This is a genomic window from Bradyrhizobium sp. WCU1 (genome assembly GCF_053474805.1).
The window spans coordinates 3,347,964-3,403,131 of record NZ_CM130280.1; the positions used below are offsets into that span (position 1 = coordinate 3,347,964).

Genomic DNA, 55,168 nt, shown 5'->3' on the forward strand with positions numbered 1-55,168 from the left:
GCCACCGGCTATGTCGGCGGCATCCTCAGTCTCGTGTTGGTGCTCGGCTTCCTTGCCGCCAATGCGGAGACCGGCAAGACGCTGTTCGGCTTCACGCCGCTGTTCGGGCTCGATCCGGTCATGCACGAGGGCGACCGCATCACCGGGCCGCTGACCGGGCTGTGGTTCATCATCTTCGTGACGCCGATGTTCCTGTTCACGCCGGACTACCCGGCGAAGCGACCGATACGCGAGGCGCTCGGCGAAGGCCTGCGCGACCTCAGGGAATCATTGCGAAGCCTGCCGAAGCAGACATCGCTGGCGTGGTTCCTGCTGGCGAACATGATCTACACCGACGGGCTGGTCTCGCTGTTCGCGTTCGGCGGCATCTATGCCGCCGGCACGTTCGGCTGGGATACGATCCGGATCGGCACTTTCGGTATCATCCTCGCGATTGCCGGGACGTTCGGCGGCTGGATCGGCGGCAAGCTCGACGATGCGTTCGGGCCGAAGCGCGTGATCACCGGCAGCCTCATCATCCTGCTGTTTGCGATCGTCGTGATCCTCACCGTGAACAAGGATTCCATCCTGTTCATCCCGGTCGCGCCGCCGGTGCCCGGCGGTCCGTTGTTCGCGGGCGTGGCCGAGCGCGCCTATATCGTGCTGGGCTGCCTGATCGGGGCCACCGGCGCGCCGCTGCAGGCAGCCTCGCGCTCGCTCTTGATCCGCCTCGCGCCGAAGGATCGCATCGCGCAATATTTCGGCTTGTTTGCGCTGACGGGAAAGGTGACGTCGTTCATCGGCCCGCTGCTGATCGGTACGATCACCGCGGCCACCGCGAGCCAAAAAGCCGGCATGGCGGTGCTGGTGGGGTTTTTCGTGGTGGGACTGGCGCTGCTGGCGAGGGTGCGCCAGTAACTTACGATCGTCGTCCCGGCCAAGCGAAGCGCGAGCCGGGACCCATGACCACGGATGTTCAAAGTAGGCGTGCTGGAGCCCAACGCGTTCTAACAACGCACGCCTGTGATTATGGGTCCCTGCTCCCGTGCGCAATTGCGCACTAAAGCGCGATGATATTTGGTTGAATCGTCATCGCGCTTCAGCTCTTTGTTTGAGCATGATCTTTTCGAGAAACCGCTTCGCACGTTTCCGGATCATGCTTTTATCAGTGCAACCCGACCTGGCCGGCTTCCCAGCCGAGCATCGCCTGCTTTCGGGTGATACCCCAGTGGTAGCCGGTCAGTGCGCCGCTCTTGCCGAGGGCGCGGTGGCAGGGCACCACGAACGACACCGGGTTGCGGCCGACCGCGGCGCCGACGGCGCGCGAGGCCTTCGGGCTGTTGATGTTGCAGGCGATGTCGGAATAGCTCACCGCGCGGCCCATCGGGATCTTGAGCAGCGTTTCCCACACCCGCACCTCGAAGTCGGTGCCGATCAGAACGACGCGCAGCGGCTGGTCCGCCCGCCATAACCGCGTGTCGAACACGCGCTGCGCCAAAGCGGTGGTGCCGTCGGTGTCCTCGACATAGGTCGCGTTTGGCCAGCGCCGCTTCATGTCGGCGAAGGCGGTCTGCTCGTCGCCGGGGTCGGCGAAGGCAAGACCTGCGAGCCCGCGGTCCGTCGCGATCACGATCGCGGTGCCGAACGGCGAGGGGTGGAAGCCGTAGCGCAGCGTCATGCCGCCGCCGCCGGTCTTCCATTCGCCCGGCGACATCGCCTCATGGGTGACGAACAGATCGTGCAGCCGTCCCGGTCCGGATAGGCCGGAGTCGAGCGCCGCGTCGAGCACGCTGGCGGAATCGCGCAACAGGTTCTTGGCGTGGTCCAGCGTCAGCGCCTGCATGAAGGCTTTCGGCGTCAGCCCGGCCCAGCGGCGGAACAGATGGTGCAGTTCATCCGGCGTGACGGCGGCGGCATCGGCCATCGCTTCGATGGTCGGCTGCGTCCGCCAATGCTCCGAGATGAACGCGATGGCGCGCCGCACCGAGTCATAGTCGCGCAGCGCGGCGTTCTGGAGGCCCGGCTTGGCCAGGCGCTGGTCGTGTATGGCGAGTGTCATCATGGTGTCTGATTTAGGAGCCATGGCGCATCCAAACCACCCGATTTCCGACAAGCGCGATTAGACGACGGGGTTGTAAGTGGGGCCGCGCTTCGCGGTGTTCAACGCCGTGGTCAAGGCCTTGGAAAAACTGGCCTTTTCGTCCGGGCTCAGGAAGCTGCCGACGCTGACCCGGCGGCCCCGGGAGACCAGATAAAGCCGCTCGATGCCGAACTCCTCGTGCGAGATCTGCTCGAACCGCACCCACAGCGGATTGAGCACCCATTCGGCGACTTGGCCGCGGTGGCTGATCCTGCGCACCCGCAGCTCCGAGGGCGTGACGGTGATCTCCTCGCTCGCTTTGGCGGTGCGGAAATTGACCTTGAAGGCCCAATAGATCACCAGCACGTCGAGGCCGAAGAAGCCGAAGATCGGCCAGGCGCCGAGCCACCAGAACACCGCGCCGGCGACGAAGCTGATCACCGTGACGAGCGACATCAGCACGATGAAGCCGGTGCGATTCAGCGAGCGATGCGGTGTCAGCAGCGCCGAGAACAGCTTTGGCTCGGCCTCGGTGCCGGCCGCCTCGGCGTCGTTCGCGGGATCAAAATCGTTGCCTGCAGTCATGACGTATCAGTATATCCCGTTCATGGCCAAAATCATCCGCTCTCAGCGCGCCGGCACCTCAAGCGTTCGGTCGGCGCCGAAGAAGAAAGTCGCGAAAGCGGCAAAGCCGCTGTCCAAAGGCACGGCAAAGAAGGCGCCCGCAAAAAAGGCCGCCAGGAAGGCTGCAAAGCCGAAGCCGTGGACGGCGGAGGAGGTCTACGAGGCCTTCGATCGGTTCCGCAAGGCCAATCCCGAGCCGAAGGGCGAGCTCGAGCACCTCAACCCCTACACGCTGCTGGTTGCAGTGGTGCTGTCGGCGCAGGCGACCGACGCCGGCGTCAACAAGGCGACGCGGCCGCTGTTCGAGGTCGCCGACACGCCGGAGAAGATGCTCGAGCTCGGCGAAGAAAAGGTCCGCGACTACATCAAGACCATCGGGCTCTATCGCAACAAGGCCAAGAACGTCATCGCGCTATCGGAGAAGCTGATCGCCGAATTCGGCGGCGAGGTGCCGCGCACCCGCGCTGAAATCGAATCATTGCCCGGCGCCGGCCGCAAGACTGCGAATGTCGTGCTCAACATGGCGTTCGGCGAACGCACGATGGCGGTCGACACCCACGTGTTTCGCGTCGGCAACCGCACCGGGCTCGCGCCCGGCAAGACGCCGCTCGAGGTCGAGCTCGGATTGGAGAAGGTGATCCCGACCGAGTTCATGCTGCACGCCCATCACTGGCTGATCCTGCATGGCCGCTACACCTGCCTCGCGCGCGGGCCGCGTTGCGAGGTATGTCTGATCAACGATCTCTGCCGGTGGCCGGAGAAGACCGTCTGAGCCATGATCGGCGTGGTGTGGTAAGAGGCTCGTCCGGCGTTCCGGTGCGTGACCGAGGAGTGTGGCGTGACAGAGCAGGTTCAAGAGGGTTCACCACGAGTCACCCAACCGGCTCTTGCTCCGGCGACAGCGCCAGACGCACCGAAATCTGCGACCAGGGGTTTCTGGCGCCGGTTCGCGATTCCGCTGTTTGCAGTGCTCGTCGCGCTCGCCTTCGTCGTCGTGGCGACCTCGCGCTGGAACGCGTGGGTCGGCAGCGCGACGATCCAGACCACCGATGATGCCTATGTCCGGGCCGAGCTCACCCAGCTCTCGAGCCGCGTTTCGGGCGAGGTGTTGACCGTCGCCGTCTCCGATTTCCAGCGCGTCAAGGCCGGCGATCTCCTGGTGCAGATCGATCCTGCCGATTACCAGGCGCAGGTCGCGCAGGCGGAGGCTGGCGTGGTCGGCGCGCAGGCCGCCCTCGACAACCTCAACAACCAGGTCGAGCTGCAATATGCGACGATCGCACAGGCCGAGGCCTCGCGACTGTCCGCTGAGGCACAGCAGACCCTGGCGCGCCAGGAGCAGGAGCGTCAGCAGTCGCTCTCGCAAACCGATGCCGGCACGCGGCAGCGCCTCGAGCAGGCGACCGCATCCTACGCCAAGTCGGAGGCCGACGTGCAGGCCAGCCGCGCGGTGATCGCGGCGCAGCGTCATCAGCTCGAGGTCCTGCAAGGCACCAAGAAGCAGCGCGCCGCCGATCTCGACGCCGCCAAGGCCCTGCTTGCGTCCGCCAAGCTCAAGCTCGGCTACACCAGGATCGCCGCGCCGTTCGACGGCGTCACCGGCGAGCGCCAGGTGCAGCCCGGCGATTACGTCAACATCGGCACCAACCTGGTCAATGTCGTGCCGCTGCCGAACGTCTATGTGATCGCCAATTACAAGGAGACCCAGCTGACCAACGTCAAGCCGGGTCAGCCGGTCGCGGTCACCGTGGATACATTCTCCGGCCAGACGCTGCGCGGCATCGTCGAGCGCATCGCGCCGGCGAGCGGATCGCAATTCGCGCTGCTGCCGCCCGACAACGCAACCGGCAACTTCACCAAGGTGGTGCAGCGGATTCCGGTGCGGATCCAGTTCGACAAGGGCCAGCCATTGCTCGATCGCCTGCTGCCCGGCATGTCGGTCGTGACGAGGATCAACACCGGCGAGGCGGTCGCCAATGCCGGAAAGTGATGACCCTGATCGCGGCCCGGTCTCGCGCGGCGACGTCGCGCGCTATCCGCTGTTCGCGGTCGTCGCCGTGCTGCTCGGCGCGTTCCTGGCGAATTTCGACAGCCGCCTGACCACGGTCGGGCTGCCCGATCTGCGCGGCGCGTTCTCGCTCACTTTCGACGAGGGCGCCTGGCTCTCGACCGCTGCGATCGGCTCGCAGATCTTCGTGGCGCCCGCGGTGGCCTGGCTCGCCACCGTGTTCGGCCTGCGCCGCGTGCTCGGCATTCCGAGCCTCATCTATGCCGTGGTCTCGCTGACCATCCCGTTCGTGCGCGACTACACGGCGCTGATCGCGCTCAGCATCGCGCACGGTATGCTGCTCGGCACCTTCGTGCCGGCGACGCTGATGATCATCCTGCGCAACCTGCCGATCCGCTGGTGGGTGCCGGGGATCGCGTTGTATTCGATCCGCGTCGGCTTCGCGCTGGACTCGTCGAGCTCGCTGGTCGGCTTCTATGTCGAGCATCTGGGCTGGCAGTGGCTGTACTGGCAGGGCGTGGTGATCGCGCCGCTGATGGGCCTGATGGTCTATCTCGGCACGCCGAAGGAGCCGGTCAATCGCGACCTGCTGCACCATGCCGATTGGGGCGGTATGCTGCTGCTCGGCGCCGGCGTCGCGATGGTCTATGCCGGGCTCGACCAGGGCAACCGGCTGGACTGGCTGTCGTCGGGCACCGTGATGGCGCTATTGATCGGGGGCGGGCTGTTGATCATCGCCTTCGTGATCAACGAGATGGTCGCGCCCCGGCCCTGGGCGCATTTCAACGTGCTGTGCTCGCGCAACATCGGGCTCTCGCTGATCGTCATCCTGCTGTACACGCTGACCAGCCTGTCGAACTCGTCGCTGGTGCCGAATTTCCTCGGCAGCGTCGGCGCGCTGCGGCCGGAGCAGTCGGGCGTGCTGCTGTTCACCTATGGCGCGCTGCCGATGTTCGTGCTGGTGCCGATCTCAATCGTCCTGCTCCGCCATCTCGATCCGCGCGTCGTCGTGGTGTTCGGATTCTCGGCCTTCGCGGCCGCCAATCTCTGGGGCACGCAGCTGAGCCACGTCTGGGCGCGGGAGGATTTCACGGGCATCGTCCTGCTCACGTCGGTGGGGCAGGCGCTGACGCTGCTGCCGATCATCATCATGGCGCTGTCGAACTCCGACCCGTCGCGGGCGACCGCGTTCGCGGCCTATATCCAGATCATGCGGCTCGGCGGCGCCGAGATCGGCATCGCATTGATGGGAACCTGGCTGCGCGTCCGTGAGCAGATTCATTCGAATTATCTCGGACAGCATGTCCAGGGCGGCGACGTCGACGTCGTGAATCTGCTGAAGCGGCTGGCGGGTGAATTTTCCAGTCACGGCATGGGGACGGCGATGGGGCGGGCCGTCGGCACGCTGGCGGCGCTAGTGCAGCGCGAAGCCAACACGCTCGCCTATATTGACGGCTTCTGGCTGTGCTTCTGGCTCGCGATCGCGGCGCTGGTCCTCGTCGCCTTCATCACCCGCGCGCCGCAGGGCCCGCTGTCGCCGGTGTCGCTTGGTTTCATGAAGAATCTGCTGCGCAGGCCCGGCGCCGCCGCTTCCTGATCTGGCGAAAGGCGCAGCCCGGATGTCGCCGGCGGCGTGCTGCCGGAGTCAATTTATAGTGACTGCCGCGCTCTCTCTATCGCGCCGGTGCCTGAAATATTTTGCGTACCGCGTGGTTCCATAACCGGGGGAACTGGAGCCACGATGATCGAGACCAAGCAGACGGCCGCGCTTGTTTCCATGGCGACGGCGGTTCCACCGCATCTATTCCATCAGGGACAGATCCTGCAGGCCGCGCGCAGCCTTCTTGCCGACCGCTATCCCGAATTCGAGACGCTCTCCAGCCTGTTCGCCAACACCGGCATCCAGCATCGCCATGGCGTGAAGCCGATCGAATGGTATCTCGAGCGGCGCGGTTGGCCGGAGCGAACGCAGGCGTTCCTGGAGGGCGCCGAGGCGCTGTTCGTCGATGCCGCCGGCAAGGCGATCGCGGCCGCCGGCCTGACCGGCAGCGAGATCGATACCGTGGTCACGGTGTGCTCGACCGGCATCGCGACGCCGACGCTGGAGGCGCGCGTCGCCGGCAAGCTCGGCCTGCGGCCGGATGTGTCGCGTGTGCCGGTGTTCGGTCTCGGCTGCGCGGGCGGCGTGTCGGGCCTCTCGATCGCGGCGCGGCTGGCGCAGGCGCGGCCGGGCACGAACGTGCTGCTGGTTGCGCTCGAACTCTGCACGCTCGCGGTCCGCCACGATGAGCTGACCAAGGCGAATATCGTCGCAGCCAGCCTGTTCGGCGATGGCGCCGCCGCGCTCGTGCTGCGTGCCGGTGACGGCGGTGCGACGCGGATCGAGGCGTCCGGCGAAAAGCTGTGGCCGGATACGCTCGACATCATGGGCTGGACGGTCGATCCGGAGGGATTCGGCGTCGTCTTTCAGCGCACCATTCCGGATTTCGTCCGCGACCATGTTGGACCGGCCGTTGCCGAAATTCTCGCGCGGATGCAGCTAACGACCGATGACATCGACCGCTTCCTCTGCCATCCCGGCGGCGCCAAGGTGATCGCCGCGCTGGAGCGCGCGCTCGCGCTCGATCAGGGCACGCTCGATCACGAACGCGATGTCATCGCGGCATGCGGCAACATGTCGGCCCCGACGGTTCTGTTTGTTCTCGAACGCGCCCGCGCCAGGGGATTGCCGCCGCGCGCGCTGCTCACCGCGCTCGGGCCGGGCTTCACGCTCAGTTGCGTCGCGCTGAGGCACGCGGCGTGAACCTCGCTTCGGTCATCCTTGCGCTGGTCACGCTGCAGCGCTTCGGCGAGCTCGTGCTGTCCCGTCGCAACACGGAGCGGCTGCTGACGCGAGGCGCCATCGAAGTCGGCGCCGCTCACTACCCGCTCATCGTGCTGCTTCACGCGGGCTGGCTGACCGCGCTGTGGATCTGGGGCCGTAACCAGGATGTCAACCTCGCCGCATTGGCGGCTTTCGTGGCGCTGCAAGGTTTGCGGCTGTGGATCCTCGCCGCGCTCGGGCCGCGATGGACCACGCGGATCATCGTATTGCCGGGAACGCCGCTGGTCGCATCCGGGCCCTACCGGTACTTTCCGCATCCGAACTATGCCGTCGTGGTCGCTGAGATCGCGCTGCTCCCGCTGGCTCTGCACCTGTCGGTGCTGGCGTTGATCTTCACCGTGCTCAATCTCACGGTGCTTGCGATTCGAATTCGCGCCGAGAGCCGCGCGCTCTCGGTTTCCGACTGGCCACGCATCAGCACGCCATGAGCGCGCGGGCAGATCAGCAAGCCGACAGCCCATCGGCTGCGACCTGGGCAGGCTTCCTCTTGATGTGCCTCGGCATGTTCATGGCGATCCTCGACATCCAGGTCGTCGCGACCTCGCTGCCGACGATCCAGCGCGCGCTGACGATCTCGCCTTCCGCGATGAGCTGGATCCAGACCGCCTATCTGATCGCGGAGGTGATCGCGATCCCGCTGACCGGACTGCTCACCCATGCACTGTCGCTGCGATGGTTGTTCGTCATCGCCGTCAGCCTGTTCACCATCGCGTCGGTCGGCTGCGCCTTCAGCGGCGGCTTTGCCGTGCTGCTGACGTTCCGCGTGCTGCAGGGATTTTCCGGCGGCGTCCTGATCCCCGCGGTGTTCTCCGCCGTGTTCACGCTGTTTCCGGCGCGCCTTCATCCGGTCGCCACCACGATCGGCGGCGCCATCGCGGTGCTTGCGCCGACCGTTGGACCTGTCGTCGGTGGCTGGATCACGCAGACCTGGTCGTGGCCCTGGCTGTTCCTGATCAACCTGGTTCCGGGCACGATCGCGGCGCTGGTCACGCCGTTGCTGCTGCCGAAAGAGCGGATGCATCTTCGCGCGTTCTCCAGGCTGGACAAATCGTCGCTGATCCTGCTCGCAGCGGCCCTCGCAAGCCTGATGATCGGGCTGAAGGAAGCGCCGCAGCGCGGCTGGGCCTCGATGCTCTGCCTCAGCCTGCTGATCGGAAGCGTTGCCGGGATCGCGCTGCTGATCCGGCGCACGCTCCGCGCGGCGGATCCGATCGCGCAATTGACCTTGTTCCGGCGGCGTTCGTTCGCGATCGGCTGCGGCCTGAGCTTTTGCCTCGGCGTCGGTCTCTACGGATCGACTTATCTGATGCCGGTCTTCCTCGGCTTCGTCCGCCGCCATGACGCCTTCGAGATCGGCACCACCATGCTGGTCACGGGAGCTGCGCAGCTCGTCGCCGCGCCGCTGGCGGCCTTCCTCGAAAGTCGCGTCGGCGCGCTGGCGTTGACCGCGACGGGCTTTGCCTTGTTCGCGTTCGGTCTGGGTCTCAGCGCCTTCCAGCCTCGTACGGCCGATTTCGGCGAGATGGTCTGGCCGCAGGTCGTGCGCGGCATCGCCATCATGTTTTGCCTGCTGCCGCCGACACGGTTTGCACTGGGTTCGCTGCCAGAGGACGAAATTGCCGACGCCAGCGGATTGTTCAACCTGATGCGAAATCTCGGCGGCGCGATCGGGATCGCCCTGATCGACACCATCCTCTACGGGCGCAGCCCGATCTATGGCGAGGATTTTCGTGCACGCCTGCTGGCAGGCGATATCAACGCGGCGCAGGCGATCGGGCTCGATCCGATGTTGCTGATCAACCGACCGCTGGGTCCGCCCGACGAGGCGACGGTGGCGTTCATCCGGCCGCTGATCGAACGGGCCTCGCTCGCACTCACCGTCAACGAGGCATGGGCAATGCTCGCCTGCGTGGCGATCGCAGGATTGCTGCTGGTGCCGTTCGCGCGGGCACCGGCGTCTCTCCAGGTGCCGCGAGAAGCGGACTAGCTAGATTGAAGAGACGTTGCTTCGCCGCGCCGGCTCGATCAGCTCGCGGCGCGGGCCCGACAGCCGCTTGTACATGTGGACCATGAACGCCATGCCGAACAGCGGCGTCGCCAGGTTGACGATTGGGATCGAGACGAAGGCGGCGATGAACAGGCCCGCGGTGAATACGGTCGCCGCATTCTCCTTGCGCATCGCCTTGGCATCATCAGGCGAGCGGAAGCGCATCGCCGCGAGCTCGAAATATTCGCGGCCGAGCAGCCAGGCGGTCGCGATGAAGAAGATGATGAAGCCCGCGCCCGCGAACAGCACGAACGGCAGCGCGACCACGTAGACCAGGATGGTCAGCAGCGCCGTCTTGACGCCCTCGATCGTCGCCAGCGTGACCGGCAGCGCCACGCCGGGATGGTCGGCCGGATAGTGCTCGCGCTCGACATGGTCGGCGACGTCGTCGACGAACAGGCTCGCCATCAGCGAGGTGATCGCCGGCATCAGGAAGATGCCGCCGAGCACGACGCCGAGGCCGGCCGAGATCGAGATGATCCAGGACAGCACGTGCAGCGTGGAATGGAAGCCGGGGCCGAGCATGCCTTCGGCCCAGACCTCGCCGGTGTCGGCAAACCAGCTCAGCAGCCGCTGCAATCCGATCGCCAGCACGGTGATCAGCACCAGCGCAAGCCCGATCGAGCGCCACAGGATCGAGCGCATCGGCGGCGAAAGGATTTGCGAAAGCGCCTTGACGGCGGCATCAAACATGACTGGGCTACCTCTGCAAATTAACGAGCGAGAGGTAGCCACCCAATATGGCTTCGGCAAGTGCCGTGTGTGCCGCGGTTCGACTCGAATTGCCTCAGGCGACGAGCGGCTTGCCCCGGACGTTGGGTCCCCAGACACCGATAGTCACAATCACGATCACCATCGCCGCGGTGATCAGGCCGAACACGCCGCCGACGCCCGCCTCCTTCAACATGAACGCCACGATGAAGCCAGAGAAAGTCGCGCTGAGCCGGCTCATCGAATAGACGAGCCCCGCCGCACGCGCCCTGATAGCGGTCGGGAACACCTCGGTCTGGTAGGCGTGATAGGCGTAGGACAGCGTCATGTTGGCGCCGGTCACCAGCACACCGCTCGCGATCAGCAGCACAGGCGCGGTGAGTTGCGCGAAGGCGAGGCCGAACACCGAGATCGCGGCGGCCGCGCCGCAAATGATCCATTTGCGCTCGAAGCGGTCGGCGAAGGTTGCGGCCAGGAGCGGCGCCAGCGGATAGGCGAACGCGATGATGAACGAGTATTGCAGGCTCTTGGTGACGTTGATGCCCTTCTCGACCAGAAGCGCCGGAACCCAGTTGGAGAAGCCGTAGACGCCGAACGCCTGGCAGAGATTGAAGATCATGAACAGTACGACGAGCGAGGCGTAGGGCGGCCTGAACAGGTCGGCATAGCCGGTCTCGGCCGGCGCACGTGCCGGCGCCATTGCGGCGGCCGGGGCGGGGCGCAGCGCGGCCGTGCCCGATGAAGCCTCCAGCGTCCGCATGATCCGCTCGGCTTCAGCCGAGCGGCCATTTCGTGCGAGCCAGAGCGGGCTTTCCGGCACGTAGAGCCGCAGCACCCAGATGATCATGCTGGCGGCCGCGCCGATCAGCACCACCCAGCGCCAGCCGTCGATGCCGTAAGGCGTTGCCGGCACCAGCCACCACGACAGTGCGGCGACGATCGGCACCGCCGACAGCATCACAGCCTGGTTGATCGCAAAGGCCCGGCCGCGCATCCAGCTCGGCACCAGCTCGGTGATGTAGGCGTCGATGGTGATGACCTCGATGCCGATTCCGATCCCGGCGATGAAGCGCCACAGCAAGAGGCCGCCAGGCGTGGTCTGGCACGCCATGATGACGGACGCTGCGCTGTAGAACAGCAGCGAGTAAGTGAAGACGGCCTTGCGCCCGTAACGATCGGCGAGGAAGCCGAGGCAGAAGGTGCCGATGAACAGGCCGGCGAAAGTCGCCGCGACGAAGGCGCCGATGCCGGAGAAGCCGAAGAAGGCCTGCGTCGTCGTGGTCATCAGCCCGCTGCGCGCGAGGCCCGGCGCGATATAGCCGGTGAAGAACAGATCGTAGATTTCGAAGCAACCGCCGAGCGAGAGCAAAATCACCAGCCGCCAGACATAGCCGGACGCCGGCAGCGCCTCGAGCCGTCGTGAAATCTGGTCCGGTCCGCTTGTCGTGTTGACGCGATCGGCAACCGAGCCGAGTTCGACGGCGCTCATGTTGGTCCTCCCCGTGTGGTCCAGCGGCCGCCTTTCTTGCGAAGGCGTGTCATCCGCGCATGTTTGGCAGCCGGGAGCCAGAAATCCAGACGAACATATCGAAGAGATCGTTCGATATTTTCGATCGTACTATCCAGGACGCGCTTTCTTGACGCGAACCGGCGTCCATCCCGCATCGCGTGCGGGACAGGCTTCGCTTGAAAGCGCTTCAGATCAGGAGCGTCGCCTCCCAGGCGCCGCGGCCCACCTGGTCTGCGATCAGGGCGCGGATCAGGCGGCACATTTCCTCCATGACGTAAGTCATGGGGCGGTTGCGCAGGCGGCAGAGATAGAGCGTGCGGGTCAGTTTCGGTTCGATGACTTCGCGCGCGACCAGCAATCGTGCCTTCAGCGGCTCGCTGACGAAGTGAGTCGTTGCGATCGTGCAGCCGAGGCCCGCGATCAGCGCCCCGATCATGCCGCTGGTCGAGTTGAGATGCATGATCGCATTGGCCTCCAGCCGCTTGAGCGGCACGGGATCATCGACCAGGGCGCGCGCGGAGAGCCCGTGCCGCAACAGGATCAACGGCAGCCGTGCCACTTCCTCGAAGCTGATCGGGGCCTTTCTGCCGATCAGTTTCTCGGTGCCGACGCAGAACATCTGCTCCTCCAGCACCGGCTCGGCCACCAGGTCTTTTTCCGACGGCGGATTGTAGACCAGTGCGAGGTCGACGTCGGAGCTCAGCAGGTGCAGCAGCGTCGCGCCGGAGAGACTCTCGGTCAGCGACAGCTTCAGGTTCGGATATTTGGTCAGCACGGTCCGCATCAGCGGCACGCCGATCGCCTTCATCCCGGAATTGGCCATGCCGATCGAGATGTCGCCGGCGATCTCGCTGCCGCCTTCCCTGATCTCGCGCTCGGCCGCCGCCATGGCACGCAGGATGATGCGGGCATGCTCGTAGAGCCGCTCGCCCGCCGCGGTCGGTTCCATGCCGCGCGGCTTGCGCTCGAACAGCGGCGTGGCGAATTCGGCTTCCAGATTGGCGATGTGGTGGCTCAGCGCTGACTGCGCGACATTGGCCTGATCCGCCGCCCGCGACAGGTTGCGCTGCTCGTAAACCGCGATGAAATAGCGAAGCTGGCGCGAATCCATGGGTTCAGCGTTCTAGAACGACGAATGCACTATTCGACAGATTATATTTTTCAGATAGCGTGCGGAAGCCTAACCTGCGCCAACTACTCAAAACGAGCGCAACGAGCACGGAGAAACCGATGACCGGGAGCGGACTGCCGCTGGAGGGTGTGAGGGTCGTCGAGATGACCCACATGGTGATGGGGCCGACCTGCGGGATGATCCTGGCGCAACTCGGCGCCGAAGTGATCAAGGTCGAACCTCCGGCCGGCGACAAGACCCGCTCGCTCGGCGGCATGGGCGTCTCGTTCTTCCCGCTGTTCAACCGTGGCAAGCGCAGCGTGGTGCTCAATCTCGCCAAACCTGAGGACCGCGACACCATGCACCGGCTGCTCGCCGGCGCCGACGTGTTCCTGGAGAATTTCCGCGACGGTCAACTCGACAAGCAGGGTCTCGGGCCCGAGCAGCTGCGCGCGAAATACCCGCACCTGATCATCGCCGGCCACAAGGGCTTTCTCTCCGGTCCCTATGATCATCGCCCGGCGCTCGATGAGGTCGTGCAGATGATGTCGGGGCTCGCCGCGATGACCGGTACCCGCGACAAGCCGCAACGTGTCGGCTCCTCCGCCAATGACATCATGGGCGGCATGTTCGGGGTGATCTCGATCCTCGCCGCTCTCTATCAGAGGCGCTGCGGCAAGGCTGACGGTGCCGACATCCGCATCGGCCTGTTCGAGAACTGCCTGTTCCTGGTTGCCCAGCACATGGTCGAATACGAGATGACCGGGCGCAAGCCGCGTTCGATGCCGGAGCGCGAGCACGCTTGGCCGATCTACGACATCTTCGATGCCGCCGGCGGGGATCGCATCTTCATCGGCGTCGTGACCGAAGGCCATTGGCAGAGTTTCTGCCGCGAATTTGGCCTGACGGAATTCGCCGACGATCCGACATTGCGCAGCACCACGGACCGCATCATGGCGCGCGACCGGATCATTCCGCGCGTCGCCGAGGTGATCAAGGGCTGGAACGTGGCCGACCTCTCGGCGCGGCTCGACGCGCTCAACATCTGCTTCTCGCCGATCAACCGGCCGGAGGATCTGTTGCAGGACCCGCATGTGTTGCGTCCGGGTGGCCTCGTTCACAATGTCAATGTCGATGGCAAGCCGTTCCGCGTCCCCGCGCTGCCGGTCGAATGGAACGGACGCCATATCGGCGAAGGCCTGACAGTGCCGGTGCTTGGCGCCGATACCGAGGCGGTCCGTGCCGAGCTCGATCAACAAACAATTTCGTCAACTGGAAACGCTGCGTGAGGCTGACATGACCCGGGTCCACGATATCTATCCCAACGACAGAGTGAGCCTGCGCGAGGTCGGCCTGCGCGACGGCCTGCAGCTCGTGAAGACGTTCCCCTCGACCGCGGCGAAGCAGCGCTGGGTGCGCGACGAATATGCCGCCGGCGTCCGGCATTTCGAGGTCGGCTCGTTCCTGCCGGCCAAGACCTTCCCGCAATTCGTCGATGTCCGTGACGTTATCGCCACTGTCGCCGCGCTGCCTGGCGCGCATGGCGTCGCGCTGGCGCTGAACGAGCGCGGCGTCAATGAGGCGCTGGCCTCCGGCGTCGCCGAGATCGCATCGGTGGTGTCGGCGACCGAGGAGCACAGCCAGGCCAATGCCAACCGCTCGCGCGAATCCGCGATCGAGAACATCAGGCGCCTCTGCGAGCTGCGCGACGCCAGCGCGCACAGGCCGCTGGTCAATGCCGCGATCTCGATGGGGCTTGGCTGCTCGATCGTCGGTGCGGTCGATCCGAACGAGGTGTTGCGCCTCACCGAGAAGCTCTACGAGGTCGGCGTCGACATGGTCGCGATCGCCGATACCGTCGGCTATGCCGGACCGAAGCAGGTCGGCGAGCTGACCCGTGGCGCGGTGAAGATCGCGGGCTCCAAGCCGGTCTGCGTCCATCTGCACGACACGCGAGGAATGGGCATTGCCAATGCCTCGGCCGCGCTTGATGAAGGCGCCCGCGTGCTCGACGGTTCGCTCGGCGGCCTCGGCGGCTGCCCGTTCGCGCCGGGCGCCACCGGCAATGTCGTGTTCGAGGACCTCGTCTTCCTCTGCGAGAGCAAGGGATTTCCGACCGGCATCGATCTCGATCGCCTTATCGAAGTGCGCTCCATCCTGAAAGCTGAGATGCCGGGCGAAACGCTCTATGGCGGCCTCGCCCGTGCCGGCCTGCCGCGTGGCACGAGAGCGAAGGCGGCGTAGCGACGTTCGTAGATGGGGCAACGGGCCGGCCCGTTACCCATCTAAGCTGCCGTGCATCCTTAATCGTGCCCATGCCCGCGCTTGCGCGGCTTCTTGTCCGCCGCGGTCGGGATCATCACGACGCGGCCGTAGCGCACGCCGCGCTCGGCGATGACGTGGTCGGCGAGATGGCGGACTTCGCTGCTGGCGCCCTTCAGCGCCGTCACCTCCATGCAGCTGTCGTCGTCGAGATGCACGTGCAGCGTCGCCAGCGACAGGTCGTGATGGCCGTGGAAATTCTGCACCAGCCGCTTCGACAGGTCGCGCGCGGCGTGATCATAGACATAGACCAGCGCGGCCACGCACTGCCCTGACGGCGCCTCCTCAGCGCTTTGCTGCAAACCGGCGCGCGCGAGGTCGCGGATGATCTCGGAGCGGTTCTGGTAGCCGCGCGCCTCGGCGGCGGCGTCGATCTCCGCGAGCAGATCATCCTCGATGGTGATGGTGATGCGTTGCATGGACTATCCGTGTTGCTGAGCGCCAGTATGACATTTCTCTTGTAACGTCATACTACGCTTGCTAGCGTTCGCTGGCCGGGTTTGGTTTGTGCTGGTGCGGTTGTCGCGTGACTGTAACAGGTATCATGCGGGGGCATGGGTGTTGCGTCGTACTGTTTGGCGGATATTTCCCGCCGCATCCATTGCAGCGTGCGCGGCGGTCGCCGAAGCGCAGACCGTGGCTGTCACACCGAGCCAGCTGCCGCCGGTCACGGTGACGTCGCCTGCTCAAGCGCCGCCCAAGCGCGCCAGGCCGTCCCAACGCCCGCGCCATGCTGCCGCCGGCGGCCACAGGCCCGCAGCGCTGCCACCGAGTCCGCCGAATTCCCCGAACGACGGAATCACCGCCGGCGCTGCGACGATCCCTGCCGCCAATCTGCAACCCGCCGCAGCCAGCGAGCGGCAGATCAGCGGCGAGCAGTTGAACGCGCGGCCGGTCTCGCGCGTCGGCGAAGTCCTGGAGGCGGTGCCGGGCCTGATCGTCACCCAGCACTCCGGCGAAGGCAAAGCCAACCAGTATTTTCTGCGCGGCTTCAATCTCGATCACGGCACCGATCTCGCCATCAGCGTCGACGGCATGCCGGTCAACATGCTGACCCATGGCCACGGCCAGGGCTATGCCGACATCAACTTCCTGATTCCGGAGCTGATCCAGTCGGTCGACGTCCGAAAGGGGCCGTATTATGCCGACAAGGGTGACTTCGCGTCCGCCGGCGCTGTCGACATCAACTACCTCGATCGGCTCTCGAAGAACATCGTGGAGCTGACCGCCGGCAGTTTCGGCTATCAGCGCGCGATGGCCGCAGGCTCGACGAAGGTGGGCGACGGCACGCTGCTCGCAGCTTTCGAGGCCAACAAGTACAACGGCCCGTGGGACGTGCCCGACGACGTCCGCAAGCTCAACGGCGTGCTGCGCTACAGCCAGGGCACCGCGACCGACGGCTTCTCGCTGACCGCAATGGCCTACTCCAACGGCTGGAATTCGACCGACCAGGTGGCGCAGCGCGCCATCGACCAGGGCCTGATCGGCCGCTACGGCTCGCTCGATCCGACCGACGGCGGCACGTCGAGCCGCTTCAGCCTGTCAGGCAATTGGGCGCAGTCGAGCGATTACGGACAGACCAAGCTCAACGCCTATGTGATCCGCTCGTCGCTGCAGCTCTACAACGACTTCACCTACTTCCTCGACGATCCCGTCAATGGCGACCAGTTCAGCCAGACCGACAGGCGCACCGTCTACGGCTTCGATGCCAGCCATGCCGCCGATATTCGCATCGCGGGCATCGATACCCAGGCCCGGGTCGGCGTGCAGACCCGCTACGACGACATCAATGTCGGCCTGTTCAAGACCGCGCAGCGCGAGATCCTGTCCACGGTGCGCAACGACCAGGTGCAGGAGGGCAGCGTCGCGCTGTGGGCCGATACCACCGCGCGCTGGACCGACTGGCTGCGTACCACGGTCGGCATTCGCGAGGATTATTTTGCCGGCCATGTGCTGAGCGACACGCCGCAGAACTCCGGCAACGCGCAGGCGGCGATGACGAGCCCGAAGGCCGGCATCGTGCTCGGTCCGTGGTCCAAGACCGAGTTCTACGGCAATGCGGGGTTCGGCCTGCATTCCAACGATATCAGGGGCGCGACCATCACGGTCGATCCCAACGACAAGGTGACGCCGCTCGAACGCGTGCCGCTGCTGGTGCGCTCGAAGGGCGCCGAGTTCGGCATCCGTACCAGGGCGGTCGACGGGCTGACCTCGTCGCTTGCGGTATTCGTGCTCGACTTCGATTCCGAACTGCTGTTCGTCGGTGACGCCGGTACCACCGAGCCGAGCCGGCCGAGCCGGCGCGTGGGCGTCGAGTGGACCAATCAATACAAATTGCTGCCTTGGATGAGCCTCGACCTTGATCTGGCCTATACCCGCGCTCGCTTCACCGATTTTGATCCGGTCGGCAATTTCATTCCGGGGGCGCCTAGCTGGGTCGCCAGCGGCGGCGTTACCTTCGGCCGCGATACCGGCTGGTTCGGCAGCCTGCGTGCCCGCTATTTCGGCCCGCGCCCGCTGATCGAGGACGACAGCGTCCGCTCGCTGTCGTCGTTCATCGTCAACGCCCGCGCCGGCTATAAGTTCGACAATGGGATGCGGCTGCAGCTCGACGTCCTCAATCTCTTCAACGCACAGACCAATCAGATCGAGTATTACTATCTCTCCCGTCTGCCGGGGGAGCCGATCGACGGCGTCGCGGACCGTCATGTGCATCCTGCTGAGCCGCTTGCCGTCCGGCTGACGCTGGCGGCAACGTTCTGATCAGTCGCGCGTGCGGCGGCTCGAGCTGAAATCCTCGACGCCGGGCTGCACCGGGGCGGTTTCGCGGGAGGGCGGTACGATCAGCAACACGACTCGGCGCGTCCGGCCGGGCCTGCCCAGCAACGTTGCCTGCGCATCGAACTCGGAACGAAAGAGGTTGGTGGCGCGCGACGCCGTGCGTGCCATCCAGCTCAGGCAGTCCGCCTGGTCTGCGAAGCACAATGCGGCCCAGCCGCGATCGAGCGTGGTCTTGCGCGGCAAACCCCAAGTGTACTGATAGGCGAACGGCCGGGCATAGAACGGATGATCCGGGCTGTAGAAGGCGGCAGCGAAGGCGAGTGCGTCGTCGCCGCTGACCGAGACGAGCGGCGTCCCGACCGCATGGTGCCACCGTGCGGTGAGCTCGGTCGCGATCGCATGATAGAAGCTGCGGCCCTCTTCATAACCGTAAGCGTGGCGATAGAGCGCGTGGATCGGCGCGCCGGCGGCAACCGCGAGAATGGCAATGCCCGCCACCATGACGGTCAGGTTGACCGCGTAGAAGCGCTCGATCGGGTAGCTCGTTCCGCACACGATCAGCACGATGAACAGGAAGAGGCCCTGCACCGCCCAGAGCGAGGGCAGGTCGGTGCCGATCGCAAGCGACACGATCGCCGGAAACAAGATGGTGCCGATTGCGACCAGCAGCAGCAGGCGGAGCCCCGGGTTCATTGCGCGGAAATCGGCCGGCAGCTGCGCCAGCCTTTGGCCGGCAATGAACACCCAGGTCACCGCCGCGACCGAGAGCGCCGCGATCAGCCCCGTGATGAAATAGGCCACCTCCCACAGCGCGGCGACATGGTCGACGCCGGCATGCGCGAGCGCATAGTCGAATGTCGTTGCTCCAGTCGTGGCGAGCCAGTGCAGATGCGGGCCGAGCACCAGCATTCCGGCCAGCGTGGAGATCCAGGGTGAGGCCGACAGCAAATAGCGGCGGCGATCCGGATGCAGCACGGCCGCGAAGACGAAGCTCGCGACCAGGAAGATCGAATAATATTTGCCGAGCATCGCGAGCGCGCAGGCCGCGCCGGCCGCGATCGCCCAGCCGAGTTGCCGTGGCGCCTCGAACGCGCGAAGGAAGCAGTAGGTCGCCAGCGGCCAGGATGCCAGCAGCACCGTGTTGGCGTTGAACCGCTGGGCGTGGAATTGATACACCGGCAGCAGCATCGCCAGCAGCAGGACGATCACCCGCTTCTCGCCACGGACAAAGCGGCGCGAGATCAGGTCGACCGCCCACAGCGCCACGGCTGCATTGACCATCGCCATCAGCTGCAGCGACCAATCGGTCAGCGGGAAAACCGCGGTCCATCCCCGGGTGATCCAGCCCATCATCGGCGGATGCTTGTGGTATCCCCACGCGAGGTGCCGGCCGAGCGTCCAGGTCTCGAGCACGTCGGGGTGCAGGCCGGCGCCGAGATAGGCGACGACCAGATACGCCGTCCAGACTGCGACAAAGAGTGCGAGCAGCAGCGGGATCGACCAGCCGGTCTCGATTCCCTCCAGCCAGATGTTGAATGGACGGCGCCAGCGCGCCGGATGCTTCTCCGACGCCGCGGCCATCGCCGAGAAATCTATCAACCGAAGCACCGTAAAACTACCGAATGAAAGCGAGCGAGAAGCGCACGCACCCTAGTGATGCGGTAGCGAGAACTCAACGACGAAGCCGGACGATGAGGCGGATTCCAGATGGTGGTCGACGAGTCCCGCTATCCCCGCGTGGGCTCCGCGGCCATCACTTCCGCAGCCGGAAGCGGCGCCTCTTCGTCAATCGCTTCAGGAACAAGCGGCGGCGACCTGTGCTCTGGAAACACACTGAATTCGCCCGCTACCTCCTGGAGCGGCTTCTGCTTGTCGGCCCAGTGCAGGGCCGTGTAGTCGAAACCGTGCACGATGGTGGGTTTGACGATTTCGAAATAAGGCGAGATGTCGAAGTCGCGCGGCATGTAGAGCGAGGAATCGCGGATATGCAGGATCTCGCGGCGCGCCTTGCGGCTGGCGGCGCGGGTGATCTTGGGCAGGATCGGATAGCGCACGGCGTCGAAGGCCTGCGCGATCAGCGCCGAGCAGATGATCTTGGTCGGATCGCCGGAGCCGAACGCGATCATGCGCCGCCGCCAGCGCTGCGGGATCGGCAGCGGAAACAGATAGCGCGCGAGGTCGACGATGTTCTTGGTGTCGTAACCGAAGCCGATCCGGTTGATGGCGTAGCGGCACACCGTGGTGCGGTCCTCGTAGGACAGCCCGACCGGCCGGCAGAGCCGTGTGTGGTAGGTGAAATATTTCGACAGCGGCGCGGAGGTCACGCCCTCGCCGACATTGGCCTCGATCAGCACGTGTTGTTCGCCGTCAGGCTCGAACGCGCCGTCGATCGGTCCGACAAACAGTGCGGCGTGCGACCAGGTCGACTGCGTCAGGTATTTGATGATGCCGGAGATCCGGTTGTTGCCCTCGACCAGCAGGACATCGCCCTCCTGGATGATGCCACGCAAATGGTCGGGGTCGCTCGGCGTGAACGGCTCGTAGCCGGGCACTTCCTTCGACAGGTACCCCGCGATCCATTTACCGACGGTATCGAGCATTACGCCCATGGATTCCCCCCAGCGGTTCTATGACCGCTTGTCTCCACCTAATCATGGTCGCAAGCCGTTGCAATTTAGTTCATGCGCTCAGTCGATCAATCATGATTGATTTACCATGAGTGTTGCTGCGATCGGTGAGATGCGGCACAGTTCGCGAAGCGTTCCCATTCTCTGCAAGTCCCCGGAAACCATGCCAGAAGCTATGTCATGCCCGTGAACCGCCGCGATTTCCTGTCGGCGTCCGCAGGTCTTGCGCTGGCGCCGGTGCTGGGCGGGCGGGCGCTTGCTGCGCCGCTGCCGCGCGAGGCCGATATCGTCGTGATCGGCGCCGGTGCCGCGGGCATTGCCGCGGCGCGACGGATCGCCGCCGCGAACCGCAAGGCGATCGTGGTGGAGGCATCCGGCCAGGTCGGCGGCCGCTGCCAGACCGACGCATCGACATTCGATGTGCCGTTCGACCGTGGCGCGCGCTGGATGCACAATCCCGAAACCAACCCGATGATCCGGCTGGCGCGTTCCGCGGGCCTCGACATCGTCACGGCGCCTGCGGGCCAGAAGATTCGCATCGGTCGGCGCTACGCCCGCCCCGGCGAGACCGAGGAGTTTCTGGCGGCGCTGGTGCGCGCCAATCGCGCCATCGACGACGCCTCGCGCAAGGCCGATATCGCCTGCGCCGCTGTGATGCCGAAGGACCTCGGCGATTGGGCCGGCACCGCCGAATTCCTGCTCGGCGCCAGTTTCAGCGGCAAGGACCTGAAGGATCTCTCCGCCGTCGACAAGGTGCGCGCGCAGGACCGCAACACCGCGATCGCCTGCCGGCAGGGCCTCGGCGCGCTGATCGCGAAACTCGGCGAGGGGCTGCCGCTCGTGCTGTCGACGCCGGCGCAGCGCATTCTGTGGAGCAATCGTGACGTGGCGGTCGAGACGGCTTCCGGCAAGATCGTCGCACGCGCCGCCATCGTCACCGTGTCGAGCAACGTGCTGGCGAGCGGCAATATCAAGTTTGCGCCCGAGCTCCCGAAGCGCTCGCTGGATGCCGTCGCGAAACTCGGCCTCGGTAGCTACGATCGGATTGCGCTTGAGATTCCCGGCAACCCGCTCGGGCTGTCGCACGATGACGTCATCATCGAGCAGAGCAATTCGACCAGGACCGCGCTGCTCTACGGCAACATCGCCGGCTCCTCGCTGTGCACGATCGATGTCGCGGGCTCGTTCGGCCGCGAGTTGTCGGCGCAAGGCGAGAAAGCGATGGCTGCGTTCGCGGTGGAATGGCTGACCAGGCTCTATGGCAGCGAGGTCGGAGCATCCATCAAGAAGACCAGCGCGACGCGCTGGAATGCGCAGCCCTTCATTCAAGGGGCAATGTCGGCCGCAGCCCCCGGCGCGCAGTTCTCGCGCCGGATCCTGACCGAGCCGATCGGTGCGATGTATCTGGCGGGTGAGGCCACCCATGAGACGCTGTGGGGAACGGTCGACGGCGCCTGGGAGAGCGGCGAACGCGCGGCCGACGCCGCGCTGCGCAGGATCGGCGGAGTGAAGGAGGCCGCGCCGGAGACGCCGGCACCTGCCGCCAAACACAAGCGCCGCACGCCGCGATCGGCCGAGCCGATGAATTGAGTGTCGGCTGAGATCGGGCTTCGCTACTGGATTTGCGGGCAGATTCCGCCGCATAACAGATGTCGTCCCTGCGAAAGCAGGGACCCATAACCACGAATCGTTGTTGGGGAGCGATGTTGGAACGACGGCTCCCGACCGCAACATCTGCTGCGGCGTATGGGTCCCTGCGTTCGCAGGGACGACATCGAGTGTGTGGCCGCAGGGCCGCGTCCTGCCCAACTCACTCGTCATTCCGGGACAGCCCGCAGGGCTGAACCCGGAATCCATTCGTCCACGGCACAGGCGGCCCGATGGATTCCGGGTTCTCGCTTCGCGAGCCCCGGAATGACGGTGAGATAAGATCGCGCCCCTCACACCGGCAGCTTCAGCTCCATCAGATCCTTCGCGACCACGATCCGGCCCTTGAAGTTCGTCTTTACGTCACGGGTCCAGTCGTCGTCGGTGACATCGGGGTCGTCGCCGGGGACGAAGTGGCTCAGCACCAGCGTTTTGACGCCGGCGGCAGCGGCGATGCGGCCGACGTCTTCGGTCGAGGTGTGGCTGTCGAGCAGGTGCTTCTTCAGAGTCGCGCCGTTCTTGGTCTTTGCGACGAGGCGATCGACCGCCGGGATATAGAGGCATTCGTGCACCAGCACGTCGGCACCTTTGGCGAACTCGGCGAGCTTCGGATTGTAGGCGGTGTCGCTGGAGAACACGACGACGCCATCCGGCGTCTCGAACTTGTAGGCGAAGTTGTCCGTGATCGGCGGATGCGGCGTGCGGAACGCGGTGACCGTGACATCCGATGTCTTCAGCACCACGCCATCGTCGGTGATGTCTTTCGCGATCAGGAGCTTGCGCGGGTCGGGGCGGCCTTCATCCGCGATCCGGGTCTCGACGTCGAACTTGTTCAGCTCCCAATATTCCCGGGTCATCGCCTCGATGCCTTTGGGACCGAACGAATGGATCGGCGTCGAAAGGCCCGCTGCCCAGGCGTTGTAGAACAGATTGCCGTATTCGAGATTGTGGTCGGAATGGTGATGGCTGATGAAGATGTATTTCACCGAGGGAATCGGCACGCCGGCGGTGACCAGCTGCCGGCTGACGCCCATGCCGCAATCAATGACAAAGGGGGTGTCGTTGACGACGAGCAGATTGGCTGGATTGGCAGCGCCGATGCCGACGCGCGGGCCACCCTTGGTGCCGAGGAACACGATCCGGGTGCGTGGTTTTGCATTCTGCGCGCGCACGACAGGCGACGCGAGCATGGCGGCGCTGCCGAGCGCCAGTTTCAGTGTAGTGCGGCGATCGATCATGGTGTTCCTCCCGCAGACGTCTTCCGAGTTCTGCCGACCCTAGCCGCCGCGCAAAATGCCATCAAGCGCCCGCAGGCCGACGATGACGGCGGCAGCGATCAGCGCGGAGCAGATCGTACGAAACACCTGCTCGCTGGCCTTGCCGACGCGATCGGGCGCCCCAGCCAATAGGCGACGATCGGCGTGCCGCCAGGTGCGAGCGGAGCGAGCTTCGAAGGATGAATCGGCCACAGTCGGGCCGTCGACCCTTCGAGACGGCCGCTACGCGGCCTCCTCAGGGTGACGGTGACAGGTACTCCGCATGCGGGAGAGAGAACAGCGGATCGCTCGCGTCGCCATCACGCACGCGGCGTCACGCCCGCAGCGTGCCGCCGGTCTTCTTGGTGACTTCGGCAACGACCTTTGCCGCAACCGCGTCGATCTCCTGGTCGGTCATCGTCTTCTCGCGCGGCTGGATCGTCACCGCGATCGCGATCGATTTCTTGTCGGAATCGATGCCCTTGCCTTCGTAGACGTCGAACACGGTCACGTCAGTGATCAGCTTCTTGTCGACATTCTGCGCTGCGCGGACGATGTCGCCCGCCTTGACGCTGCGGTCGACGATGAAGGCGAAGTCGCGCGACACCGGCTGGAATGCCGAGAGCTCCAGCACCGGCTTGGCGCGCGTCGCCCGCTGCTTGCCCTGCGGGATGCGTTCGAGGATCACCTCGAACACGATCATCGGGCCGTCGGCGCCGAGCGCCTCGGCCGCGCGCGGATGCAGCTCGCCGAAATAGCCGAGCACGTTCTGTGGACCGATCTGGATGGTGCCGGAACGCCCCGGATGCAGCCAGGCAGGGCCGCCCGGCACGATCTGCAGCGCCTGCACCGGCGCGCCGGCAGCTGCCAGCACGGCGAAGGCGTCGGCCTTGGCATCCATCGCATCCGCCGTGGCCGCACCGGTCCAGTGCCGTCCGATCCCCTTCGACGAAGCGTAGCCATGGCGCACCCCGGAAGCGGCCACCAGCTGGTCTTCTGGACGATCGCCACGGAACACCTGGCCGACCTCGAACAGCGCGACGTCGGGCGTGCCGCGGTTGATATTGGCCTGAACGGCCGCGACAAGGCCGGGCAGCAGGCTCGGCCGCATGTCGGAGAGATCGGCCGCGATCGGATTGGCGAGCACGAGCTCGCTCTGGCCGCCGCCGAACAGTTTTGCCGCATCATTGGTGATGAACGACCAGGTGACGGCTTCCACCATGCCGCGGGCGCCGAGCGCGCGCTTGGCGCGGCGGGTGCGCAGCTGCATCGGCGTCAGCACCGGCTTGCGCGGCTCCTCGCCGCGCTCGAACGGCGTCATCGGCACCTTGTCGACACCGACGATGCGCACGATCTCCTCGACGATGTCGGCCTTGCCCTGCACGTCGGTGCGCCAGGACGGAACTGCGACCTTCACCACAGGGCCGGTACCGGCCAGCATGAAGCCGAGCCGGGTCAGGATCAGCTTCACCTCGACCAGCGGCACCTCGATCCCGGCAAGCCGCTTGACCTCGGTGAGCGGGAAATCGATGACGCGATCCTCGCCGAACTGCTTGCCGACCACGACGTTCTCGGACGGCGTGCCACCGCACAGCTCCAGCACCAGCCGGGTCGCGAGCTCGAGCCCGGGCACCATGAAGGCCGGATCGACACCGCGCTCGAAGCGATAGCGCGCGTCCGAATTGATCCCGAGCTTGCGGCCGGTCTGCGCGATGTTGATCTCGTTCCACAGCGCGGACTCAATCAGTACATCCGTCGTGTTGTCGTCGCAGCCCGAGGCCTCGCCGCCCATGATGCCGGCGAGCGATTCGACGCCGTGCTCGTCCGCGATCACGCAGACATTGCTGTCGAGCGTGTAGGTGCGGCCGTCAAGCGCGAGCAACGTCTCGCCGTCTTTGGCGCGGCGGACCGTGAGGTTGCCCGTCACCTTCTTGGCGTCGAACACGTGCAGCGGGCGGGCGCGGTCGTAGGTCATGAAGTTGGTGATGTCGACCAGCGCGTTGATCGGGCGCAGGCCGATCGAGGTCAGCCGCTTCTGCAGCCATTCCGGCGACGGACCGTTCTTGACGCCGCGCACCAGCCGCAGCGCGAAGCCCGGGCACAGCGTGGCGTCTTCCACCTTGACCTGGACCGGGCAGGGGAATTCGCCCTTGATCGGCTTGATCCCGGGATCCTTGAACTTGCCCATGTCGGCGGCGGCGAGATCGCGCGCAATGCCGTGCACGCCGGTGCAGTCCTGCCGGTTCGGCGTCAGGTTGATCTCGATCATGGGATCGCCGAGCCCGGCCCAATCGGCATAGCCCTTGCCGAGCGGCGCGTCGCCCGGCAGCTCCATGATGCCGTCGTGATCTTCCGAGATCTGCAACTCAGCCGCCGAGCACAGCATGCCGCGGCTCTCGACGCCGCGGATGGTGCCGACGCCGAGCGTGATGTCCTTGCCGGGGATATAGGTGCCGGGCGGCGAGAACACGCTGATCAGCCCCGCACGGGCGTTCGGCGCGCCGCACACCACTTGCACCGGCGCGCCGCCGTCGCCGGTGTCGACCATGCAGACGCGCAGCCGGTCGGCATTCGGATGCTGCTCGGCCGAGATCACGCGCGCGATGGTGAACGGCGCAAGCGCCTTCGCCTTGTCCTCGATGTTCTCGACCTCGAGCCCGATCATGGTGAGCTTGTCGGCGAGCTTCTCGAGCGGCTCGTCGGTCTCGAGATGTTCCTTCAGCCAGGAGAGGGTGAACTTCATGACGATGATTTCTCTTGTCCCCTCTCCCGCTTGCGGGGGAGGGTTAGGGTGGGGGCTCTCTCCGCGATGGCAGCGGCGATTGTTTCGAGGACGCCTGCACGATTTGTCATGACGTCGAGATTGCTGAAGCGAAGCACCTTGAAGCCTTTCGCTTCGATAACGGCCGAGCGCGCGGCATCGGCGCGTTCTCCTTCGTCTGAAAAGTGTTGACCGCCGTCGAGCTCGATCACGAGCTTTGCCGCGTGGCAGACGAAATCGGCGATGTAGTTGTCGATTGGCACCTGACGGCGGAAGACTGCACCGTTCAGTCGATTGCCGCGCAGCTCAGACCAGAGGATTCGCTCGACATCGGTCGCATTCTTGCGAAGCGCACGTGCGTTGGAACGGAGTCCCTCGGAGACCTTCCAGTCCGGATGTTCGGGATCGACCATTAGCAGCCCCATTGCGGCGAGACCCCCACCCCAGCCCTCCCCCGCTAGCGGGAGAGGGAGTCCGACCGCTCTCGTCGACAGGGTCTTCGTATCCATTCGAAGCCGGTGAGCGTACTCCATCCATTCCTTCTCCCACTTGCAGGGGAGGAACAGGGTGTGGGCTCGCGCCGCGTCGGTGGTCTCAACGAGACTCACGAACTCAATCCCCCCGCGATGGTCGGGATGTCGAGCGGCTTGAAGCCGTAGTGGTTGAGCCAGCGGATGTCGTTCTCGAACAGCTGGCGGAGGTCGGCGATGCCGTATTTCAGCATCGCGATGCGGTCGATGCCCATGCCCCAGGCAAAGCCCTGGTAGACGTCGGGGTCGATGCCGCAGGCGCGCAGCACGTTCGGGTGCACCATGCCGCAGCCGAGAATCTCCATCCAGTCCTCGCCCTCGCCGAAGCGGATCTCGCCCTTGTCGCGGCGGCACTGGATGTCGACCTCGAGCGACGGCTCGGTGAACGGGAAGAACGACGGTCGGAACCGCATGTTGATGTGGTCGACCTCGAAGAACGCCTTGCAGAATTCGTGCAGGATCCATTTGAGGTGGCCGAGATGCGAGCCCTTGTCGATCACGAGGCCTTCGACCTGATGGAATTGCGGCGTGTGGGTCGCATCTGAGTCGATGCGATAGGTGCGGCCCGGGCAGATGATGCGGATCGGCGGCTTCTGGCTCAGCATCGTGCGCACCTGCACCGGCGAGGTGTGGGTGCGCAACAGCATGCGCGAACCATCGTCCTTCGGATTGAAGAAGAAGGTGTCGTGCATCTCGCGGGCCGGATGGCCTTCGGGGAAGTTCAGCTTGGTGAAGTTGTAGTCGTCGGTCTCGATGTCGGGACCTTCGGCGACCGCAAAGCCCATGTCGGCGAAGATGGTGGTGAGCTCGTCCCACACCTGGCTCAGCGGATGGATACGGCCGGTCTCCGCCGGCGCATCGCGCAGCGGCAGCGTGACGTCGATGGTCTCGGCGGCGAGACGCGAATCGAGCGCGGCCGCCTTCAGCACGTCGCGCCTGGCCGCGAGCGCCTGCGTCACCGCATCCTTGGCGAGGTTGATCTTCGCGCCCTCGGTCTTGCGCTCGTCCGGCGACATCTTGCCAAGGGTGGCGAGCAAAGCCGAGATCGAGCCCTTCTTGCCGAGGGCTGCAACGCGCACCGCCTCGAGGGCGGCCTCGTCAGCAGCGGAGGCGATCTGGTCGAGGATGGATGTTTCGAGCGTTGCGAGGTCGGACACGGTCAATTCCTGCGCTGAGCATGATCCGGCGGGAAGAGCCGGCTTCCGAACCATGCGCCAAAATTCGGCTGGGTTGTCGCCGCCCGAAGGCCGTAACGTCAAGCAAAAAGCCGGTCATTTCGGGCTAACGGCCGGCTGCATTGAACCCAGCGCGGAGACCGGGCTACCCAAGGGGAGCTGAAGGAGACCCACGCGATGTTGCTGCGATCTTGCCTCGCCGTGCCGGCGGTCCTGTTGATGCTCGGAACGGCACGTGCCGCGACCGAGGAATGTCCCGCCAAATCGACCCAGATGGACGACATCATCGCCGAGCTTCAGAAGGCGCCGAGCTGCAACCGCGCGATGAAGATTTTCGAGGCGTGCGAATACGGCGCCAGCGGGGACGTCCAGTTCGGCGAAGTGGTCGAGAAGAAATGCGAGGCGGACTTCCTGTCCGGCCTCGGCGCTTCGCAGAAGAAGCTCTACGCCGGCCAGCTCAAGCGCTGCGACCACAAATACGATAACGAAAGCGGCACCATGTACCGCTCGTTCACGGCGTTCTGCCGGGCGATCGTCGCCCAGCGCTTTTCGCAGAAGGCGCTTAAAGCGGGCCCGAAAGCCCGCTAGGCCTTTGTTTTGAGCATAGTCTGATCGGAAAACCGGTACCCACTTTTCCGGATCATGCTCAGATCAGGCAGCCAGCGCCGCCTTGGCCTTCTCGGCGATCGCCTGGAACGCGACCGGCTCGTGGATCGCGAGATCCGACAGCACCTTGCGGTCGACGACGACGCCCGACTTGGACAGGCCGTTGATGAACACGCTGTAGGTCATGCCGAACGGGCGGACCGCGGCGTTGATGCGCTGGATCCAGAGTGCGCGGAAGGTGCGCTTCTTGCGCTTGCGGTCGCGGAAGGCGTACTGGCCGGCCTTTTCGACGGCCTGCTTGGCGACGCGGATGGTGTTCTTGCGGCGGCCGTAATAGCCCTTGGCGGCCTTGTAGACTTTCTTGTGCTTGGCGTGAGCGGTCACACCGCGTTTGACGCGAGACATGACGGAAATCCTTGAGATCTAGAAGAGACGGGGCGCCGCGCGAGGGGCGGCAGGGTTCAAGCGAATGAGCGCGATCAGGCGTTCGGCAAGAAGTACTTCTTGACGTTGTCGCCGTCGGTCTTGAACAGCACACGGGTGCCGCGGAGCTGACGGATCTGCTTCTTCGTCCGCTTGATCATGCCGTGGCGCTTGCCGCGCTGGGCGTGCATGACCTTGCCAGTGGCGGTCACCTTGAAGCGCTTTTTAGCGCCCGACTTGGTCTTCAACTTGGGCATTTAGCTCTCCTATTGCACAGCACGAAAATCGCCCCGAGAGGCGTCCGGCCGGCTAAAATGCTCGTTAGAGCGTTGAAAGTGCTATGGTTTTTTCCGAATTGAAAGAACCTGCACTAGACGTCGCCACGGCAGCCCTTGATCAGCCGGGCGGCGAAGGCCCGGCTTATGACAGAGGATCGGCGGTTTTGCAACGTTTGAAGCGGGAAATCGGGGTCGGAACCGGGTAGTCCCCGTTGGCTGCATCCGGCCTACGAGAAACGAAACAGCCCGCCAGATCGCCTGACGGGCCGTTCAATTTCAACAAAGCGACTCATTCGAACTAGCGCGGCGCCAGCACCATCACGACCTGGCGGCCCTCGAACTTGGCGTCCTGCTCGACCTTGGCGAACTCGGCAACATCGGCCTTCACCTTGTCCAGCAGCTTGGTGCCGATCTCCTGGTGCGCCATCTCGCGACCACGGTAGCGCAAGGTGATCTTGACCTTGTCGCCTTCCTCGAAGAAGCGCTGCATCGCGCGCATCTTCACGTCATAGTCGTGATCGTCGATCATCGGGCGGAGCTTGATTTCCTTGATCTCGACGACCTTCTGCTTCTTGCGAGCTTCGGCGGCCTTCTTCTGCGCGGAATATTTGTACTTGCCGTAGTCCATGATCTTGCAGACCGGAGGACTGGTGTTCGGCGAAATCTCGACGAGGTCCATGCCGGCTTCCATGGCCATCTTGATGGCCACCATGGTTTCGACGGTGCCCTGGTTGACACCATCGGCATCGATCAGCTGGATCTGTGCGTTGCGAATCTCATCATTGGTGCGCGGCCCGTCTTTTGCGACTGTGGGCGGGGCTCTATTGGGACGGCGAATGGGTAACTCTCCAAAGTTGTGAAAGGGAGGCGGATATTTTGAAGCAAGACGCTGCGGCGGGCAAGCGAAGTCGCTTCCTTAAGCGGCAAAACCGTCAATTGCGAGGCATTTTGGCCACGCCCGGCACATATAGCGGGCACATCTGCTCCGCAAGGCATGCCGGCTGCCGTTGACCGCTGCCACGTGACGATTGAAAAGCAGATGTCTGACACGCGAGTGACCGAACCATGAGCGAAACCGCCGCATCCGGACAGGAACCCGCCTTCATCGAGGTCGGCGAGGGCCGGGAGGCGCGCCGGATCGCGGTGCGCGCCCGCGCCGGCGGCGCCAGCAGCGCGCCTGGCCTGGTCTGGCTCGGCGGCTTCAAGTCCGACATGACCGGCACCAAGGCGCTCGCCCTCGACGCATGGGCCGCCGAGCACGGCCGCAGCTGCGTCCGGTTCGATTATTCCGGGCACGGCGAATCCGGCGGCGAGTTCGCCGACGGCACGATCGGCCGCTGGCTCGAGGAGAGCGTTGCGGTGTTCTCGCAATTCTGCAGCGGGTCGCAGGTGGTGATCGGCTCCTCGATGGGCGGCTGGATGGCGCTGCTGCTCGCGCGCGAGATCGCGCGGCGAGGTGGCAGGAAGGCGCAACTCGCCGGCCTTGTGCTAATCGCACCAGCGCCCGACTTTACCGAGGAATTGATGTGGAAGGGCTTCTCGCCCGAGATCCGCGCCGAGATCGAGACCAAGGGCGTGTGGCTGCGTCCATCCGAATATGGCGACGGCTCGCCCTACCCGATCACCCGCAATCTGATCGAGGAGGGCCGCAACCATTTGTTGCTCGGCAGCCAGATCGACGTCGGCTGTCCGGTGCGGATCCTGCAGGGTGCGCAGGATCCCGACGTGCCGTGGAAGCATGCGTTCGCATTGGTGCACCGGCTGCCGGCCGAGGACGTGGTGCTGACCATGATCCAGGACGGCGACCACCGGCTGTCGCGGCCGCAGGACATCGCGCGGATCATCGCCGCGGTGGCGGAGATCGGTTAAGCTCCCTGCACAGGGAGAAGCCAATGGACACGACAACAATGCTGCGCGCGTTCTGCGACGCGGTCGAACGGCGCGACGGCAAGCGCTTTGCAGACCTGTTCACCGAGGACGGCGTCTATCACGACGTGTTCTACGGCGCCTTCGAGGGGCGCGCCAAAATCGCCGAGATGATCGACGACTGGTTCTACCGGACCGCGACCGATTTCCGCTGGGTCATGCACGATCCCGTCAGCGACGGCACGATGCTCTACGCGCGCTACACGTTCAGCTACCGATCGACCCTGCCCGAGGCCAAGGGCGCGCGTGCGATGTTCGAGGGCGTCGCGATCATGCGGCTGCGCGACGGCAGGATCACGGAATACCACGAGGTCGCCAACACCGCGCCCGCCTTCGTCGATCTGAACTTCGCACCGGAGCGGATCGCCAAGATCGTCGGCAAGCAGGGCATTGCGCTGCGGGCACGGGAAGAGATGAAGCGGCATTTGGCGTGAGCTATTCTCCGCCGTCATTCCGGGGCATCGCGAAGCGATGAGCCCGGAATCCATTTTTCCGTCAGCGCCTGCGGCCTGATGGATTCCGGGCTCGCGCTTCGCGCGCCCCGGAATAACGGTGGGGAAGTCCTACGGCGGCGGCGGGTTGCTCATCGGCTTGCGCTGGGCGAGCGCGGCCACGGTGGAGGTGCCGATCGGGCCTTTCTCGTCATAGAGCCAGCACTCGCCGATCGCGATGCCGTCGGTGGCGTGATGGTTCACCACTTCGAAGCCGATCCAGTTGGTCACCGGCAAACGGTGCAGATAGATCGTGACGTCGCTGTTGATGTAGCCGAGGCCCTGGTCGCCGGCATTGGCGAACGGGCTGGCAAAGTCCGCGCCGGTCGCGACATGGACGAACGGCGTCATCTTCACGCCTTCGACGAGCTCGCGCACCTCGCTCATCCAGAGCCGCCGCTCGCCGAGCGAGCCCATATGGCCGACAATCGGCCGCGTCTCCCATTTGCCGTTCATGCCGAGCCTCGGATCGGTCGGCTTCGCAATCTCCGCCGGTGCCGGCACCCGCCAGTTCGGCGGCGACCACACGTTGCCCGGCGCATTTTCCGTCCGGCGCAACAATTGGCAGGAGGCGCGCGCCATGCTGGTGCCGCCCGAGATGAACTCGGCCTCGATCACCTTGATGCGGAGCCCGTCGCGCACGAGCCGGGTCGTCACCTCGACCGGCGTCGTGATGTTGGGCAGCCGGAACATGTCGACGGTCAGCCGCGCGGGGACGAAATCGTCGGAGCCGTGGCGCTCCTCGATGACGAAGCCGAGCAGGCCGATCACGACGCGGCCGTGCATCGATTCCGGGCTCCAGGGGCCGTTGGCAACTGATGTCGGCATGAAGCCGTCGCCGTGCCTGGTGAAGAAAGGCTGGTTTGTCATGGCGGGCGACCATGACGGGAATGGCGCGATGAAATCAAGGGGCGGCAGCCGCGCCCCACTCCTGCTGCACCGTGATGTCGGGCTCGTCGCCGGCTCGCGACGCCAGTGCGGCGAGCGCATCGCGTGCGATCAGTTGTGACAGCGCCCACACCGCGGCGCCGCGCACCAGCGGGCTCGCATCGTCGAGCAGGCGCCGCGCCTCTCCGGCGAGACCGGCATTGCCGGAATTGCCGATCGCAACCAGCACATTGCGGATGAAGCGGTCGCGGCCGATGCGCTTGACCGGCGATTTGGTGAACAGCGCGCGAAACGCGGCATCGTCGAGCCGCGCGAGATCGGCAAGATCAGGCGCCCGCAACGCATCGCGCGCTGCGAGCTTCTGCTCGCGTCCTGCCTCGGCGAACTTGTTCCAGGGGCACACCGCGAGGCAATCGTCGCAGCCATAGATGCGGTTGCCGATAGCCTTGCGGAATTCGTGCGGGATCGGACCCTTGTTCTCGATCGTCAGATACGAGATGCAGCGCCGCGCATCGAGCTTGTAGGGCGCGGGAAACGCCGCGGTCGGACAGATGTCCTGGCAGGCGCGGCAGCTGCCGCAATGATCCGTGTCGCTCTCATCGCGCGGCAACTCAGTCGCGGAATAGATCGCACCGAGAAACAGCCAGGAGCCGAACGCGCGTGACACGAGATTGGTGTGCTTGCCCTGCCAGCCGATTCCGGCCGCCTGTGCCAACGGCTTCTCCATCACGGCCGCGGTGTCGACGAACACCTTGACCTCGTCGCCGGTCGTAGCGGCAAGCCAGCGCGCCAGCACTTTCAGCCGCTTCTTGATCACGTCGTGATAGTCGTCGCCCTGCGCATAGACCGAGATCGCGCCCTGCGAGCGGCGCGCGATCAGCTTCAGCGGATCATCGTCGGGCCCGTAATTGACGCCGAGCATGATGATCGAGCGCACGCCAGCCCATAGCGCGCGCGGATCGGTGCGGCGCTCCGGATTGGCCGCGAGCCAATCCATGTCGCCATGGCCGTCGGAGCCGAGAAACTCGAGGAAATATTTTCCGGCCTCGCTGGTCGCGTCAGGATCGGTGATGCCGATGGCATCGAAGCCGAGCGCGCGCGCCTCGCGTTGCAGCGCCGCCTTGAGATCGGACGGAGAGAGCCTGACCGCCGGGTTCAGAAGTCGAGGTCCACATAGGTGCGCGACGCCGGCACTCCCGCCAGCCATTCGCTGAGCAGCGGGCGGAACGACGGGCGGGATTTCACCCGCGCGTACCACGACTTTGCCGCGTCGTCCTCGCTCCATGGCACGTCGCCCAGATAGTCGATCGCCGAGAGATGCGCCGCGGCGGCGAGATCCGCGTAGGTGAGGCGGTCGCCGGCGAGGTAGTTCCGCGTCTTCGCCAGCCAGCCGATGTAGCTCAGATGATAGCGCACATTGACCTTGGCGGCGCGCATGATGTCGGGCGCGGGCGGACCGCCGCCATTGTCCTCGCTCATGAAGCGCTTGTAGATCCGCTCGGTCACCAGCGGGTTGGAGGCTTCTTCGAAGAACTTTTCGTTGAACCACGCCATCAGGCGGCGCACCTCGACACGCTCGGCCGACGACGTCGGCAGCAGCCGCCGCTCGCCGGCATCGAGGCCGTGCGTCTCGTCGACATATTCGGCGATGATGGGCGCGCCCGGAATCGGTGGAAAGCCCTCGGCGATCAGCACCGGCGTGGTCGCTGCCGGATTGAGTGCGAGATACGCCTCGCGCCGCTCCCAGACCCGTTCCTCCACCAGGCGCAGATCGAGGCCATACTCGCCGAGCACGAGGCGGATGAATCGCGAATGCGGACAGAACGGGTGGTGATACAGCGTGTACATGAAGCCCTTGGTAGTTTCGCGGCGCTTAAGAAACCATCAACCTGTGCGGCCCGGCCGTGCGATTTGGCGAGGCCAGTTCCGCTCGTCTCTATGTCGCGTCGGCACGCAAACCGGTAGCCGCCCCCGCAGATCGTGCGGGTCACAAAAACGCTATAGCCCAGCAAATCGGCCGGGTAACCCATTGTTTGACGATTTTTTGCGATTGCGGCCAATGTGCGAATAAGCGAGAAGAATCCGGTTTTCCACACAGGGCAGATCAGATCATGATGACGGATATGCTGCGGGCGGTGATTCTCGGCATCGTCGAGGGCGTCACCGAGTTCCTGCCGGTTTCTTCGACAGGCCACCTGCTGCTCGCGGAACGCTTCTTCAATCTCGGCGAAGGCAATTTCTGGAAGAGCTTTGCGATCCTGATCCAGCTCGGCGCGATCCTCGCGATCCTGGTGCTCTATTTCGGCAGATTGTGGCGTGTCGCGCTCGGCATGTTCTCCAATCCCGACGACCGCCGTTTCGTGATCGGCGTGCTGGTGGCGTTCCTGCCGGCGGTCGTGATCGGCCTGCTCGCGGGCAAATACATCAAGGAATTCCTGTTCAATCCGTGGGTGGTCTGCTTCACGCTGATCGTCGGCGGCGCCGTCCTGCTGTGGGTCGATCAGCTCGATCTGAAAGTGTACGAGGACGATGCGACCCGGTTCCCGCTGCTGATGTATTTCTGGATCGGCGTCGCGCAGTGCCTGGCGATGATCCCCGGCGTGTCGCGCTCAGGTGCCAGCATCGTTGCCGCGATGCTGCTCGGCGCCGACAAGCGTTCGGCGGCGGAGTTCTCGTTCTTCCTCGCGATCCCGACCATGGTCGGCGCGTTCGTCTATGATTTCTACAAGAACCGCGCCGACTTCACCTCAGACAATCTCAGCGTGATCGCGGTCGGCTTCGTGGTGTCGTTCGTCGTCGCGATGGTCGTGGTGAAGACGTTCCTCAACTACGTCACCCGCCACGGCTTCACCTTCTTTGCCTGGTGGCGCGTGATCGTCGGCACGCTCGGCCTGATCGCGCTGGCGATGGGCCGGTAAGGGAAACTCCAACCGTCGTCCCGGCGAAAGCCGGGATCCATTACCCCGAATGGTAGTTTGGCACGACGTTGGGGCCGTAGCCCGCTGCAACAATGAGCTGCGGTGGTTATGGGTCCCGGCCTACGCCGGGACGACCTGTTGAGAGAGCGGCCTACGCGCTCTTCTTCTGGAACTGCCCGGTCGCGCGGAAGCGCCAGAGATATTGCGGGGCGATCGCTTCCATCGAATCCGGCGTGATGCCGAGGCCGGCGAAGGTCAGGCCGGCGGCCTTGGCGGCGTCGGACACCACATTGTCCACGCGCAGCATCGCGACCTGGTCCGGCGTCAGCGTGAACGGGCCGGGCGCGAATTGCAGGACGTAGGATTGCAGCTTGGCGAGGCCGAACGGCAGCGGCGCCAGCATGCGGTCGCGCTGGGTGATCTGGAGGATGATCTGCATCACCTCGCGCATGGTCAGCACTTCCGGGCCGCCGAGCTCGTAGGTTGCGCCCGGCTTCGCCTTGCCATCGACGGCATCCGCCACGGCGTCCGCAACGTCGGCGACATAGGCCGGCTGCACCGTGTTGACGCCGCCGCCGACCAGCGGCAGCACCGGCGAGATCCGCGCCAGCGCGGCAAAGCGGTTGGTGAACTGGTCCTCGGGCCCGAACAGCAGCGACGGCCGCATGATGGTGGCCGACGGCAGCGCCGCCTGCACCGCCTTCTCGCCCTCCGCCTTGGCGCGGAAATAGCCCGACAGCGAATTTTCGTCGGCCCCGATCGCCGAGACATGGACCATCCGCCCGCCATTTGCGGCCGCCGCCTTGGCGATGGTCTCGGCGCCCTTCACCTGCACCGCGTCAAAGCTCTGCCCGCCGCCCTCGGCCAGGATGCCGACCAGATTGATGGCGACCTGCGAATCACGCATCGCCGCCTCGACCGAGGCCGGGTAGCGGACGTTGGCTTGGACGGCATGAATCTGCCCGACCCGGCCGAGCGGCTGGAGATGGCCGGCCAGTTCCGGCCGCCGCACCGCGACGCGGACCCGGTAATCGCGCTTGCAGAGCGCCCGGACCACGTTCCGCCCTAGAAACCCCGATCCGCCGAAGACCGTGACTGTGGTGTCCAGGTTCGATGCCATGGGGTGGTTCCTGTCGGATTCGGGAGTTATTGACGTGGGTTAGCCATCTGGCGATACGCCATCGACCCCACCATGTACAGGGTATTCGATTTTTCGTTTCCTGAATTTGACAAGCGCGTAACCGAACCTTACTAACGCGCCCACGCCCAGGTGGTGGAATTGGTAGACGCGCTGGCTTCAGGTGCCAGTGGCTTAACGGCCGTGAAGGTTCGAGTCCTTTCCTGGGCACCACCCATTTTCATAAGCGATTGAAATCGCTCAGCATCCGCGGGGTGGGTGCGGCGACGCCGTCACCCGCCGCCGCTTCAGGCCGCTCCGGCCCCATGCTCTCGAAGCAGAGCCGTCCTCACACGACCCGCCGCCCCGCGCGCCGCGCGATCGGCTTCTGCACAAAGTACATCGCGACCATCGAGATCATCGAGCTCGCCACGACGACGTAGCCGATCCGGTCGAAATGCAGCAGCGAGCCGTCCGGGTTCTCGGCGACGATCGCGGCTGCGACCACCGAGCCCAGCCCGCCCGAGAGCTGCTGCACCGAGGCCGAGACCGCGCTGAACGATCCGCGCTGGCTGGCGTCGGGGATCGCCGACATCAGCGCCTGCGACGGGATCATGCGCGAGAAGATGCCGACGAACATCAGCACATTGACGATGATCGCGGTCAGCAGCGAGACGTGGCCGAGATGGGTGTAGATCAGCACCATGATGGCCGACACCACGCAGCCGAAGATGAAGGTCGGATATTTGCCGAACGCGTCGCTGGCGCGGCCGACCAGCGGCCCCATGATGATGCTGAACAGGCCGGAGACCAGATAGATCGTCGGCAGATGCACGATGTCGATGCCGAGATTGTGCACGGTGAAGGCGCTGCCGAACGGCATCAGCATGAAACCGCCGGTCGCCAGCAGCGTCGTCACCAAAAAGGCCAGCGTGTAACGCGGCTGCCCCACGGTCGCGATCAGATGGCGGAACGGATTGCTGTCGTGCTGCAGCTTGAGATGTGCGGTGACCGGCTCCATGAACAGCGCAACCACCGCGATCGCCACGATCGACAGGCCGACGATGGCGACGAAGCAGATGTGCCAGTTCCAGTGATTGGCCAGGAAAAGTCCGGCCGGGACGCCGAGCACCTGGCTCGCGGCGAACGCCGTTTGCAGCACGCCCATGGCGCGGCCGCGCAGCTGCAGCGGAATCAGGTCGGTGACGATCGCGAGCACGACCGAGCCGATCACGCCGCCGAACAGGCCGGTGACGATGCGGCCGAGCAGCAGCACGTGGAAATTCTGCGCCAGCGCGCATAGCACGGTGCCGAGCATGAAGCCGACATGGAAGAACAGCAGCAGCTTCTTGCGGTCGAAGCGATCGGCAAAGCCGGCGGCGAGGATGCCGGAAATGCCGGCGGCGAACGCGTAGGCCGACACCGCGACGCCGAACTGCCCGGCCGTGATGTTGAGCGACGGCATCAGGATGGCGCCGAGCGGCGACATGATGATGAAGTCGAGGATCAGGGTGAACTGGGTGAAGGAAAGCAGCGCGATCAGGAACGATTGATAGCGCGTGAAGCCGCGCACCTGCGGCTCGTCGTCGATCGGCGCGGCGATGGTCTGTTCCGACATGAGGCTCATTTCTGAAGATGAGTAGGACGTGCGAGCGGCTGGGCACAGATAGGGCGCCGCTCGTGGATTTCATCGGCGGGGACACGCAAAAAATGCGCGGATATGTGATCAAGAACCGCGAGATTCCCGCTCCTCCATGTGGGTATTGCGAGGCCTCGGGTCATCTCGTCGCCAATCGTTTGAATTGCAGCGTGATCCAAATGCAACAGAGGTTGCGCGGTGCTGGGCAGCCGTGTCGGGATATGGCAAGAGCGGGGCGTGATCCCCCCGCTCAGCGGCGCGGCGACCGCCTATCCGCTCGCATCCCGGGCGTTTGGGGGCTAGTGTCGCCTGTCGAATCGAACCGAGACCCGAGGCCTTAATACATGACCATCCGCCTGCATCGCGGCGACCTGCCCGATCTCACGCGCTACACCGATTCCGTTGCGATCGACACCGAGACCATGGGGCTGCATCCGCATCGCGACCGGCTCTGCGTGGTGCAGATGTCGAACGGCGACGGCACTGCCGACGTGATCCAGATTCCGAAGGGGCACACCGATGCGCCGAACCTGAAGGCGCTGCTGGCCAATCCTGCGATCACCAAGATCTTCCATTTCGCGCGGTTCGACGTCGCGGTGCTCTACAACACGTTCGGCGTGATGCCGGCGCCGGTCTATTGCACCAAGATCGCCTCGCGGCTGTCGCGCACCTACACCGACCGCCACGGCCTGAAGGATCTGGTGCGCGAGGTGCTCAACGTCGATTTGTCGAAACAGCAGCAGTCGAGCGACTGGGGCGCGCAGAGCCTGAGCGAGGCCCAGCTCGCCTATGCCGCCTCCGACGTGCTGCACCTGCATGCGCTGCGCGACAAGTTGAACGTGATGCTGGCGCGCGAGGGACGCACCGATCTCGCGCAGTCCTGTTTCGATTTCCTCCCCACGCGCGCCAGGCTCGATCTCGACGGCTGGGAGGCCGAGGACATCTTCGCCCATTCATGATTTCGCCCGTTCATGGCGGGCGCCGAATTCGTCGCGGCGGGGCCAAATCCGCCCCGTTTCGGCCAAACTGTTCACGCGTTGTCCCCTGCGGGGGCGCGACGCGAGGTCCGGGCTGCATATTTGGGCGGCTCCGGCTAGGATAGGGGCATTTCGCGCCTCTGGAGCTCAGGTGAATTCGGTTCAGAATCCAGCCTATGTGACGGGCCTCGAGGCGCGCTTTGCCGCTGCCGCGCGGCACAGCCGCATGGTGCGGATCCTGCGCGTCGCGGTGCCCGCGGTGGTTGGACTGTCGATGGCTTCGATCATCTTCGTCTCGGTCTACAATCCCTTCCGCGAAATCATCCCCAGGCTGCCGGTCGAGATGGATAACCTCGTGGTGTCGGGCACCAAGATCACGATGGAATCGCCGCATATCGCCGGCTTCTCCGCCGACGGCCGGCCCTATGAAATGTGGGCCAAGGCGGCGATCCAGGACGTCACCGATCCCGACCATGTCGAGCTGAAGACGATCCGCGCCAAGGTCTCGCAACAGGACGAGTCGACCGTGACGATGGACGCGCGCACCGGCTTCTTCGACAACAAGAAGCAGCTGCTCGACCTGCGCCAGGATATCTTCCTGCAATCGTCCACCGGCTATGAAGCCAGGCTGACGCAAGCCTTGGTCGACATCAACAAGGGCAACGTGTCGTCGGACGAACATGTCGACGTCAAGCTGCTGCAGGGCACCCTGACATCGGACCGACTCAGAATCTACAACAGTGGCGAGCTGGTGCGGTTCGAAGGCAATGTTGTGATGTACCTCGACAAGCTCGGCGACAACAATGCGAGCCCGCCCGCCGAGGCCGCACCGCTACCTCCTCCTCCGGCGCCGCCGAAGGCGCGCAAATCCGCCAACACGAAATGATTTTGATGATGAGACGTTTTCCGCACGGCATCGCAATTGCGGCCTTCCTGCTCGCGCTGTTCGCAGTGAATTCCGCGTCCGCGCAGGGCTCGATGAGCGGCGTCCCCAATGCCATGCAGGGCTTCTCGCAGAACCGTGACCAGCCGATCCAGATCGAGGCCGCCGCGCTCGAAATGCGCGACAAGAAGAAGGAGGCGACCTTCTCCGGCAATGTGAAGGTCGTGCAGGGCGACACCACCATGACCTCGAAGATCCTGGTGGTGTTCTACGAGGACAAATCGACCCAGACGCCCGCGCCCGCGCCGGCCGGCACCAAGGGTGCCGCCGCCAAGGGCACTGCGCCGATGCAATCGGCGACCCCGGGCCCCGGCGGGGCATCCTCGATCAAGCGGCTTGAAGCGAAGGGCAATGTCGTCGTGACCCAGAAGGACCAGGTGGTCACCGGCGAGACCGCGATCTTCGACACCAAGACCAATCTGATCACCATGCTCGGCGGTGGTGGCGGTCAGGTGGTGCTGACCCAGTGCCAGAACGTGCTGCGCGGCGACCGCCTGCTGGTCGACATGACCACCGGCGTCTCGCGGGTGGAATCCGAGAGCGGCAAGGTGCAGGGCCTGTTCATCCAGTCGCAGGGCGGACAGAGCGGCAAGGGTGGCTGCGGAACGCCGGCCGCCCCCGGGACGGCCCCGGCGGCACCGTCACCGCTTCAGCTCCTGCCGGGCAGCAAGTCGAAATAGGGAGCCAAGTAAGCTTCGCGTAAGGTCCAGCAGAATCAATTGGTTAGATAATATTTTGCAGCCGCGAGGTTGAAGCGCGAGGGGCGAGACTGTATTTACTGCTGCGGTTCGGCCGAAGATGCGCCTCGAGGGGGAATCTTGTTGGCTGGGCAGGGGCATCCACTCATCCAAGGCGCGGGTCACCGCGCTTTGTCGTATTATTTGAGCATGATCCGCGCAAACGCGTCCGCGCTTGTCGCGCGGGAAGGCCGGAATCCGGTTTTCATGTTGGCAGGTTGGCGTGCGAATCGATTGGTCCGCAGGCAAAGTCGCGGGATCACCGTGAAAGGCTGAAGCGAAGCGGGGATGGTGGATTTATTCGGCATGTTCCGGCGGCGCTCTGCGAAACGCAGCACCGGATTTGCGCGTGCGCATGACGACATCACGGCGCTCGGCGACCAGTTCGGCGAGATGCTGACGTCGCCGGTGCGTGACGCGCCGCCGATGGCGCGTGCCGCCTCGGTTCCCGCCGCCGAGCTGCCGCGATCCCAGCCCGCAGCAGCGCCCGCTCCGGCCCGGGCAAGGCCAGCCAGGAACAGCGCCCCGGCGGCGCCGCAGCTGATCAAGCGGCCGGGCTACCTGGCTGTGCACAGCGTGGAAAAGAGTTTTGGCAGTCGCCAGGTCGTGCGCGGCGTAAGCATCTATGTGCGCCGCGGCGAGGCGGTCGGTCTGCTCGGGCCGAACGGCGCCGGCAAGACCACCGTGTTCTACATGATCACCGGCCTGATCAAGGCCGATCGCGGTGCGATCGAGCTCGACGGCCACGACGTCACCAGGCTGCCGATGTATCAGCGTGCGCGTCTCGGCATCGGCTATCTGCCGCAGGAAGCCTCGATCTTCCGCGGCCTGTCGGTCGAGCAGAACATCCGCGCCGTGCTGGAGGTCGTCGAGCCCTCGAAGAAGAAGCGCGAGCACGAGCTGGATTCGCTGCTCGACGAGTTCAACATCACGCGGCTGCGCAAGAGCCCGTCGATCGCGCTGTCCGGCGGCGAGCGGCGTCGCGTCGAGATCGCCCGCGCGCTGGCGACGCGCCCGAATTATATGCTGCTCGACGAGCCTTTCGCCGGCATCGACCCGATCGCGGTCGGCGACATCCAGGACCTCGTCCGCCATCTCACTAACCGCGGCATCGGCGTGCTCATCACCGACCACAATGTCCGCGAGACGCTCGGCCTGACCGACCGCGCCTACATCGTCTATGCCGGTGAGATCTTGACTGAAGGCAGTCCGGAGGAGATCGTTAATGATCCCGATGTACGCCGGCTTTACCTTGGCGAGGAATTCCGGCTCTAGCCCAAATTTTGCATCCGTCAAGCCGTGTACAAGCTTCACGGACTAAGATAAGCAAGAATCGAGCCAACTTTTAAGGTCGATCTTGCCTCCATGGCGCTGACGCAAAGACTAGAGTTCCGCCAGTCGCAGTCGCTGGTGATGACGCCGCAGCTGATGCAGGCGATCAAGCTGCTGCAACTGTCGAACCTGGATCTGTCGGCCTTCGTCGAGGAAGAGCTGGAACGCAATCCGCTGCTCGAGCGCGCGGCCGACGGGCCAGAGCCGCCGGTGGCGGGCGAGCCGGCCATGGAGCGGTCCGACTACGGCGATTCCGACGGTTCCTCAAGCTACGGTGACGATGGTGACCGCTCCGACATGGCCTCTGGTTCGAGCGGCGAGGCCGCTTTCGAGCCCGGCCAGGAGGAGTGGCTGAATCGCGACCTCGGCACCCGCGCCGAGATCGAGCAGACGCTAGACACCGGTCTCGACAACGTGTTCTCCGAGGAGCCGGCGGAGGCCGCTGCGCGCGCCGCGCAGGATGCACCGCCGTCTGTCTATACCGAATGGGGCGGCGGCGCCTCCAGCGATGACGAATACAATCTCGAAGCGTTCGTGGCCGCCGAGCTGACGCTCGCCGACCATCTCGCCGAACAGCTCGCGGTGGCGTTCTCGGCGCCGGCGCAGCGCATGATCGGACAGTACCTGATCGACCTGGTCGACGATGCCGGCTATCTGCCGGCCGATCTCGGCCAGGCCGCCGAGCGGCTCGGTGCGTCGCAGCAGGCGGTCGACGAGGTCGTCGCGGTGTTGCAGAAATTCGATCCGCCGGGCGTCTGCGCCCGAAACCTGAGCGAGTGCCTGGCGATCCAGCTGCGCGAGCTCGATCGCTACGACCCGGCGATGCAGGCGCTGGTCGAGCATCTCGATCTGCTGGCCAAGCGCGACATCGCAGGCCTGCGCAAGCTGTGCGGCGTCGACGACGAAGACATCACCGACATGATCGCCGAGATCCGGCGGCTCGATCCGAAGCCTGGACTGAAGTTCGGCACCTCGCGGACCCAGACCATGGTGCCTGACGTCTATGTCCGTCCGGGTCCCGACGGCGGCTGGCATGTCGAGCTCAACAGCGACACTCTGCCGCGCGTACTGGTCAACCAGACCTATTACTCTGAGCTGTCGAAGACGATCCGCAAGGACGGTGACAAGTCGTACTTCACCGACTGCCTGCAGAACGCGACCTGGCTGGTGCGCGCGCTCGATCAGCGCGCCCGCACCATCCTGAAGGTCGCCACCGAGATCGTCCGCCAGCAGGACGGCTTCTTCACCTATGGCGTCGCGCATCTGCGGCCGCTGAATCTGAAGGCGGTCGCGGACGCGATCCAGATGCATGAATCGACGGTGTCGCGCGTCACCGCCAACAAATACATGGCGACCAATCGCGGCAGTTTTGAATTGAAGTATTTTTTCACCGCGTCGATCGCGTCCGCCGACGGCGGCGAGGCGCATTCGGCCGAAGCGGTGCGTCACCACATCAAGCAGTTGATCGACGGCGAAGCGCCGTCGGCGATCCTGTCCGACGACACGATCGTGGAACGTTTGCGCGCTTCGGGCATTGATATCGCCCGCCGCACCGTCGCGAAGTATCGCGAGGCGATGCGGATACCATCCTCGGTGCAGCGCCGCCGTGACAAACAGAGCATGCTCGGTAATGCCCTTTCGGCTCCTGCCTCCTCGTCCGACCGGTCGCGTGATACAGCGCCCGTTTAGGTTACTTCTTGAGCATGACCCCGTCCGAGTACGGACCGGTCCAAGCGCTCGTTGCGTTCGCGTCAAATCGCGATAGTCTCAATCTTTCCTGGTGAAGCGTCGTCCACCGAGGGAGGTACCCGGAAGCCCAGCAAGCATCGTGCTCCTGCAAGACCGATCGAGGCATCCAGCAATCGAGGCATCAAATGACCCTTCGAATCTCGGGAAAGAGCATCAGCATCGGCGAGGCGCTTCGCGCGCGCGTCAGCGAGCGCACCGACGAGGTCCTGCGAAAGTATTTTGATGGCAACTATTCCGGTCACATCACGCTGAGCAAGGATGGCTTCGGCTTTCGAACCGACTGCGCGCTGCATCTGGATTCCGGCATCACGCTGGAAGCCGAATCCAACGCCGCCGATGCCTATGCCAGCGCGGATGCCGCGCTGCTGATGATCGAGAAGCGCCTGCGCCGCTACAAGAGCCGGCTCAAGGACCGCTCCGCCCGCAAGGCCTATGCCGCGAACGCCGCGCTCGCCGAATTGAACGGCGCAGGCCTCGACGCGCCGAGCTACATCATCGAGGCGCCCGAGAACGAGGACGAGGTCACCGAATACAGCCCTGTCATCATTGCCGAGGCAACCACCGCGCTGAAGCGGCTGTCGGTCAGCGAGGCGGTGATGGAGCTCGACCTGACCGGCGCCTCCTGCCTGGTGTTCCAGCATGGCGGCAGTGGCCGGTTGAACATCATATACCGCCGTACGGACGGCAATGTCGGCTGGGTCGACCCGCCCGCGGTGAGCCCCTGAGGATAGTTGGCAGATGGCATTGACGTTCGAAGCCAGCCCTGCTTATGGTCCGCCGCCTCCAGGAATAAGGGGGGCGGAACAGGGTTCGCAGGTGTTGGCACCGCCGATACGTTGGAGTAGAAGCCCTGCCAAATGGACCCGGGCTAAGCCCGCATCCCACCTCATCTTCTTGACGCCGCCGCTGTAAAGCCTATTTCGCAACCTGACGGTCATTCACCTCGGAACGTCCCAATGCCGATTACCGACCTGGTCGCACCCGAGGCGATACTCCCTGCTTTGAAAGTCATCAGCAAGAAGCAGGCGCTGCAGGAACTTGCGGCGCGTGCCTCCGCTTTGACCGGGCAGAACGAGCGCGCGATCTTCGAAGTGCTGCTGCAGCGCGAGAAGCTCGGCACCACGGCGGTCGGCTATGGCGTCGCCATCCCGCACGGCAAGCTGCCGAAGCTGGAGAAGCTGTTCGGCTTCTTCGCCCGTCTCGAGCGGCCGATCGATTTCGAGGCGATGGACGGCCAGCCGGTCGACCTGATCTTCCTGCTGCTGGCGCCCGAAGGCGCCGGCGCCGATCACCTCAAGGCGCTGGCGCGCATCGCCCGCCTGCTGCGTGACCAGGACGTCGCCAAGAAGCTGCGCGCATCGCGCGACGCGCAGGCGATCTACTCAGTGCTCGCGCTGCCGCCGGCCAGCGCGGCCTAATCACTCAGCGCTCATTCGCGCAACTGTCATCGGCGTGTAGTCTGTTCGTCAGGCGATGGCGCATGCCCGACGCGTTGTCAGGCTCGTTGAGCCTGCAGCCTGGATGAAGCGCAGCGCAATCCGGGGAAAATCTCGCAGTCGGCGCGAATCCCGGATTTCGCTGCGCTTCATCCGGGCTTCGAAGCATTGGAAAATTTCAGCAGATCGTCGGCAGCAGGCGGCGGACTTCATCGAGCAGATCCGGGACGGCCTGCTCGTCGTCAGCAAGATGCCTGAGCAGCGCGCTCTGGAACAGGCCGTCGAACAGCGCGTAGAGCGCGGCCGGAGACGATGCCGGCTTCTTGTTGCCGAGCTCGGCGTAGCGCGTGGCGATGCGCCAGATCATCGCTTCCAGGCTCTTGTCGATCTCGAGCACGTCCTTGCGAAACGCCGGCTCGAACATCGCCTGCGAGCGCAGATCGTACCAGAGCCGGTGCATGCGGGCTTCGTCCCGCAACGTCGCCGCGAGTTTGGCGAGGAAGCCTTCGGTCAATTCGTCGCGGCTGCGCGCCGTCGTCACCACCTCGTCATAGCGCGTCACGCATTTCGCCTTGTAGTGACGGACGCAGCAGCAGATCAGGTCGAGCTTGTCGCTGAAGTAGTAGTGAAACACGCCGTGCGTGAATGCGGAGTTCTGCGCGATCTCGCGCAGGCTGGTGCGCGCGAAGCCGAGCTCGCCGAGCGTCTCCAGCGCAGCCTCCGCAAGCTCGACGCGCCGTGCGTTGAACTTCTCGTCGCGCAGCGTCTCGGTCGCCACCGCCACGCGTTGGGCCGCTCCTGTCGCATGCCGCGCCATCCGGTGCCTTTCCTCTGTCTCTTCCCGCGAGCAACTATACCGCGGCGACCGCAGTGTGCTCCATCCCTTCACAATCATCCTCTTTGACACTTGTCAAATTCAGACTTGACAAGTGTCAAGTTCCTGGACGAGGGTTGGCGCAATAATTTGGACAACCGTCAAGACGGCTGACCAATCGACAAAACAGGAGGAAATGCACCGCCGGGGCGCGCCACGCTGCGCCCCGCCGACGTCGGCCGCGATCACCAATGCGCTCCAAATGCGCAACGTCCGGCCCGCGCAGCCCCCAGTCCGCAGCACTGATCAAGATCACCAAGCAAAGGGAGGACTACGTCATGAGTGGGAAGAGCCTTGAAGGCAGGAAAGCCCTGGTCACCGGCGGCGCCCGGGGGATTGGCGCGGCGATTGCGCAGGCACTGGCGCGCTCCGGCGCGGCTGTGATGATCGGCGATATTCTCGACGATACCGGCAAGGCCAGCGCCGCCGAGATCGCCAAGGCCGGCGTGAAGACCGGCTTCGTCAAGCTCGACGTCACCGACGACGCGCAGTGGGAGCGGGCCGCCGCAGCGACGGTCGAAACCCTCGGCGGCTTCGATATCCTGATCAACAATGCCGGCATCGAGATCACCTCGCTGGTCGCCGACATCAAGGCCGAAGACGCGCGCCGCATGTGCGACGTCAACGTCGTCGGCACCGTGCTCGGCATGAAGCACGCCTTCCGCGCGATGCGGCCGGGCGGCGCCGCCGGCAAGGGCGGTGCGGTGGTCAATATCGCGTCCGTCGCGGCGACGATCGCCTTCCCGAGCATCGCCGTCTATTCCGGCACCAAATCCGCGGTCGATCGCATGACCCGCGTCGGTGCGATGGAAGCCGGCAAGCTCGGCTATGGCGTGCGCGTCAACTGCATCTATCCCGGCCTGATCCCGACCGACATGGGCCTGCAGCTCGCCAATGACATCGTGAAGATCGGCCTTGCGCCCGACGTCAACGCCGCCGTCGGTTCGGTGGTGGAGCAGACGCCGCTCGGCAAGCTCGCTGAGGTCTCCGACATCGCCGACGCCGCGGTGTTCCTGTGCTCGAACGATGCCCGCTTCATCACCGGCATCGGCCTGCCGGTCGACGGCGGCATGGGCATGTAGCAACGAAGCTGACAACAAGCATTTCGGAGGAACGCAATGAGCGAGAAGAAGCCCGTCATCGTCTATGGCGCGTCCGGCTACACCGGCCGGCTGGTTTGCGAATATCTGCGCGAGTACAACATTCCCTTCATCGCCGCCGGCCGCAGCGCCGACAAGCTCAACGCCGCGATGAAGTCGAACGTCGCCGGCATCGAGACCGCCGACTATGAGGTGGTGACGGTGCCGCACACCGCCGCTGCGCTGACCGAGCTGTTCAAGGGTGCCTCGGTGGTGCTCAACACCGTAGGCCCATTCGCCAAGTTCGGCATCGAGGTGGTGCAGGCCTGCCTTGCGGCGAAGTGCCACTACACCGACACGACCGGCGAGCAGGACTGGCTGATCACGCTCGAGCAGGAGTTCGGCACCAAGTTCGGCAATGCCGGCCTGCTGCTGGCGCCGGGCATTGCGCAGATGTACACCACCGGCGAGATCGCCGCGCAGCTGTGCCTGGAGACGCCCGGCCTCGACACGCTCGATATCGCCGTGTTCTGGGGCGGCAGCCCGACCATCGCCTCGACGCAAACCATCCTGGTCAACGCCGCGATGGCCAAGGCCTACTACCTCGAGCAGAACAAGTATGTCGAGCATCAGCCCGATGCCGGCCTCACCAACCTCGTCATCCCCGGCCAGCACGAACTGGCGCTGGCGCTGCCCTGGGGAGGCACCTCGCATCCGGTCTGGTTCAAGCGTGATCCGCGCGTCGCCAACGTCAAGGTGCTGGGTGGCGTGTTCAATCGTGCGCTCATGCTGGGCGTGCCGCAGATCGTTGCTGCCGCGCTGGAGGCGACCAAGGACATGAAGCCCGACGAGCGCTACGCCGCGCTGGCGCAGACTGCGGCCGGCGTGATGAACACCATGCCGCCGCGCGAGAACCCGCGCGTCAACAAGTCGCTGGATTCGGTGTATGCCTCCGGCCCGCTCGGGCGCGCGCACTGCGTCATCAACGGCAACAGCAATTACAAGCAGACCGGCCTGCTGCAGGCCTATGCCGCCGCGCATCTGGTGCAGCAACCGCCCAAGCGCGTCGGCTTCGCCTCCGGCTGCCAGGCGTTCGGCCATCACGAGCTGCTCGGGCAATTGCGCAGCTTCGGTCTGGTCGGCAAGCCGGTGCTGACCGTGCACGATTAAGCTTGAGCCCCGATCGGATCGGGGCTCAACACTCCGTTCCCTGAAGCGTTTTCGTCAAGCGGACTGGTATCCGCCTTGTTCGAAAACGTCTATCCGCGGGTGACGCAGTCGCGCGTCACCCGCGCCCTCTCGCGAGGCTCGCCATGCGCTTCATCGATTATCTCGACAAGGGTGCCTCGCTCGGCGCCGATGCGCCGTGCCTCACCATGGATGGCCGCGACCTCAGCTATGGCGATGTACAGCGGCTGAGCTACCGGATCGCGCGCGGGCTCGAGCGCTCCGGCATCGCGCCGGGCGAGAAGGTCGCGATCCTCTCAGGCAACGATCCGCTGGCGTTCGCCTGCGTGTTCGGCATCTCCCGCGCGGCCGCGGTGTGGTGCCCGATCAATCCGCGCAACGAAGCGGCCGAGAACAAGTTCATCCTCGATCAGTTCGATTGCAGCCTGCTGCTGTTTCATTCGAGCTTTGCGCCGATGGTCGAGGCCGTGCGGCAGGACCTGCCCAAGCTGCGCGCGCTGGTCTGCCTCGATCAGGAACTGCCGTTCGCGCCGTCATTCGACCGCTGGCTGTCCGGGCTTGCCGACGATCACCATCAGCGCGACACGATCGACGATCTCGCGATGATCCCGGGCACCGGCGGCACCACCGGCAAGCCCAAGGGCGTGATGCTCTCGGGACGCAACATTGAGGCGATGACCGCGCTGACCCTGATGGGTTACCCGTTCAAGGGCCGTCCGGTCTATCTCGCGCTGGCGCCGCTGACGCACGCCGCCGGCGTGCTGTGCTTTCCGATCATGACGCTCGGCGGCCGCGTCGTGATCATGCATCACCCTGATATAGGCGAGTTCCTGGCGCTGATCGCGCGCTATCGCGTCACCCACACCTTCCTGCCGCCGACCGTGATCTACATGCTGCTCGATCATCCCGAGCTCGACGCGGCGGATCGCTCCTCGCTGCAATGTTTCTGGTATGGCGCGGCGCCGATCTCGGCGACGCGGCTTGCCGAGGCGTTGCAGCGGATCGGGCCGATGGCGCAGCTGTTCGGGCAGACCGAGGCGCCGATGATGATCTCGATGATGCCGCCTGCCGATCACTATCATGCAGACGGCACGATCGCGATGGAGCGGCTGTCGTCGGCGGGACGGATCGGTCCGCTGGTGCAGGCCGGCATCATGGACGGCGACGGCAAGCTGTTGCCGGCGGGATCGCGCGGCGAGATCGTGGTGCGCGGCTCGCTTGTCATGGACGGCTACTACAAGAACCCGGAGGCCACGCGCGAAGCATCAGTGCATGGCTGGCATCACACCGGAGACATCGGCTACATCGACGGCGACGGCTATCTCTACATCGTCGACCGCGCCAAGGACATGATCATCACCGGCGGCTTCAACGTCTATTCGATCGAGGTCGAGAACGCGTTGCGGGCCCATGAGGCGGTGCAGGATTGTGCGGTGATCGGGATGCCCGACGACAAATGGGGCGAGCGCATCGTTGCTGTGGTGCAGCCGCGCGCCGGCCACACCGTCGATGCGACCGCGCTGGCGGCGTTCGTCAAGCAGCAGATCGGCAGCATCAAGACACCGAAGCAGATCGAGGTCTGGGACGATCTGCCGCGCTCCAAGGTCGGCAAAGTGCTGAAGCCAGACATCCGCGCGCGGCTAACTCGCTAGCCCGCGCGATCCGAGGCATCTACCTCTTGCCATACTCGGTGAACACATAGTCGCGGTTCTGCACCACCGTGTGGCAGGCATAACCACATTTTGCGTCGTTTTCCTGCGGCGGATTATCCGTCGTGTTGGCGGGCCTGAACACATCGGTCGCCGCGTCGTACTCGAACGCGCCGTATCCCCAGCCGCCGCTATCCGCGAACCTCTTGCTGTCCTTGACCATGAAGTCGACGTCGTGCTGGGCGCCTGGCACGGTTGGTTGACCGGGATATGCCTCTTGCTTCTTCGGGATCCAGTGAATCTTCGCCATCTTGGCGCCATCCGGGAACGGCTTGCCATTGCCGGGTACGCCGTCGCGATAGGCGCCGATCATCGCGGGATTGCCCAGGATCACGGCGATGACGCCTTCATTCTCGCTGATCGCGATCACCGCCCAGTCCTCGTATCCCCTGAACTCGGAGAACGCGAGCCCGTTCTGCACCTGCAAACTGTACTTGTCCTGCGCGGAAATCGCGACACCGGTCGCGAGGATGGAAATCGATACCGGAGCAACGAGATTGATCAGCGTGCTCTTCTGCATGGTCGCATCTCCTCCAATGATTTGGCGGCGAATAAGTCCTGGTGGAAGTCCTCTTGTCGTGCGGCCGTCTGAAAGGCTCGGGACTGCGCGGACCGTTCGTCACGCGAACTGATAACAGCACGGAACGGTGCCGAACGAAATGGAGCCGCTGCGGTCCGCGCCTATTGACAAGCGCTTTGTGACGCCAGAAGACGGATCGGCGCAACATGGCGCGTGCGTACCAAGGGATGACTGATGTCCCGCGATTTTCGCCTTGATCGCGTTCCTGTCGACGTTCTCGCTTACGAACTCGCCGAGGAAAGGGCCAGCGCGCTCGGGCGCATGGGCCGGGCGCTGGAACAGGCCCTCGCCAAATTGCGCGAGTTCGATGCCGCTCATCCGCGCGCTGAAGCACCGGCGCCTGCACAGCAGGCGCGGCGCATGCTGGTCCGGCAAGCCGGCCACGCGCTCTGGATGTTCGTGGTGCAGCGGGAAGCTTGCGGGCTGCGCAATAACCGCATGCTGATGCGCGACTACAATGTTCCCGGCGAGGTGCAGCTCAGCATGGGTCCGCTACCCGCCACGTCGACCTGATCCCAATAAAAAATGCGCGGGCCGCCTCGGTCGGTGTCGAGGCATGCCCGCGCATCTGAACTCGCGGATGTCGTGTCAGCAGCGCGTCAGTGGACGCTGACGGCTTGCAGCTCGTTGCTCCAGGCGTTCGCGATCGCGGCTTCGCGGCTGTCGGTCAGCATGATCGGCGTGCCGTCGGCGGCGTGCAGCGCGAACAGCTTGAGGCCCGGCGCGATCTTCGGCGCCTGCGGAAACAGATCGGGCACGTCCTCGGAACGGACCTGCTTCACATAGGCGATATGACCCTCGCCCAGATGGGCCAGCGCTTCCGGCGTGACGCTGTCGGATTGGAAGATGATGCTTGCTTCACTCATGGTCTCGACTCCTCAGTCAGACAAGCGGTCGAGTCCGCTCCTTGTTTCTATTATTCGTGCTCATTGATAGCGATTGTCTTAATGACCCGTTCAGGTTCCGGCCTGGCCAGATCAATCGACAACAACCCGTTCTTCAGATCCGCGCCCAGCACCTGCATCCCCTCTGCCAGCACGAAGGTGCGCTGGAAGTGGCGCGCGGCGATGCCGCGATGGATGTATTGCCGAGCCTTGTCGTCCTGCTGGCGGCCGCGGATGACGAGCTGATTTTCCTCAATAGTTACATCGAGTTGGTCGCGGGTGAAGCCCGCCACCGCCAACGTGATGCGCAGCCGCTCGGGCTGCCCGTTGGTGCGGTCGCACCGCTCGATGTTGTAGGGAGGATAGCCGTCAGCGCCCTTCACGACGCGGTCGAGCGCACGCTCGATCTCGTCGAATCCCAGAAGGAACGGACTGGACAACGATGGAACACGAGACATTACAAAGTCCTCTCGAAGCGACTTTGAGGGGCCCTTGCGGCGCCCCATGCAACCGGCGGGCCGTCTGGCCTCCGGTTAGTGAGGGATATGGGGGCGATCTGGATAGCGTTCAAGCAGCCCAGAAACCAGCCTAAACGCCCGCAACATGAGGGCAAATTCTTCTCGATCGGTTACCCCACGACCCGCTTCCGGCCGTCAGCGGTAAAAAGATGCAGTTTGTCGCGCGGGGCGACCGCCAGGATCCGCTCGCCGATCCCAGGGCCGGTGGCGCCGGGAACCCGGACGATCACCTCGCCGGGCGGCAGCTCGCCCGGATTGGCGGCAACGCCCTGTTCCGCGCGCTGGCGGCTGCCATAGACGAAGGTCTCGGCGCCGACATGCTCGATTGCCTCGACGGTCAGGCCGAGCGCGACGCCGCCCGGTGCGGTCTCATTGGAGATCACGAAATCCTCCGGCCGGATCCCGACAATGCCGGCGCCGTCGACGCCCGCGATCTGGGACGTCAGCTCCTCCGAGCGCAGCGGCATCAGGTTCATCGGCGGGGCGCCGATGAAGGACGCGACGAAGGTGGTTGCCGGCTTCTGGTAGATCTGGAGCGGATTGCCGATCTGCTCGACCTGGCCGCCATTCATGACGACGAGGATGTCGGCCAGCGTCATCGCCTCGAGCTGGTCGTGGGTGACGTAGATCGAGGTGGTGTTGAGCCGGCGCTGCAGCTTGCGGATCTCGACCCGCATCGCGATGCGCAGCTTGGCGTCGAGGTTCGACAACGGCTCGTCGAACAGGAACACCTTCGGCTGGCGCACGATGGCGCGGCCCATCGCGACGCGCTGGCGCTGGCCGCCGGAGAGCTGGCGCGGCTTGCGCTCCAGCATTGGCGAGAGCTCAAGCACGCGCGCGGCTTCCTCGACCCGGGTCTTGATCTCGGCCTCGGCCATGCCGCGGTTGCGCAGGCCGTAGGCCATGTTGTTGTAGACGCTCATATGCGGATAGAGCGCGTAATTCTGGAACACCATCGCGATGTCGCGATCGGCGGGCTCGACCTGGTTGACGACACGGCCGCCGATGTCGATCTCTCCGCCGGTGATGGTCTCGAGCCCGGCGACCATCCGCAGCAGCGTGGACTTGCCGCAGCCGGAGGGGCCGACCAGCACGCAGAACTGGCCGTCGCCGACGTCGACATCGACGCCCTTGATGGCCTCGAAGCCGCCGGGATAGGTCTTGCGGACGCTGCGCAGCGTGACGTTGGCCATTACTTTTCCGTCTCCACCAATCCGCGCACGAACAGTTTCTGCATCACGACGACGACGAACACCGGCGGCAGCATCGCGAGCAGCGCGGTCGCCATCACGACAGGCCATTCGGTCAGCGCGTCGGTTGTGGTGATCATCTTGCGGATGCCGACCTGGATGGTCTGCATGTCATCGCGCGTCGTGATCAACAGCGGCCAGAGATACTGATTCCAGCCGAGGATGAACAGGATCACGAACAGCGCGGCCATGTTGGTGCGCGACAGCGGCAACAGCGTATCCCAGAAGAAGCGGAACGGTCCTGCGCCGTCGATGCGCGAGGCCTCCAGCAATTCATCCGGCACCGTCATGAAAAACTGCCGGAACAAGAGTGTCGCGGTGGCGGACGCGATCAGCGGCAGCGACAAGCCGGCGTAGCTGTCGAGCAGATGCAGGTCGGCGACGATCTTGTAGGTCGGATAGATGCGCACCTCGACCGGCAGCATCAATGTGATGAAGATGATCCAGAAGATCGCCATCCGGAACGGAAACCGGAAATAGACGATCGCGTAGGCCGAGATGATCGAGATCGCGATCTTGCCGACCGCGATCAGCAGCGCCATGACCAGCGAGTTCAGCATCATGTTGAGGACGGGCTCGCGGGTCGAGCCGCTCGTGCCGACAAACAGCGTCTGGTAGTAGGTCTCGAGGAAATGGCCGCCGGGCAGCAGCGACATCTGGCCATTGGCGATGACGGCGTTGTCCTGGGTCGAGGCGACGATCGCGAGATAGACCGGGAAAGCGACGATCGCGATCCCGATCCACAGGATGACGTGAGCCAGATAGCGCTGGAAGCCCTGTTCCTCGACCATCAGTAAGTCACCTTGCGCTCGACGAAGCGGAACTGGATTCCGGTGAGCACGATCACGATGACCATCAGGATGACCGACTGCGCCGCCGACGAGCCGAGATTGCCGCCGAGCAGGCCGTCCGAATAGACCTTGTAGACGAGCGTCTCGGTCGCCTTGCCGGGGCCGCCGCGGGTCATCGTGTCGATGATGCCGAAGGTGTCGAAGAAGGCGTAGACGATGTTGATGACCAGGAGGAAGAAGATGGTCGGCGACAGCAGCGGGAAGATCACGGTCCAGAACCGCCGCATCGGACGCGCGCCGTCGATCGCGGCGGCCTCGATCACGCTCTTCGGGATGCTCTGGAGGCCTGCGAGGAAGAACAGGAAATTGTAGGAGATCTGCTTCCAGGCCGCGGCGAGGATGACCAGGGCGGCGGCCTGGTCGCCGTTGAGCAGCGGATTCCAGTCAATGCCCATGCCGCGCAGATAGCGCGACAGCACGCCGAGCGAGGGATGCAGCATGAACACCCAGAGCACGCCGACGACCGGCGGCGCCACCGCATAGGGCCAGATCAGGAGCGTGCGGTAGAGCGTCGAACCGCGCAGCGGCTTGTCGGCCATCACGGCGAGCAGCAGCGCGAACGACAGCGAGGACACCGCGATCGCGAGCGAGAACGCGAAGGTCCTGATAATCGCGGCGAAATAGGCCGGGTCCTTGAACAGCTCGAGATAGTTCTCGAACCAGACGAAGCTGGTGGACAGGCCGAAGGCGTCCTGCAGCAGGAAGGACTGGATCACCGCCTG

General features: G+C 64.9%; 54 protein-coding genes and 1 tRNA gene (2 of these 55 only partly in view). 27 read left to right on the forward strand and 28 right to left on the reverse strand.

Annotated elements, in window-relative coordinates:
• Positions 1-897, forward strand: the 3' portion of a protein-coding gene (locus ACTUWL_RS15565; RefSeq protein ID WP_021082545.1) for an MFS transporter. Its footprint begins 495 nt before the window's first position; 897 of the gene's 1,392 nt are visible here — the last part of the coding sequence; its start codon lies beyond the left edge, outside the window; the stop codon is at positions 895-897.
• A gap of 247 nt (positions 898-1,144) precedes the next feature.
• On the opposite strand, the gene ACTUWL_RS15570 is transcribed toward ACTUWL_RS15565, so the two are convergent.
• Together ACTUWL_RS15570 and ACTUWL_RS15575 are read right to left on the reverse strand one after the other, a co-directional pair.
• The gene (locus tag ACTUWL_RS15570) at positions 1,145-2,041 is read right to left on the reverse strand and encodes a methylated-DNA--[protein]-cysteine S-methyltransferase (RefSeq protein ID WP_035653697.1); all 897 of its coding nucleotides are present in this window, start codon (positions 2,039-2,041) and stop codon (positions 1,145-1,147) included.
• A 57-nt stretch (positions 2,042-2,098) separates the two neighbouring features.
• Entirely contained in the window at positions 2,099-2,644 is a 546-nt protein-coding gene (locus tag ACTUWL_RS15575) for a DUF2244 domain-containing protein (RefSeq protein WP_021082547.1), read from the reverse strand.
• Positions 2,645-2,666: 22 nt separating this feature from the next.
• On the opposite strand from ACTUWL_RS15575, the gene nth reads away from it, so the two are divergent.
• The 6 genes from nth (at position 2,667) to ACTUWL_RS15605 (ending at position 9,562) form a co-directional block, all read left to right on the forward strand.
• Positions 2,667-3,455: an endonuclease III gene (gene nth / locus ACTUWL_RS15580; protein ID WP_021082548.1), complete on the forward strand. Its 789-nt coding sequence runs from the start codon at positions 2,667-2,669 to the stop codon at positions 3,453-3,455.
• 66 nt (positions 3,456-3,521) lie between these two features.
• Positions 3,522-4,673, forward strand: coding sequence for an HlyD family secretion protein (locus ACTUWL_RS15585; RefSeq protein WP_021082549.1), 1,152 nt, complete (start codon positions 3,522-3,524; stop codon positions 4,671-4,673).
• Positions 4,660-6,288 carry an MFS transporter gene (locus tag ACTUWL_RS15590; RefSeq protein WP_021082550.1) on the forward strand — a complete coding sequence of 543 codons (1,629 nt, stop codon included), beginning with the start codon at positions 4,660-4,662 and terminating at the stop codon, positions 6,286-6,288. The genes ACTUWL_RS15585 and ACTUWL_RS15590 overlap by 14 nt, the downstream gene beginning before the upstream one ends.
• A gap of 144 nt (positions 6,289-6,432) precedes the next feature.
• On the forward strand, positions 6,433-7,494 hold the full coding sequence (locus ACTUWL_RS15595) for a type III polyketide synthase (RefSeq protein ID WP_021082551.1): 1,062 nt from the start codon (positions 6,433-6,435) through the stop codon (positions 7,492-7,494).
• Complete coding sequence (locus ACTUWL_RS15600; RefSeq protein ID WP_021082552.1) at positions 7,491-8,003, forward strand: isoprenylcysteine carboxyl methyltransferase family protein; 513 nt, start codon at positions 7,491-7,493, stop codon at positions 8,001-8,003. The genes ACTUWL_RS15595 and ACTUWL_RS15600 overlap by 4 nt, the downstream gene beginning before the upstream one ends.
• Positions 8,000-9,562: a DHA2 family efflux MFS transporter permease subunit gene (locus ACTUWL_RS15605; protein ID WP_035653700.1), complete on the forward strand. Its 1,563-nt coding sequence runs from the start codon at positions 8,000-8,002 to the stop codon at positions 9,560-9,562. The genes ACTUWL_RS15600 and ACTUWL_RS15605 overlap by 4 nt, the downstream gene beginning before the upstream one ends.
• Here ACTUWL_RS15605 and ACTUWL_RS15610 read toward each other — a convergent pair whose 3' ends face one another.
• The 3 genes from ACTUWL_RS15610 to ACTUWL_RS15620 all read right to left on the reverse strand — a co-directional run bounded on the left by ACTUWL_RS15610 (position 9,563) and on the right by ACTUWL_RS15620 (position 12,954).
• Positions 9,563-10,315: a sulfate transporter family protein gene (locus tag ACTUWL_RS15610; RefSeq protein WP_021082554.1), complete on the reverse strand. Its 753-nt coding sequence runs from the start codon at positions 10,313-10,315 to the stop codon at positions 9,563-9,565.
• Between the two features lie 94 nt (positions 10,316-10,409).
• Complete coding sequence (locus tag ACTUWL_RS15615; protein WP_021082555.1) at positions 10,410-11,822, reverse strand: MFS transporter; 1,413 nt, start codon at positions 11,820-11,822, stop codon at positions 10,410-10,412.
• Between the two features lie 208 nt (positions 11,823-12,030).
• Positions 12,031-12,954: a LysR family transcriptional regulator gene (locus ACTUWL_RS15620; RefSeq protein WP_021082556.1), complete on the reverse strand. Its 924-nt coding sequence runs from the start codon at positions 12,952-12,954 to the stop codon at positions 12,031-12,033.
• Positions 12,955-13,073: 119 nt separating this feature from the next.
• Between ACTUWL_RS15620 and ACTUWL_RS15625 the strand changes: the two genes are divergently transcribed.
• Positions 13,074-14,243 (forward strand): CaiB/BaiF CoA transferase family protein, encoded by a 1,170-nt coding sequence (locus tag ACTUWL_RS15625; protein WP_021082557.1) that lies wholly within the window; start codon positions 13,074-13,076, stop codon positions 14,241-14,243.
• 7 nt (positions 14,244-14,250) lie between these two features.
• Entirely contained in the window at positions 14,251-15,198 is a 948-nt protein-coding gene (locus ACTUWL_RS15630) for a hydroxymethylglutaryl-CoA lyase (RefSeq protein ID WP_021082558.1), read from the forward strand.
• A 59-nt stretch (positions 15,199-15,257) separates the two neighbouring features.
• On the opposite strand, the gene nikR is transcribed toward ACTUWL_RS15630, so the two are convergent.
• On the reverse strand, positions 15,258-15,695 hold the full coding sequence (gene nikR / locus ACTUWL_RS15635) for a nickel-responsive transcriptional regulator NikR (RefSeq protein ID WP_021082559.1): 438 nt from the start codon (positions 15,693-15,695) through the stop codon (positions 15,258-15,260).
• A gap of 217 nt (positions 15,696-15,912) precedes the next feature.
• Here nikR and ACTUWL_RS15640 point away from each other — a divergent pair, with 217 nt between their 5' ends.
• Entirely contained in the window at positions 15,913-18,039 is a 2,127-nt protein-coding gene (locus ACTUWL_RS15640; protein WP_291734861.1) for a TonB-dependent receptor, read from the forward strand.
• On the opposite strand, the gene ACTUWL_RS15645 is transcribed toward ACTUWL_RS15640, so the two are convergent.
• Positions 18,040-19,638 carry a glycosyltransferase family 39 protein gene (locus ACTUWL_RS15645; RefSeq protein WP_021082561.1) on the reverse strand — a complete coding sequence of 533 codons (1,599 nt, stop codon included), beginning with the start codon at positions 19,636-19,638 and terminating at the stop codon, positions 18,040-18,042.
• 146 nt (positions 19,639-19,784) lie between these two features.
• Positions 19,785-20,666 (reverse strand): YiiX/YebB-like N1pC/P60 family cysteine hydrolase, encoded by an 882-nt coding sequence (locus ACTUWL_RS15650; protein WP_021082562.1) that lies wholly within the window; start codon positions 20,664-20,666, stop codon positions 19,785-19,787.
• Positions 20,667-20,864: 198 nt separating this feature from the next.
• On the opposite strand from ACTUWL_RS15650, the gene ACTUWL_RS15655 reads away from it, so the two are divergent.
• Entirely contained in the window at positions 20,865-22,274 is a 1,410-nt protein-coding gene (locus ACTUWL_RS15655; protein WP_021082563.1) for a flavin monoamine oxidase family protein, read from the forward strand.
• A 350-nt stretch (positions 22,275-22,624) separates the two neighbouring features.
• On the opposite strand, the gene ACTUWL_RS15660 is transcribed toward ACTUWL_RS15655, so the two are convergent.
• The 5 genes from ACTUWL_RS15660 to pheS all read right to left on the reverse strand — a co-directional run bounded on the left by ACTUWL_RS15660 (position 22,625) and on the right by pheS (position 28,035).
• A complete protein-coding gene (locus ACTUWL_RS15660) occupies positions 22,625-23,569 on the reverse strand; it encodes an MBL fold metallo-hydrolase (RefSeq protein WP_021082564.1) in 945 nt (314 codons plus the stop codon).
• 39 nt (positions 23,570-23,608) lie between these two features.
• Entirely contained in the window at positions 23,609-23,800 is a 192-nt protein-coding gene (locus tag ACTUWL_RS15665) for a hypothetical protein (protein ID WP_373011410.1), read from the reverse strand.
• Positions 23,801-23,921: 121 nt separating this feature from the next.
• The gene (pheT, locus tag ACTUWL_RS15670) at positions 23,922-26,330 is read right to left on the reverse strand and encodes a phenylalanine--tRNA ligase subunit beta (protein WP_021082565.1); all 2,409 of its coding nucleotides are present in this window, start codon (positions 26,328-26,330) and stop codon (positions 23,922-23,924) included.
• Positions 26,327-26,761 carry an endonuclease domain-containing protein gene (locus tag ACTUWL_RS15675; RefSeq protein WP_035653749.1) on the reverse strand — a complete coding sequence of 145 codons (435 nt, stop codon included), beginning with the start codon at positions 26,759-26,761 and terminating at the stop codon, positions 26,327-26,329. Before ACTUWL_RS15675 ends, pheT begins: the two co-directional genes overlap by 4 nt.
• A 191-nt stretch (positions 26,762-26,952) precedes the next feature.
• Positions 26,953-28,035, reverse strand: coding sequence for a phenylalanine--tRNA ligase subunit alpha (gene pheS, locus ACTUWL_RS15680; RefSeq protein WP_021082567.1), 1,083 nt, complete (start codon positions 28,033-28,035; stop codon positions 26,953-26,955).
• A gap of 195 nt (positions 28,036-28,230) precedes the next feature.
• Here pheS and ACTUWL_RS15685 point away from each other — a divergent pair, with 195 nt between their 5' ends.
• Entirely contained in the window at positions 28,231-28,641 is a 411-nt protein-coding gene (locus ACTUWL_RS15685) for a hypothetical protein (protein WP_021082568.1), read from the forward strand.
• A gap of 63 nt (positions 28,642-28,704) precedes the next feature.
• Here the strand turns inward: ACTUWL_RS15685 and rplT are convergent, their stop codons facing one another.
• From rplT to infC, 3 genes are all read right to left on the reverse strand, one after another.
• Entirely contained in the window at positions 28,705-29,064 is a 360-nt protein-coding gene (gene rplT / locus ACTUWL_RS15690) for a 50S ribosomal protein L20 (RefSeq protein WP_018269297.1), read from the reverse strand.
• 74 nt (positions 29,065-29,138) lie between these two features.
• Positions 29,139-29,339 carry a 50S ribosomal protein L35 gene (rpmI, locus tag ACTUWL_RS15695; protein ID WP_008539890.1) on the reverse strand — a complete coding sequence of 67 codons (201 nt, stop codon included), beginning with the start codon at positions 29,337-29,339 and terminating at the stop codon, positions 29,139-29,141.
• 319 nt (positions 29,340-29,658) lie between these two features.
• Positions 29,659-30,198, reverse strand: coding sequence for a translation initiation factor IF-3 (gene infC, locus ACTUWL_RS15700; RefSeq protein WP_035653703.1), 540 nt, complete (start codon positions 30,196-30,198; stop codon positions 29,659-29,661).
• Between the two features lie 227 nt (positions 30,199-30,425).
• Here infC and ACTUWL_RS15705 point away from each other — a divergent pair, with 227 nt between their 5' ends.
• Positions 30,426-31,229 carry an alpha/beta hydrolase gene (locus ACTUWL_RS15705; RefSeq protein WP_021082570.1) on the forward strand — a complete coding sequence of 268 codons (804 nt, stop codon included), beginning with the start codon at positions 30,426-30,428 and terminating at the stop codon, positions 31,227-31,229.
• Between the two features lie 23 nt (positions 31,230-31,252).
• Complete coding sequence (locus ACTUWL_RS15710) at positions 31,253-31,720, forward strand: nuclear transport factor 2 family protein (protein ID WP_021082571.1); 468 nt, start codon at positions 31,253-31,255, stop codon at positions 31,718-31,720.
• A gap of 129 nt (positions 31,721-31,849) precedes the next feature.
• Here the strand turns inward: ACTUWL_RS15710 and ACTUWL_RS15715 are convergent, their stop codons facing one another.
• The 3 genes from ACTUWL_RS15715 to ACTUWL_RS15725 are packed head-to-tail and all read right to left on the reverse strand — an operon-like array spanning position 31,850 to position 34,513.
• Positions 31,850-32,647, reverse strand: coding sequence for an acyl-CoA thioesterase domain-containing protein (locus tag ACTUWL_RS15715; RefSeq protein WP_035653705.1), 798 nt, complete (start codon positions 32,645-32,647; stop codon positions 31,850-31,852).
• Positions 32,648-32,681: 34 nt separating this feature from the next.
• The gene (gene queG / locus ACTUWL_RS15720) at positions 32,682-33,872 is read right to left on the reverse strand and encodes a tRNA epoxyqueuosine(34) reductase QueG (RefSeq protein ID WP_021082573.1); all 1,191 of its coding nucleotides are present in this window, start codon (positions 33,870-33,872) and stop codon (positions 32,682-32,684) included.
• Complete coding sequence (locus ACTUWL_RS15725; protein ID WP_021082574.1) at positions 33,821-34,513, reverse strand: glutathione S-transferase family protein; 693 nt, start codon at positions 34,511-34,513, stop codon at positions 33,821-33,823. The genes queG and ACTUWL_RS15725 overlap by 52 nt, the downstream gene beginning before the upstream one ends.
• A 263-nt stretch (positions 34,514-34,776) precedes the next feature.
• Between ACTUWL_RS15725 and ACTUWL_RS15730 the strand changes: the two genes are divergently transcribed.
• On the forward strand, positions 34,777-35,583 hold the full coding sequence (locus ACTUWL_RS15730; protein WP_021082575.1) for an undecaprenyl-diphosphate phosphatase: 807 nt from the start codon (positions 34,777-34,779) through the stop codon (positions 35,581-35,583).
• A 151-nt stretch (positions 35,584-35,734) separates the two neighbouring features.
• On the opposite strand, the gene ACTUWL_RS15735 is transcribed toward ACTUWL_RS15730, so the two are convergent.
• Complete coding sequence (locus ACTUWL_RS15735) at positions 35,735-36,703, reverse strand: complex I NDUFA9 subunit family protein (RefSeq protein ID WP_021082576.1); 969 nt, start codon at positions 36,701-36,703, stop codon at positions 35,735-35,737.
• 144 nt (positions 36,704-36,847) lie between these two features.
• Here ACTUWL_RS15735 and ACTUWL_RS15740 point away from each other — a divergent pair.
• Positions 36,848-36,934, forward strand: a tRNA-Leu gene (locus tag ACTUWL_RS15740).
• Between the two features lie 115 nt (positions 36,935-37,049).
• Here ACTUWL_RS15740 and ACTUWL_RS15745 read toward each other — a convergent pair.
• The gene (locus tag ACTUWL_RS15745; RefSeq protein ID WP_021082577.1) at positions 37,050-38,318 is read right to left on the reverse strand and encodes an MFS transporter; all 1,269 of its coding nucleotides are present in this window, start codon (positions 38,316-38,318) and stop codon (positions 37,050-37,052) included.
• A gap of 365 nt (positions 38,319-38,683) precedes the next feature.
• On the opposite strand from ACTUWL_RS15745, the gene ACTUWL_RS15750 reads away from it, so the two are divergent.
• The 7 genes from ACTUWL_RS15750 to ptsN all read left to right on the forward strand — a co-directional run bounded on the left by ACTUWL_RS15750 (position 38,684) and on the right by ptsN (position 45,495).
• Complete coding sequence (locus ACTUWL_RS15750) at positions 38,684-39,298, forward strand: ribonuclease D (RefSeq protein WP_021082578.1); 615 nt, start codon at positions 38,684-38,686, stop codon at positions 39,296-39,298.
• 169 nt (positions 39,299-39,467) lie between these two features.
• Positions 39,468-40,202, forward strand: a complete 735-nt coding sequence (gene lptC / locus ACTUWL_RS15755) for an LPS export ABC transporter periplasmic protein LptC (RefSeq protein WP_021082579.1) — start codon at positions 39,468-39,470, stop codon at positions 40,200-40,202.
• Positions 40,203-40,207: 5 nt separating this feature from the next.
• On the forward strand, positions 40,208-40,939 hold the full coding sequence (locus ACTUWL_RS15760; RefSeq protein ID WP_035653751.1) for an LptA/OstA family protein: 732 nt from the start codon (positions 40,208-40,210) through the stop codon (positions 40,937-40,939).
• A gap of 345 nt (positions 40,940-41,284) precedes the next feature.
• Complete coding sequence (gene lptB, locus ACTUWL_RS15765; RefSeq protein ID WP_035653707.1) at positions 41,285-42,271, forward strand: LPS export ABC transporter ATP-binding protein; 987 nt, start codon at positions 41,285-41,287, stop codon at positions 42,269-42,271.
• Between the two features lie 90 nt (positions 42,272-42,361).
• A complete protein-coding gene (gene rpoN, locus ACTUWL_RS15770) occupies positions 42,362-44,017 on the forward strand; it encodes an RNA polymerase factor sigma-54 (RefSeq protein WP_021082583.1) in 1,656 nt (551 codons plus the stop codon).
• Positions 44,018-44,202: 185 nt separating this feature from the next.
• Positions 44,203-44,802, forward strand: coding sequence for a ribosome hibernation-promoting factor, HPF/YfiA family (gene hpf, locus ACTUWL_RS15775; protein ID WP_021082584.1), 600 nt, complete (start codon positions 44,203-44,205; stop codon positions 44,800-44,802).
• A 231-nt stretch (positions 44,803-45,033) separates the two neighbouring features.
• On the forward strand, positions 45,034-45,495 hold the full coding sequence (gene ptsN / locus ACTUWL_RS15780; RefSeq protein ID WP_016843543.1) for a PTS IIA-like nitrogen regulatory protein PtsN: 462 nt from the start codon (positions 45,034-45,036) through the stop codon (positions 45,493-45,495).
• Between the two features lie 196 nt (positions 45,496-45,691).
• Here the strand turns inward: ptsN and ACTUWL_RS15785 are convergent, their stop codons facing one another.
• On the reverse strand, positions 45,692-46,297 hold the full coding sequence (locus ACTUWL_RS15785; protein WP_291731474.1) for a TetR/AcrR family transcriptional regulator: 606 nt from the start codon (positions 46,295-46,297) through the stop codon (positions 45,692-45,694).
• A gap of 368 nt (positions 46,298-46,665) precedes the next feature.
• Between ACTUWL_RS15785 and ACTUWL_RS15790 the strand changes: the two genes are divergently transcribed.
• From ACTUWL_RS15790 to ACTUWL_RS15800, 3 genes are all read left to right on the forward strand, one after another.
• Positions 46,666-47,469 (forward strand): SDR family NAD(P)-dependent oxidoreductase, encoded by an 804-nt coding sequence (locus ACTUWL_RS15790; protein WP_021082586.1) that lies wholly within the window; start codon positions 46,666-46,668, stop codon positions 47,467-47,469.
• A gap of 36 nt (positions 47,470-47,505) precedes the next feature.
• Positions 47,506-48,636, forward strand: a complete 1,131-nt coding sequence (locus ACTUWL_RS15795; protein WP_021082587.1) for a DUF5938 domain-containing protein — start codon at positions 47,506-47,508, stop codon at positions 48,634-48,636.
• Positions 48,637-48,779: 143 nt separating this feature from the next.
• On the forward strand, positions 48,780-50,306 hold the full coding sequence (locus ACTUWL_RS15800; RefSeq protein WP_021082588.1) for an AMP-binding protein: 1,527 nt from the start codon (positions 48,780-48,782) through the stop codon (positions 50,304-50,306).
• A 19-nt stretch (positions 50,307-50,325) separates the two neighbouring features.
• On the opposite strand, the gene ACTUWL_RS15805 is transcribed toward ACTUWL_RS15800, so the two are convergent.
• Complete coding sequence (locus ACTUWL_RS15805; protein WP_021082589.1) at positions 50,326-50,883, reverse strand: cytochrome P460 family protein; 558 nt, start codon at positions 50,881-50,883, stop codon at positions 50,326-50,328.
• A gap of 234 nt (positions 50,884-51,117) precedes the next feature.
• On the opposite strand from ACTUWL_RS15805, the gene ACTUWL_RS15810 reads away from it, so the two are divergent.
• Entirely contained in the window at positions 51,118-51,456 is a 339-nt protein-coding gene (locus ACTUWL_RS15810; protein WP_021082590.1) for a DUF6665 family protein, read from the forward strand.
• Between the two features lie 86 nt (positions 51,457-51,542).
• On the opposite strand, the gene ACTUWL_RS15815 is transcribed toward ACTUWL_RS15810, so the two are convergent.
• The 5 genes from ACTUWL_RS15815 to ugpA all read right to left on the reverse strand — a co-directional run.
• Entirely contained in the window at positions 51,543-51,809 is a 267-nt protein-coding gene (locus ACTUWL_RS15815) for a BQ00720 family protein (RefSeq protein ID WP_021082591.1), read from the reverse strand.
• A gap of 50 nt (positions 51,810-51,859) precedes the next feature.
• A complete protein-coding gene (locus tag ACTUWL_RS15820) occupies positions 51,860-52,285 on the reverse strand; it encodes an Hsp20 family protein (protein WP_021082592.1) in 426 nt (141 codons plus the stop codon).
• 170 nt (positions 52,286-52,455) lie between these two features.
• A complete protein-coding gene (locus tag ACTUWL_RS15825; protein WP_021082593.1) occupies positions 52,456-53,538 on the reverse strand; it encodes a sn-glycerol-3-phosphate import ATP-binding protein UgpC in 1,083 nt (360 codons plus the stop codon).
• Positions 53,538-54,386, reverse strand: coding sequence for a sn-glycerol-3-phosphate ABC transporter permease UgpE (gene ugpE / locus ACTUWL_RS15830; protein ID WP_021082594.1), 849 nt, complete (start codon positions 54,384-54,386; stop codon positions 53,538-53,540). Before ugpE ends, ACTUWL_RS15825 begins: the two co-directional genes overlap by 1 nt.
• Positions 54,386-55,168: the 3' portion of a sn-glycerol-3-phosphate ABC transporter permease UgpA gene (gene ugpA, locus ACTUWL_RS15835; protein ID WP_021082595.1), read on the reverse strand. 99 nt of this gene lie beyond the right edge of the window; the window shows 783 of its 882 coding nt (coding positions 100-882); its start codon lies off the right edge, out of view; it ends in the stop codon at positions 54,386-54,388. The genes ugpE and ugpA overlap by 1 nt, the downstream gene beginning before the upstream one ends.

What these genes read in the sequence shown, in the direction of transcription:
- ACTUWL_RS15570 (WP_035653697.1), bottom strand. Translation starts at nt 2,041, where the DNA reads ATGATGACACTCGCCATACACGACCAGCGCCTGGCCAAGCCGGGCCTC.
- ACTUWL_RS15575 (WP_021082547.1), bottom strand. Translation starts at nt 2,644, where the DNA reads ATGACTGCAGGCAACGATTTTGATCCCGCGAACGACGCCGAGGCGGCC.
- nth (WP_021082548.1), top strand. Translation starts at nt 2,667, where the DNA reads ATGGCCAAAATCATCCGCTCTCAGCGCGCCGGCACCTCAAGCGTTCGG.
- ACTUWL_RS15590 (WP_021082550.1), top strand. Translation starts at nt 4,660, where the DNA reads ATGCCGGAAAGTGATGACCCTGATCGCGGCCCGGTCTCGCGCGGCGAC.
- ACTUWL_RS15595 (WP_021082551.1), top strand. Translation starts at nt 6,433, where the DNA reads ATGATCGAGACCAAGCAGACGGCCGCGCTTGTTTCCATGGCGACGGCG.
- ACTUWL_RS15605 (WP_035653700.1), top strand. Translation starts at nt 8,000, where the DNA reads ATGAGCGCGCGGGCAGATCAGCAAGCCGACAGCCCATCGGCTGCGACC.
- ACTUWL_RS15610 (WP_021082554.1), bottom strand. Translation starts at nt 10,315, where the DNA reads ATGTTTGATGCCGCCGTCAAGGCGCTTTCGCAAATCCTTTCGCCGCCG.
- ACTUWL_RS15615 (WP_021082555.1), bottom strand. Translation starts at nt 11,822, where the DNA reads ATGAGCGCCGTCGAACTCGGCTCGGTTGCCGATCGCGTCAACACGACA.
- ACTUWL_RS15620 (WP_021082556.1), bottom strand. Translation starts at nt 12,954, where the DNA reads ATGGATTCGCGCCAGCTTCGCTATTTCATCGCGGTTTACGAGCAGCGC.
- ACTUWL_RS15625 (WP_021082557.1), top strand. Translation starts at nt 13,074, where the DNA reads ATGACCGGGAGCGGACTGCCGCTGGAGGGTGTGAGGGTCGTCGAGATG.
- ACTUWL_RS15630 (WP_021082558.1), top strand. Translation starts at nt 14,251, where the DNA reads ATGACCCGGGTCCACGATATCTATCCCAACGACAGAGTGAGCCTGCGC.
- nikR (WP_021082559.1), bottom strand. Translation starts at nt 15,695, where the DNA reads ATGCAACGCATCACCATCACCATCGAGGATGATCTGCTCGCGGAGATC.
- ACTUWL_RS15645 (WP_021082561.1), bottom strand. Translation starts at nt 19,638, where the DNA reads ATGGCCGCGGCGTCGGAGAAGCATCCGGCGCGCTGGCGCCGTCCATTC.
- ACTUWL_RS15650 (WP_021082562.1), bottom strand. Translation starts at nt 20,666, where the DNA reads ATGGGCGTAATGCTCGATACCGTCGGTAAATGGATCGCGGGGTACCTG.
- ACTUWL_RS15655 (WP_021082563.1), top strand. Translation starts at nt 20,865, where the DNA reads ATGCCCGTGAACCGCCGCGATTTCCTGTCGGCGTCCGCAGGTCTTGCG.
- ACTUWL_RS15660 (WP_021082564.1), bottom strand. Translation starts at nt 23,569, where the DNA reads ATGATCGATCGCCGCACTACACTGAAACTGGCGCTCGGCAGCGCCGCC.
- pheT (WP_021082565.1), bottom strand. Translation starts at nt 26,330, where the DNA reads ATGAAGTTCACCCTCTCCTGGCTGAAGGAACATCTCGAGACCGACGAG.
- ACTUWL_RS15675 (WP_035653749.1), bottom strand. Translation starts at nt 26,761, where the DNA reads ATGGTCGATCCCGAACATCCGGACTGGAAGGTCTCCGAGGGACTCCGT.
- ACTUWL_RS15685 (WP_021082568.1), top strand. Translation starts at nt 28,231, where the DNA reads ATGTTGCTGCGATCTTGCCTCGCCGTGCCGGCGGTCCTGTTGATGCTC.
- rplT (WP_018269297.1), bottom strand. Translation starts at nt 29,064, where the DNA reads ATGTCTCGCGTCAAACGCGGTGTGACCGCTCACGCCAAGCACAAGAAA.
- rpmI (WP_008539890.1), bottom strand. Translation starts at nt 29,339, where the DNA reads ATGCCCAAGTTGAAGACCAAGTCGGGCGCTAAAAAGCGCTTCAAGGTG.
- ACTUWL_RS15705 (WP_021082570.1), top strand. Translation starts at nt 30,426, where the DNA reads ATGAGCGAAACCGCCGCATCCGGACAGGAACCCGCCTTCATCGAGGTC.
- ACTUWL_RS15710 (WP_021082571.1), top strand. Translation starts at nt 31,253, where the DNA reads ATGGACACGACAACAATGCTGCGCGCGTTCTGCGACGCGGTCGAACGG.
- ACTUWL_RS15715 (WP_035653705.1), bottom strand. Translation starts at nt 32,647, where the DNA reads ATGACAAACCAGCCTTTCTTCACCAGGCACGGCGACGGCTTCATGCCG.
- queG (WP_021082573.1), bottom strand. Translation starts at nt 33,872, where the DNA reads ATGGCTGGCGGGAGTGCCGGCGTCGCGCACCTATGTGGACCTCGACTT.
- ACTUWL_RS15725 (WP_021082574.1), bottom strand. Translation starts at nt 34,513, where the DNA reads ATGTACACGCTGTATCACCACCCGTTCTGTCCGCATTCGCGATTCATC.
- ACTUWL_RS15730 (WP_021082575.1), top strand. Translation starts at nt 34,777, where the DNA reads ATGATGACGGATATGCTGCGGGCGGTGATTCTCGGCATCGTCGAGGGC.
- ACTUWL_RS15735 (WP_021082576.1), bottom strand. Translation starts at nt 36,703, where the DNA reads ATGGCATCGAACCTGGACACCACAGTCACGGTCTTCGGCGGATCGGGG.
- ACTUWL_RS15745 (WP_021082577.1), bottom strand. Translation starts at nt 38,318, where the DNA reads ATGTCGGAACAGACCATCGCCGCGCCGATCGACGACGAGCCGCAGGTG.
- ACTUWL_RS15750 (WP_021082578.1), top strand. Translation starts at nt 38,684, where the DNA reads ATGACCATCCGCCTGCATCGCGGCGACCTGCCCGATCTCACGCGCTAC.
- ACTUWL_RS15760 (WP_035653751.1), top strand. Translation starts at nt 40,208, where the DNA reads ATGATGAGACGTTTTCCGCACGGCATCGCAATTGCGGCCTTCCTGCTC.
- lptB (WP_035653707.1), top strand. Translation starts at nt 41,285, where the DNA reads ATGGTGGATTTATTCGGCATGTTCCGGCGGCGCTCTGCGAAACGCAGC.
- rpoN (WP_021082583.1), top strand. Translation starts at nt 42,362, where the DNA reads ATGGCGCTGACGCAAAGACTAGAGTTCCGCCAGTCGCAGTCGCTGGTG.
- hpf (WP_021082584.1), top strand. Translation starts at nt 44,203, where the DNA reads ATGACCCTTCGAATCTCGGGAAAGAGCATCAGCATCGGCGAGGCGCTT.
- ptsN (WP_016843543.1), top strand. Translation starts at nt 45,034, where the DNA reads ATGCCGATTACCGACCTGGTCGCACCCGAGGCGATACTCCCTGCTTTG.
- ACTUWL_RS15790 (WP_021082586.1), top strand. Translation starts at nt 46,666, where the DNA reads ATGAGTGGGAAGAGCCTTGAAGGCAGGAAAGCCCTGGTCACCGGCGGC.
- ACTUWL_RS15795 (WP_021082587.1), top strand. Translation starts at nt 47,506, where the DNA reads ATGAGCGAGAAGAAGCCCGTCATCGTCTATGGCGCGTCCGGCTACACC.
- ACTUWL_RS15800 (WP_021082588.1), top strand. Translation starts at nt 48,780, where the DNA reads ATGCGCTTCATCGATTATCTCGACAAGGGTGCCTCGCTCGGCGCCGAT.
- ACTUWL_RS15805 (WP_021082589.1), bottom strand. Translation starts at nt 50,883, where the DNA reads ATGCAGAAGAGCACGCTGATCAATCTCGTTGCTCCGGTATCGATTTCC.
- ACTUWL_RS15810 (WP_021082590.1), top strand. Translation starts at nt 51,118, where the DNA reads ATGTCCCGCGATTTTCGCCTTGATCGCGTTCCTGTCGACGTTCTCGCT.
- ACTUWL_RS15815 (WP_021082591.1), bottom strand. Translation starts at nt 51,809, where the DNA reads ATGAGTGAAGCAAGCATCATCTTCCAATCCGACAGCGTCACGCCGGAA.
- ACTUWL_RS15820 (WP_021082592.1), bottom strand. Translation starts at nt 52,285, where the DNA reads ATGTCTCGTGTTCCATCGTTGTCCAGTCCGTTCCTTCTGGGATTCGAC.
- ACTUWL_RS15825 (WP_021082593.1), bottom strand. Translation starts at nt 53,538, where the DNA reads ATGGCCAACGTCACGCTGCGCAGCGTCCGCAAGACCTATCCCGGCGGC.
- ugpE (WP_021082594.1), bottom strand. Translation starts at nt 54,386, where the DNA reads ATGGTCGAGGAACAGGGCTTCCAGCGCTATCTGGCTCACGTCATCCTG.